We start from the raw sequence: 57,096 nt of genomic DNA on the forward strand, positions 1-57,096 counted from the left end.
CGAGGTGCGCAATCTGGCACAGCGCAGCGCCCAGGCGGCGAAAGAGATCAAATCACTGATTGAAGATTCGGTTGCCCGTGTTGATACCGGTTCAGTGCTGGTGGAAAGCGCCGGGGAAACCATGAGCAATATCGTCAGCGCGGTAACGCGGGTAACCGACATCATGGGCGAAATCGCCTCGGCGTCGGATGAGCAGAGCCGCGGCATTGACCAGGTTGGCCTGGCGGTAACCGAGATGGATCGCGTGACCCAGCAGAACGCCGCGCTGGTGCAGGAATCCGCCTCCGCCGCCGCCACGCTGGAAGAGCAGGCCAGCCGCCTCAGCCAGGCTGTCGCCGTGTTCAGAATTCGTAAAGAATTCGCCGCCGCCGCCGTTAACGTTAATACGGCAGCGAAAAAGCTGCAAAGCGCCGCGCCGGCAACGGCAGCGCGCAAATCCACCGCCACGGATGAGAACTGGGAAACCTTCTGATTGCGTGCGCAGTGGCAGTAAATAATGTGTTGACAGAATGTTACACGGTTGTCCGCCAGCCAGATTGGGTCACACAGCAGAATGCCGCGCTGATAGAGGAAGCGGCAACGGCCACGGATTAGCTGGTAGCCTGGCTAATTCGGCTGAGCAATAGACGCGCGGTTTACGCAGCTGATTGCCAGACCGGCGCGTTCAGGCGAGACGCTAATCAGCCATCGCCAGGAAGCAGCGCCCTTTAACCTTTAATCTGCTTTTTGTTGGGTGAACCTGAATGAAGAAATCGACATTGCTGGCACCACCCGAGAGCGCAACGCTGTTATCTCAGATGATTCAGCGCTTGCCTCTCTCTGATACGCACTTTCGCCGTATCAGTCAGTTAATTTATCAGCGCGCCGGTATCGTGCTTGCCGATCATAAGCGCGAAATGGTTTACAACCGGCTGGTGCGTCGCCTGCGCACGTTGAATATCGATGACTTCGGGCGCTATCTCGCGCTGCTGGAAAACGATCAGAACAGCGCCGAGTGGCAGGCGTTTATTAACGCGCTGACCACCAACCTGACGGCGTTTTTCCGTGAGGCGCACCACTTCCCGATTCTGGCCGATCATGCCAAACGGCGAGGAGGGAGCTACAACGTCTGGAGTACGGCGGCGTCTACCGGCGAAGAGCCTTACTCGATCGCCATGACGCTGGCGGAAACGCTGGGCGCCGGGCCGGGGAAATTCTCCGTCCACGCCAGCGATATCGATACCCAGGTGCTGGAAAAGGCGTCGTCGGGGATCTATCGCCAGGAAGAGTTGCGCACGCTATCGCAGCAGCAGATGCAGCGCTTCTTTTTGCGCGGTACCGGGCCGCACTCCGGCATGGTGCGGGTGCGTTCTGAACTGGCTGGCATGGTGAATTTCACCCAGCTTAACCTGCTGGCGCACGAGTGGTCGCTGCCTGGGCCGTTTGATGCGATTTTTTGCCGCAACGTAATGATCTATTTCGACAAAGAAACTCAGGAAAAGATCCTGCGGCGCTTTGTTCCGCTATTAAAGCCTGGCGGCCTGCTGTTTGCCGGTCACTCGGAGAACTTTAGCCAGATAAGCAAAGAGTTTTATCTGCGCGGACAAACGGTTTACGGGCTGACTAAGGAAAGATCATGAGCAAAATCACCGTAATATGCGTTGATGATTCAGCGCTAATGCGCCAACTGATGACGGAGATCATCAACAGTCATCCCGATATGGAAATGGTAGCCACTGCACCCGATCCGCTGGTGGCGCGCGATTTGATTAAGCAGTACAACCCGCAGGTGCTGACGCTGGACGTTGAGATGCCACGTATGGACGGCCTCGATTTTCTGGAGAAGCTGATGCGCCTGCGCCCGATGCCGGTAGTGATGGTGTCGTCGCTGACGGCGCAAGGCTCGGAAGTCACCCTGCGCGCGCTGGAGCTGGGGGCGGTTGATTTCGTCACCAAGCCGCAGCTGGGTATTCGTGAAGGCATGATGGCCTACAGCCAGATGATTGCCGACAAAATTCGCGCCGCAGCGCGCGCCCGGCTGGTGCCACGCGTCGCTCAGGCGGCGCCGACGATGCTGAAGTCGGGGCCGCTGCTCAGTAGTGAAAAGCTGATCGCCATCGGCGCATCGACCGGCGGCACCGAAGCGATTCGCCACGTGCTGCAGCCGCTGCCGATGACCAGCCCGGCGCTGCTGATTACGCAGCATATGCCGCCGGGTTTTACCCGCTCGTTTGCCGAGCGTCTGAACAAGCTGTGCCAGATCACCGTGAAAGAAGCGGAAGATGGCGAACGTATTCTGCCGGGCCACGCCTATATTGCGCCCGGCGCTATGCATCTGGAGCTGGCGCGCAGCGGCGCCAACTATCAGGTGAAACTGAACGATGGTCCGCCGGTTAATCGTCACAAACCCTCAGTGGATGTGCTGTTTAAATCGGTGGCGCAACATGCCGGACGCAACGCCGTGGGCGTTATCCTGACCGGTATGGGCAACGATGGCGCGGCCGGGCTGCTGGAAATGCATCGCGCCGGCGCCTGGACCATCGCGCAGAACGAAGCGAGCTGTGTCGTTTTCGGCATGCCCCGTGAGGCAATTGCTTACGGGGGAGCCAGTGAAGTGGTGGATCTGCATCAAATCAGCCAGCACATGTTGGCAAAAATTAGCGCCGGACAGGCATTGCGAATTTAACCGAGCCCGTCCAGCGGGTCGAGATAACACAGGAGTAGATATGGCTGACAAGAATATGCGCTTTTTGGTAGTGGACGATTTCAATACGATGCGTCGTATTGTGCGCAACCTGCTGAAAGAGCTGGGCTTCAACAACGTTGAAGAAGCCGAAGATGGGGTAGATGCACTGACCAAGCTGCGCGCGGGTGGTTTCGACTTCGTCATTTCCGACTGGAATATGCCGAACATGGATGGCCTGCAGCTGCTGCAAACCATTCGTGCCGACGCCACGCTGGGCAAGCTGCCGGTGCTGATGGTGACCGCAGAAGCGAAGAAAGAGAACATCATCGCTGCGGCGCAGGCGGGTGCCAGTGGCTATGTAGTGAAACCTTTTACTGCGGCGACCCTGGAAGAAAAGTTAGGTAAGATCTTTGAAAAATTAGGTATGTAAGGAGACGTGATGAGCGAACTTACGAAACCAGCGACCGATGCGGCATCGGCGCAGGACATCATCACACGCATTGGCTCGTTAACGCGCATGCTGCGTGACAGCCTGCGTGAGCTGGGGCTGGATCAGGCGATAGCGGACGCGGCGGAAGCGATTCCCGACGCCCGTGACCGCCTTGATTATGTCGTTCAGATGACCGCTCAGGCTGCTGAGCGCGCGCTGAACTGCGTAGAAGCATCACAACCGCGCCAGGATGCGCTGGAAAGCGGCGCCAAAGATCTTAAGACACGCTGGGATGCCTGGTTTGAGGACCCCATCGAGCTGGCGGATGCTCGTGTACTGGTTTCGGATACGCGCGAATATCTGGCTACCGTGCCGGAACACACGTCCTTTACCAACGCACAGCTGCTCGACATCATGATGGCGCAGGATTTCCAGGACCTTACCGGTCAGGTCATCAAGCGCATGATGGATGTGATCCAGGAAATTGAGCGCCAGCTGTTGATGGTGCTGCTGGAGAATATGCCGGAAGCGAATGCGCGTCAGAAGCGGGAAGAGAACAGCCTGCTGAACGGTCCGCAGATCAATGCCGCCGCGCCTGGCGTGGTGGCAAACCAGGATCAGGTCGATGACCTGCTCGATAGCCTGGGCTTCTGAGTTAGACGCTGCCGCTCTCCGCAAGGGGACGGCAGCAACCTTTTATGGCAAAGATTCAACGCGATCGTGCTTTTCTGTACTTTTTGGTCGCGAATTTTATGCAAACCATAAGGGTATAATAAGCCAGGGCAGCAATGGCGATTAGCGTCATTATATTTAACCAGGCAAGAACATTTTCTGTATTGTCCGCCGTTATATTCCCTGCTCCATATAATTGTCGGGTCAGGTCAAGCACCAGGCTGTTATTAATTTGCTCTGAAATATTTGTGTACCCTGCTGTCATTATTATTAAAAAAACAAACAGGACGGTTTTGCTGACGCTAAGGGCAATTTTTGCCATGAGCTATTACCTCGATCATGCCGTAAGCCATCATATCTCTCGTACAGGGAACACGAATTTTTTGGGTTGTTAAAAGGGCCTGACGGATAACCGCATAATCTGAACTGTGAACAAGGGTAATACAACCCTTTGATGTTGTGCCAGGATGTAAGCGAAACAGACCGCGGCTTACGCCCTCTATCCAGGTATGATCGTCAATACTCATATCATCACGATAGCGCGCAAACCACTCTGAGCGGCTAAATTCTGTGCCATGCGCAATTTGATTTACTTTACTTAATATAGCGGCATAAGCGCGCGATAGCGTACCTCCGCTTCCCCGATTTACAATCCAGTACTTGCCGGGAGGGATTGGTCCGTTATCGGGAATCATCGCACAGCCACTATGATTTTGATAAATTCCGTTGCCGGAGAAGGCCATGAATACTCCAACGCCGTAAATAGTGAGTAAGCCGCGTCATTGACGACAAATGTTCCTTGTAGCGCCATAAATCCATCCTTTATGTGCCGATCCATGTGTAGCTTTACAGAAACAGAATAATTTTTGCGCTATCCTCCCATAGCTGATGATGAAGGGCTGTGATGTCGGCCTGCTTTTTCCATTCCCTGAAATAACCCCTGTTTAACCCTGTTACTCCACCCATTAAATTTGCCGGTGTTTGGCAAGCTATGCGCAATTCCCATTCCGACACAGGTTGATCAACGTGGCTGAAGGTAGCGACGAGGAAAAAACAGAATCCCCCACACCCCACCGACTTGAGAAAGCGCGTAAAGAAGGGCAGATCCCGCGTTCCCGCGAGCTGACTTCTCTGCTGATGCTGGTGGCGGGGTTGCTGATTTTGTGGATGGACGGCGAGCCGATGGCGCGCCAGCTGGCCGGGATGGTCGCCTCCGGTTTTAGCTTCGATCATCGTTTGATTAACGATCCCGGACAGATTGTTCGTCACGTCAGCCAGCTGCTGGGGCAGGCGGTATGGGCGCTGATGCCGATGATGGCGGGCCTGGTGCTGGTCGCGATCGCCGCGCCGATGTTGCTGGGCGGTATCGTCCTGAGCGGTAAATCTATTTCATTTAAGTTTAGCAAGCTGAACCCGCTGAGCGGGCTGAAGCGCATGATTTCCGGGCAGACCTGGGCCGAACTGTTAAAAGCGATAATGAAAGCGACGCTGGTGAGCGCGGTGGCGGGTTGGTATGTCTGGGTAAGCTGGCCGGAGATGCTGCATCTGATTAGCGAATCCCCATATGATGCGCTGGCGCACGGTATGCACATGATCGCCATATGCTGTTTTCTGGTGGTGTTGGGGCTGGTGCCGATGGTGGGCTTCGACGTGTTCTGGCAGCTGTTCAGCTACTTTAAGCAGCTGCGCATGACGCATCAGGAAATCCGCGATGAATATAAAGAGATGGAAGGCGACCCGCACGTTAAAGGACGCATCCGTCAGGCGATGCGCGCCGCCGCACGCCGCCGCATGATGGCTGACGTGCCGAAAGCAGACGTTATCGTGACCAACCCGACGCACTATTCCGTCGCGCTGCAGTATGACGAGAAAAAAATGAGCGCGCCGAAAGTGCTGGCGAAGGGAGCGGGCGACGTGGCGCTGAAGATCCGTGAGCTGGGGAAAGAACATCGCGTGCCGATTCTGGAAGCGCCGCCGCTGGCGCGCGCCCTTTATCGTCACAGTGAAATTGGGCAGCACATTCCAGGCGCGCTGTATGGCGCGGTAGCGGAAGTGCTGGCCTGGGTATGGCAACTGCGTCGCTGGAAGCGCGAAGGCGGCCTGATACCGCAGAAACCTCAACGTTTGCCGGTACCGGCTGAACTGGACTTTGCAGGAGAGACGAGAGCTGATGGCTAATCTGGCCGCTTTACTTCGCTTACCGGGTAACATGAAAGATACGCAGTGGAAGGTGCTGGCTGGCCCGCTGCTGATTCTGATGATCCTGTCGATGATGGTGCTGCCGCTGCCGCCCTTTATCCTCGATCTGCTGTTTACCTTCAATATCGCGCTGTCGATCATGGTGCTGCTGGTGGCGATGTTTACCCAGCGGACGCTGGAGTTCGCCGCGTTCCCGACCATTCTGCTGTTTTCAACGCTGTTGCGTCTGGCGCTGAACGTCGCTTCCACGCGTGTGATCCTGATGGAAGGCCATACCGGCGCGGCGGCGGCGGGTCAGGTGGTAGAGGCGTTCGGCCACTTCCTGGTCGGCGGTAACTTCGCCATCGGTATCGTGGTGTTTATCATCCTGATCATCATTAACTTTATGGTTATCACTAAGGGTGCCGGACGTATCGCCGAAGTGGGCGCGCGTTTTGTGCTTGACGGGATGCCCGGCAAGCAGATGGCGATCGATGCCGATTTAAACGCCGGTTTGATTGGTGAAGAGGAAGCGAAAAAGCGCCGTTCGGAAGTAACGCAGGAAGCGGATTTCTACGGTTCTATGGACGGTGCCAGTAAATTCGTTCGTGGTGACGCTATCGCGGGCATCATGATCATGATTATCAACGTGGTGGGCGGCCTGCTGGTGGGCGTGGTGCAGCACGGAATGTCGCTGGGTTCAGCGGGGGAAACCTATACGCTGCTGACCATCGGTGACGGCCTGGTTGCTCAGATCCCGGCGCTGGTAATTTCTACCGCTGCCGGTGTAATAGTGACGCGCGTTAGCACCGATCAGGACGTGGGCGAGCAGATGGTGAGCCAGCTGTTCAGCAATCCGCGCGTTATGATGCTGAGCGCCGGCGTATTAGGCCTGTTGGGGCTGGTGCCGGGCATGCCGAACCTGGTGTTTCTGCTGTTTACCGCCGCGCTGTTAGGTTTAGCCTGGTGGCAACGCGGCCGCGAGATTAAGCCAAAGCCGGCAGCGCAGCCTTTGCCGCGCGCGCAGGAGACGGCTGCAACGGTGGAAGCGACGTGGGGCGATGTGCAGCTGGAAGATTCGCTGGGGATGGAAGTGGGCTATCGCCTGATCCCCATGGTGGATCAGCAGCAGGATGGCGAGCTGCTGGGACGTATCCGCAGTATTCGTAAGAAGTTTGCGCAAGAGATGGGCTTTCTGCCGCCGGTGGTACATATCCGCGACAATATGGATTTGCCCGCCGCCCGCTATCGTATTTTGATGAAAGGGGTGGAGATTGGCAGCGGCGACGCCTATCCGGGGCGCTGGATGGCGATCAACCCTGGTACGGCATCCGGTACGCTGCCGGGTGAAGCGACGGTCGATCCGGCCTTTGGCCTGGCGGCGATCTGGATTGACAGCGCGCTGAAAGAGCAGGCGCAGATCCAGGGCTTTACCGTGGTGGAAGCCAGTACCGTGGTGGCGACGCACCTTAATCATCTGATTGGGCAGTATGCCAGCGAGCTGTTTGGCCGTCAGGAAGCGCAGCAGCTGTTGGATCGCGTTAGCCAGGAGATGCCGAAGCTGACCGAAGATCTGGTGCCGGGCGTGGTGTCGCTGACGACGCTGCATAAGGTGCTGCAGAATCTGCTGGCCGAGCGCGTGTCGATTCGTGATATGCGCACCATTATTGAGACGCTGGCGGAACATGCGCCGGTGCAGACCGACCCGTATGAGCTGACGACGATAGCGCGCGTGGCGCTGGGTCGCGCCATTACCCAGCAATGGTTCCCGGGTAACGGCGAGGTGCAGGTTATCGGCCTTGACGCTACGCTGGAACGTCTGCTGCTGCAGGCGCTGCAGGGCGGCGGCGGGCTGGAGCCGGGGCTGGCGGATCGTCTGCTGGAGCAGGCGCAGCGGGCGCTGGAAAATCAGGAGATGCTGGGCGCGCCGCCGGTGCTGTTGGTTAATCATCCGCTGCGTGCGCTGCTGGCGCGTTTCCTGCGCCGCAACCTGCCGCAGCTGGCGGTGCTTTCTAATATGGAGCTGAGCGATAATCGCCATATCCGTATGACGGCAACCATTGGAGGTCAGTGATGCGATATTTACTGGGCGCGCTGATGCTGTTGTTGCCGCTGGCAACGCAGGCGGCGGACGGGGCCTGGCAGGGGAGCGCTACTGGCGTGACGCTGAGCAACCGCGGCGTGGAGGCTTCATCGCCGCCGATTACGCCGCCGGGGCCGATTTCCGGCCTGATAAGCGTGATTTACTGGCGTTTTGAACTAACCGGCCCGCAGCCAGCAGGCCTGTTGGTGAAGCTCTGTTCCAGCGCCCGCTGTACGCCGATCGAAGGGGCCAGCGGCTCGACGCGCGGACTGACCAATGTTCCCGCCAGCGATACGCTGCGCTTTGTTTATAGCGTGCCGGGACAGGGAAGGCTGTTTCCCGTAACACGGGTGCGCAGCAATCAGGTAATGGTTAATTATAAGAATTAAACCGTGCCGCTCGCCGAAGGTTGTCCCTGCACGGGGCGGCTACTTTACTTTCTGAGCCTGCGCTCAGGCTTTCCCTGCGGCCTCTCACGCCTCCTTCAGTGTGCGAGGCCGCTCTTATTTTCCCGCTCCTCTTGTTTCTCTTTTCTTTACTGTTATTAATCCTTTCTTTTCATTAATCTTTTACTGTAATAAGAGTAATAACGTTTTATTATTTATAAATAATAATGCGTTTCTGTTAAATAATAAATTCAATCTATGACCATATAAAATCAAATATATTCCGTTGAAGTAGGTTTTGTTTTTGATGGTACACTCCAGAACCCTGTAATAAGTCGAAAGCCTGCCTGTTAAGAGGCAGTGCTATATTAGCCGTGAATAATGCGTTATTAATTGTTTACAGCATGTGATGAGGTGTCTCTGGCGTGAAAGTATTTGTTATTAATTTAGACGGCAATTATGAGCGGCGTGAAAAAACAGAAAAGCAGTGTGATATAAATAATATAAAGTATGAGGTTATAAGCGCGGTTGATGGCAAGGCATTACCGACAGGCCTGATGCCGCTGGTAGTGCATGATTATCCGAGGTGCGCCTTGACCAGAGGCGAGATTGGCTGTGCCCTGAGCCACTTGAGCATCTATGCAAGAATGATTGCCGAAAATATCCCCAATGCTCTGGTGCTGGAAGATGATGCCCTGATTAGTCCCGGACTTCACAGCCATCTGGCAGGGATCAAAACATTAATCAGCGTGAATAAACCAGAGATATTCCTGCTTACCGGAAATTGCATATACAACCCCAGGGTTAATAAAACCGACTTATATAACAACGAATATTACCGGGTCGCTTATGGCAGCGGAGGGCATGGTTATGTTGTTAACCAATCAGCCGCGCGCGAGATCCTTAAAGTAAACCGGCCAATAATATTCGAGGCCGACCGATGGACGCTATTTCGGCTTACTGGTGCGCTCAGGGTTTGGTGCAGCAAGCAGTGCGTAATAGAAAGTTCCGATGTAAACAGAGAAACCTCAGTGCTGGAAAAGGAGCGGAAGAATCAGTTTATTGCCCGATCTGCCTATATAAATAACCTCAAAAAATCTCTTCGCTTTTACCAGGCGCGTAGAATTAAGGATGTGCTGTTGAATAAAACGGGTTTGGTCCAGCAGTGAAATGAACTGAAACAGCAGCAGGCGTTGAAGCGTGCATATCAGACACTGGCGACAAAATAACATTGCCTGCGCGCCTTGCCGGGAATTGCCCTTTTATGTCCGGCATAAAAAAATCCACGCCGGGGCGTGGATTTTCCATGAGCTTAACCTTCTGCGCTGAAAAGGCTAAGGCCCTACGGCTTACATACGCTCGACGGTTTCAATACCCAGCGTATCCAGACCCTGCTTCAGCGTACGTGCCGTCAGCAGCGCCAGCTTCAGACGGCTCTGGCGTATGGCGACATCTTCTGCCGACAGAATCGGGCAGTGCTCGTAAAAACCAGAGAACAGCCCCGCCAAATCATACAGATAAGCACACATAACGTGTGGCGTACCGTCGCGCGCGACCAGCGTAATCGTCTCTTCAAACTGCAGCAGACGCGCCGCCAGCTGGGCTTCGCGTTCATCGTTCAGCTGAATAGTGCCGTCCAGCAGCGCGTTCTCATCAATACCGGCCTTACGGAACACCGACAGCACGCGCGTATAGGCATACTGCATATAGGGCGCAGTATTGCCCTCAAACGCCAGCATATTATCCCAGTCGAAAATGTAATCGGTGGTACGGCTTTTCGACAGGTCAGCATATTTCACCGCACCGATGCCGACAATATTGGCCAGCTTGCGCAGCTCATCCGCATCCATCTCCGGGTTTTTCTCAGAAACCAGCAGGGTAGCGCGCTCAACCGCTTCATCCAACAGATCGGACAGCTTAATGGTGCCGCCGCTGCGGGTTTTAAACGGACGCCCATCTTTGCCCAGCATCATGCCGAACATATGGTGCTCAAGCGGCACCGATTCCGGCACATAGCCCGCTTTACGTACGATAGTCCAGGCCTGCATCAAATGCTGATGCTGACGCGAGTCGATATAGTAAAGTACACGATCGGCATGCAGCTGCTCATAGCGGTACTTCGCGCAGGCAATATCGGTAGTGGTATAAAGATAGCCGCCGTCTTTTTTCTGGACGATCACGCCCATCGGATCGCCTTCTTTATTTTTAAACTCATCAAGGAAGACTACGGTTGCGCCTTCGCTTTCTACCGCCAGACCTTTGGCTTTCAGATCGGCAACGATACCCGGCAGCATATCGTTATACAGACTCTCACCCATGACATCGTTACGCGTCAGCGTCACGTTCAGACGATCGTAAACCGTCTGGTTCTGCGTCATGGTAATATCAACCAGCTTCTTCCACATGGTACGGCAGTATTCATCACCGCCTTGCAGCTTCACCACATAGCCGCGTGCGCGCTCGGCGAAGGCTTCATCTTCGTCATAGGTTTTTTTCGCTTCGCGATAGAAAGCTTCCAGATCGGCCAGCGCTATCGCTTCATGATGCTCGCGCTGCTGCTTTTCCAGATACGCGATCAACATACCGAACTGCGTGCCCCAGTCGCCAACATGGTTGGCGCGAATAACTTTATGACCGAGGAACTCCAGCGTACGCGCCGCCGCATCACCAATAATGGTTGAGCGCACATGGCCTACGTGCATCTCTTTCGCCACGTTTGGCGCCGAGTAGTCAATCACGATAGTTTGCGCATTAACCGGCGCAACGCCCAGACGCGGCGATGCCAGCGCGGTTTCCGCCTGCTGCGCCAGCCATTCAGGGGCCAGGAAAATATTAATGAAGCCCGGACCGGCGATTTCAACCTTACTGGCGATGCCGCTGAGCTCAAGTTGCTGTACGACCTGCTCGGCCAGCTGACGTGGCTGCTGACCCAGTTTTTTCGCTACCGCCATAATGCCGTTGGCCTGGTAATCGCCAAACTGAACCCTGGCCGACTGACGAACCATAGGTTCGCAATCTGCCGGCGCGCCAACGGCGATCATCGCCTGACTAACTTTTTCCGAAAGGAGAGCCTGAATATTCACCGAGTTACCTTCATCTGTCTGCACTGCCCGCCGCGTTATGGACGGCAGGCATAATCATCGCGACGCCTGACAGTCTGGCAGGTTGCTGTACAATAGCGCCGCGGAAAAAAGAAGGGGGAAAGTATACGTTATTTGAATGAGGGCGTCAGCAGCCGTAGCGGGCGGAAACACTGCTGTGTATGTTTCCGCCACCGACGAAAAAAGGTTAGCGACGTCGAGAGTGACGATATGGGTTATTTACCGTTTTTTCATTGCGCACCTTCCAGTGGCGGGAGAGAGCAAACCCCATCAGCGCGATAAGAACTGCAATAATAATGAGTTTAAACATAAAGCCATTCCTTGTGTGATGGTTCGGGTAAATCTATAAGAAAGGCTTGGTAGCCGCAATTGCGCACCCGGCCAATTAGGATTTACCTTAAACTATCTGTAAACATAATTAAAAACATAACGTTAATAATGATTTTATAAAATATTTTGTGGTCCTGTACCGTGCTAAACTGGACATTAATACGGTAATTTACTTCAATTTAGCTGAAATTTTAGCTCAGGGCGTCATTTTTACAACTATAAATGGTCTTGCAAAAGTGCTCATAAAGCAATCAATGTTTAATGAAACTGTATAAAAATGGGGTGTAATTGTGCCATTCAGGAATAATCTGGAAGCGCTATCCGACCTGGCAAACGATCTGCCGCGTTTTGAAAAATCGTTAATGAATTTGGCGGAAAAGTTGGGTTTAGTACTGGAAAATCTCGACGCCGACCATATTTCGGTGCGCTGCCATCAAATTGCAACAGCGGAGCGCTGGAAGCAAGGTTTGATGCAGGTTGGCCAGTTGTTTTCAGAAAAAATGATTAATGACAGACCGATTTGTCTGTTTCAACTGGACGAGCCGCTGAGCGTAGGACCGTGGCGGATAGAGGTGGTGGAGCTGCCGTGGCCGGGCAATAAACTGTATCGCCATGAAGGGTGGGAGCATGTTGAGATCGTTCTGCGTGGCGATCCGGCAACGCTGGGCGCCAGGGCAATGGCATTGTTATCCGATAGCGGCCTGCTGCAGCCAGGCATTTCGTTTAAAACCAGCGCGCCGCAGGGCGAAGGCGAGCGTTTGCCTAATCCAACGCTGGCCGTTACCGACGGGCAAATCACCATTAAATTCCATCCCTGGAGTTTGCAGGAGATCGTCGCCAGCGAGCAGGACAGTTAAGCATTTGCGGCGGCGACCGCGCGTTCCAGACGCGCCACCGCCTCTTCCAGCGTGGCACGCGTGCAGCCGAAATTAAAACGCACAAAGCCATCGTCGCCGAATTCCCGGCCCGGTGAGAAACCCAGGCCGTGCTTTTCAAACCAGAGCGCCGGGCTGGCGACGTTGGGTAAATGGGCGGAAATCCAGGCCAGATAGGTGGCTTCCGGCGGTGCGACGCTCAAACCCGGCAGCGCGTTAACGCGTTCACACAGCCAGTTACGATGGCGGCGTAAATAATCAAGCTGCGCGTCCAGCCAGGGCTGGCCGTCACGCCAGGCGGCGGTGGCGGCGGTCAGCGCCAGGATATCCACCGACGGAACCAGGCCGCGACGTGCCTCTTTAAAACGCTGGCGCAGGGCTTTATTCGGAATAATCGCCAGCGACGCGCCCAGGCCGGCGATATTAAAGGTTTTGGATGGTGAAATTAATGTCACCGAGCGCTGGGCGGCGTCTTCGCTAAGCGTAGCGAAAGGAATATGCGTTAAGCCCGGCTCCAGAATCAGATCGCAGTGGATTTCATCAGAACAGACGATCAAATCGTGGCGCTGAGCAAACCGCAGCTGCGCCATTAATTCTTCGCGGCGGTAAACCGTGCCGCCGGGATTATGCGGATTGCACAGCATCAGCAATTTTTCATCTCCGCTTAGCTGCACCTCCGCTGCCGCCAGGTCCATTATCCAGCGCTCATTTTCCAGGCGCATTTGCAGATTAATTTGGCGGCGCTGAGCCCAGGAGGCCGCCAGCCTGAACGGGGGATAAATGGGCGTAGGGGCAAGGGTGCCTTCGCCGGATGAGGTAAAAGCGCGTACGCACAGATTCAGGCCGGCAACCACACCGGGTAAAAATACTAACCAGTCCGCCTCAATCTGCCAGTTATAGCGCGTCGCCATACGCTCAATAACGATGTCGATCAACTCACTGGGCTCGCTGCCATAACCGAATACGCCATGCTCCACTCGCGCATGCAGCGCCTCGATAACCGCCGGCGGCGAGCGAAAATCAGTATCTGCTACCCACAGCGGCAAAATGTCGCGGTCGCCATATTTTCGCCATTTGAGACTATCGCTGTGATGGCGGTCTATCCATTGGTCGAAATTGAATGCCATGATTAAGATTCTCTTTATACTGCCCTGCTCACTGAGCCTAACTGAGAATCAGAAAACCAGCCAGCGGTCATTAACAGGAGGATGAAATGGTTAAACTGGAAGTCTGCTGCTACGGAATTGACTGTGCGGTTAATGCCCAAAAGGCGGGCGCCGACCGGATTGAACTTTGCGCCGCGCCGAAAGAGGGCGGTTTAACGCCGTCCGCAGGCATGTTGCAGGCGGCGCGCGAACAGCTTCATATACCGGTCCACCCTATTGTTCGTCCGCGCGGCGGCGATTTTTGCTATAGCGACCGTGAATTTGCCACGATGAAATCGGATGTGGCGTTAATTCGTGAACTGGGTTTTCCCGGCGTTGTGCTCGGTATGCTTGATGAAGATGCTTATATAGACATCAACAGGATGGAAGAGGTTATGTCGCTGTGTGGCGACATGCAGGTGACCTTCCATCGCGCTTTCGATCTTTGTCATAGTCCGAAACGTACGCTGGAAACATTGACCGGGCTGGGCGTTGCGCGCATTCTGACATCAGGCCAGCAGCAAAATGCTGAGAATGGAATTGTCTTGTTAAAGGAACTTACTGAGTTAAGTAAAGGTCCAATTATTATGGCTGGCGCGGGCGTCAGGTTAAGCAATCTGCAAAAGTTTCTGGATGCCGGAATTCGTGAGCTACACAGCTCCGCCAGCCATCTGGTTTCTTCCCCGATGCGCTACCGTAAAGCCGGCGTTTCCATGAGTTCGGATGTCGAGACTGATGAATTCAGCCGTCAATGTGTTGACGGCGAGATGGTAGAGGCGATGAAAAGTATCATGCAGATGAATGTTGTTCGGGTTGCCTGAGCCATAACAGTTTTTGCCGCACAGCACGCCGTTCCTCAGACGTGATGTTTGCAAGTACCAAACCCCAGCACTTTGTTGGGGTTTTTTTTGCTTAAATCATTAGGTAAACATTCCCTCTCTCACGCGAGGCGTTAGCCCGATCGCCGCGCTTTTTTGCTCATCAATCATAACAACCTGCTGTAAGCGCAGGGCTTTCTGCTGCGCACTTATCCTTATCCCTGTTTGTCGATTTCACAACCTCATAAAGTATCGATAAGAATATTCTCGATTTTTTTACTAAAATTCTTATATAATTTTTCATTGTTACTGAAGTTTTGTAGATACGGCAAGATTTCGCTTGAGAGAGAATTAGGGTAAAGGCCTATGAAAAACAGGAAGTTAACGGCACTTTTCGCAGTTATGATACTGGCTTTAGCAGGTTGTAATGAGAAAGAAGGCGTAACGTTTGTTAAAAACCCAGATAAAGAGGGTGAATCATTAACACCACCTGCCTGGGCCGCTATTGCACGCAGTGATATTCAAAGCGGTTTGGCGATGAGTCTGTTTAGCGCCACCTGTAAATTGCTTTATCGTGATGAGCTCTGGTTTGTTGGGTGCAGGCCAAAGAAAGAGGAAGCATCGTTTATGCTCTATTCTATTCGGCAGGATAAAGCATCGAATGAAAGTTCTGTCGTTACCGCGCTTAACGACCAGGCAAAACAGTACGCTCATCAGAACCTTATGCTGCGTCAGATTATCATTGCCGATACGCAACATGCTGCGCCTCATCCAGAACGCTTAAAACAAGATTTTGAAGCGCAGTCCGGGATATAAAAGGCTACCCTTTTAATCCTGCGGGCTGACAGATGAACGGCAGTGCGGTGTTGCATCTGCCTTTGTGTCGCACTGTCCGTGTAGTGGTTCACCGAATCTGGCCTCCTCATCCACTTAATAAGCGAAGCGTCACAGGGACTCAGGCTGCAATAAATGTTTGTCCCAGTCCTGTCACGCGCTGGGCTATCGAGCGATCAACGCCGCGCTTAATATCAAATAGCAACGCATATTTGCATTACAGGCGGCGGGTCTCCTCGTTTCTGCCCACAGAGGCCGCAACCGTCTGTATGAAGGTTGCGGCCTGCGGAGAGGGGAGCCTGGCCGGAGCAGTCACGAGTAATTGACGTTCATGAGAATTACAAAACCTGTTGATACAAACGAAGAGCATCCTCTTCTCTAACTTTCACGGGATTGTTGATAAGTAACCGGGTCTGCTGCATCGCGTCTTTGGCCAGCATGGGCAGGTGGGCGGCCGCAATACCGACGTCGCGCAAACGCTGTGGGGCACCGCTGGCGGTAATTATTCGGGTCAGTTCAGCAATAAACCGCTGAGTGTCCTCCTGCACATCGCCGCTGGTGGGTAACCCAATAGCCGAGGCCAATTCGGCATAAAGCGGAGCGGCAGCAGGTGCATTGTAATGCAATACCGGGATCAGCATCAGGGCATTAGACAATCCGTGGGGTACGTGGAAATGGCCGCCCAGCGGGTAGGCTAAGGCGTGCACCGCAGCGACGGGCGCATTGGCAAAGGCTTGTCCTGCCAGCAGCGCGCCAAGCAGTACCGCTTCACGCGCCTGGCGATTTTCACCATCGTGGCAAACCAGCAGCAGGTTACGGCTGATGAGGCGCAGCGCTTCGCGGGCCAGCGCGTCGGAAATCGGATTCTTTTTATGCGCGCTGGTATAAGCCTCGATAGCATGCACCATTGCGTCGATCCCCGCCGCGGCGGTGTGGATGGATGGCAGGCCCAGCGTCAACTCTGCATCCAGTAACACCATGTCAGCATATAGCTGCGGAGCCACGACGCCCATTTTACTATTTTCCCGGGTGGTGAGGATGGCGATGTTCGTTACTTCGGACCCGGTGCCTGCGGTGGTGGGGATCTGCAGCAAGGGCAGGCGGGAACCGTTTACCTTGTCAATCCCGTATAAGTCGTTGAGCGTCTGCCGCGAAGAGGCAAGGACGGCGGCAATTTTTGCGACGTCCAGCGACGATCCGCCGCCAAGGCCGATGACCATATCGCACCGTTGCTCCCGCGCCAGTTCTGCGGCTTCCTCAGCGAGCAATGCGGGCGGATCGGCGACAACATCCGTATAACGAACAACCGTATACCCTGAGGAGGCAAGCGAGGCCTCAACCGGGGCCAGCAGGCCAGCTTTAACCAACCCAGAGTCAGTCACCAGTAAAATACGCTGCGCCTTAAAATGCTGCCCGACGATCTCTCCCAGGCGTGCGGCTCCTTGCCATTCAACGAGCAGCGTGCCGACGGTAGAAAAGCTAAACGCGTTCATGGGGCGGCTCCTGGCGGGTGGCCTCCGCCAGAGAATGCAGGGCGTGGGCGACGCGGTCGGCTTCATTCTGGAGAGTGTAATAGTGGGCGATGACTTGTAGCTGTTGGGTCATAATTATCCTCCGGTTAATTAGCGTGAAAGCGCGACGTTCCACAACGCGCTATCGCTACTGGATATTGCCGTTGCCCCGTGAGCAAGCGCGGTGCGGATCTGCTCTTCATTACCGACAAAACCTGATGCCACAATAGGCGGCAAACGCTGTCGGTCATTCCTGGAAAGCAGTGGCAGCATCGGTGCAGGCATTAGCTGAACGTAATCAGGCTCGCTTTGTTCCAGCGCGTGCAGGCTACGTAGCCAGGTTGAGCGATCGGTGACAAATATTTTTTGCATGGTGACCAGTCCGCTCTTTTTAGCGCGCTGTACGGTTTGCAGGCGCGTGGAGAGCAAGCCCATAGCGCCAGATTCCGCGATATAATCTATCCCGCCTTTGTCCTGCGATAACCCATTACAGCTGTCGATGTTAACGATAACGTATTTATCAGCCTTCCCCAGCAGCGTAATGACCGGGTGCAGCTTAATCAGATCGATATTGGCGATAATGCAAACATGCGCCCGACTGGAGAGCGCAGTTTTTAACTGATCGATACCGTAGATAGCCATAATGACCGGGTGGCGTGCGAGCTGCGCGCCGAGGTTCTTAATCATGGGCGACCTACCGGATGTGAAGAAATCTCATCGCTTAATCCGAGCTTCCCTGGATTGAGAATGCCGTGCGGGTCCAGCGCCTTTTTAATGTCGGCTATGACATTCAATGCTTCACCGAGCGAATCTTGCATATAAGGGGAACGTAATAACCCTACGCCATGATGATGGCTGAGAGAGGCGTTGTGGCGGATCAACACCGCATTCGCCGCATCCCAGGCGGCACGATACCAGTCAGCACGCTCTTCAACGGCAATATCGCCGCGCAGTGAAAAATAGAGACAGGCACCGTCAACATAAGCATGTGACTGATGAGCTGACCCCGCAAGCGTACCGGGGACCGCATTGATGGCGGCTACCACTTCGTTATATATTGACGCTAAATCACGCCAGCGGCCAATCATCTCCAGCGTATCGGCGACCAGCCCAGGACTACGTTTAAAGCCTTCGGCGCTTTTCCCTGTAAGGTAGCGGGTATCCAGCCAGCGTTCAAAAATAGCATCGCTTTCCAGCGGTTCGCCATTTTGCTGCTGGCACACGCGTGCAGAGATAGCGAGAGTCGCATCAACCAACTCTGGCTCGCCTTCATCCGCAATCAGCAAGACATTGGTATCAGGCAGACCGAATTGCACGCCGCTTTCCAGATTGTCATACAGGCGAAGCGCCGCGGGTGTTGCGCCATGCTGCAGGATATGGCGGCACGCCTCCAGACCCTCCGCAAAGCTGGCAAATCCCCAGGCGATCGCCCTGCCATAATCCGGTAAGCGGTGCAGCTTCAGGCGAACGCGGACGATAACGCCCAGCGTCCCCTCAGAACCGATAAACAGCTGTTGCAGATCGGGGCCGGTGGCGCTGCGTGGCGCGCCGCCAACGGAGATAAGCCTGCCGTCCGCGAGTACCACATCCATGCCGTAAACCATCTCTTCAATTTTGCCGTACCGGGTTGAAAGCTGCCCCGCGCCGCGGCACGCCACCCAACCGCCGACGGTGCTGATACCGAAAGAAGAGGGCCAGTGTCCCATGGTCATGCCGTACTCTTGTTGAATCGTCTGTTCGAAAATATCGCCGAACATCCCGGCTTCCACTTCGACAATCTGGCTTTGGGGATCAAAATCGATTAGCTGATTAAGGTCACAAACATCAAGTACAATTCCGCCGCGAACCGGTAACGCGGCGCCGGTCACGTTGCTGCGCCCGGCGGAGACGGTCAGCGGGATCCGGTTGTCGTTGGCGATGCGCATGATTGCTTGTATCTGGGGCACGCTTGAGACACGGACAATCACGGCATGCGGCGTCGGCGGGCGACCCTGCGTTTCGCCGATCATTGATGCGGCCCACCAGTCGCGAGTCCAGGCGATAACCTCTTCCGGCGTGGTCATTACGGCATCGGCCTGCGCGCGTAGCTGTACGAGTACGGATTCAGGGATCTTAACAGGATCACGTTGTAATCCGGCGCCCTGGTATTCTGGCGTACTTTTCCCAGCCCAGGCGGGAGGAGTATGTGCGCCGACGAGGTAGTTACCACGGTTATAGCCACGTTTAATTGCTTCTTTGCTGATCATTCTGAAGTCCCCATAAGAACGGATTTTTCATGTTTAACGGCGGCCCGGTAAAGGGCGATTTGTTTGGCAATCACCGACGGGGCGAGATTGAGTTCCTGTTGCAATAATTCGCCGACTCGCTGCGCCGCTTCCGCCGAGGCGTCCCGCGCCATCAGACGAGCACGTAGTCGCCGGGAGAGAATGTCGTCAATGCTGCAGGCCAGCTCATGACGGATGGCGTACACGACTTCTGCTTCGGTATAGGGCAATCCGGTGATAATGGGCGTTTGTAAGGCAGGATTAGCGTCGATGATGTCGCTGACGAAACGCGCTTCGGCACCGTAGCGCTCACCGAGATGGGCAGAAAGCCCTCCTGAAGCGAGAATGGCCTGCGGATCGTAGCCGGCGGCGCCTAATAAAAATGCGCTTTTCGTGGAGCAGGCCTGTTTCCTGCCGAGGATCTTGCTGACGACATCGACCGTTTGCTCCGCCATGTGTCGGGAGGTGGTGAGCTTGCCGCCAACAATCGTCACCAGGCCGTCTGGCGCAACGTTGATATTATGATTACGTTTCATCTCGACGGTCTTCCCGCCGGCGTTACCTACCAGCGGGCGGCAGCCGGCGATGCTGCCAACCACATCTTGCGGCGTGAGCTGCGTTTTTAACGCGGAATTAGCCCCTTCGAGAAGGAAATCCAGCTCTTCACGGGTGCAGCACATGTCATCAAGATCGCCGTCATAATCTTCATCGGTGGTGCCAAGATAGGAGACGTTGCCCCAGCGGGTAATCGTGGCGCGGCGTTTTCGTCCGGCGACGGGAATAGTCACCGTGCAGTCATTGCGGATTTTTATCCAGGGAATGGCCACATGGACGCCTTTTGCCGGGCGGATCTGCAGCGGCGACGGCGTCTCTTTTTTCTGTCCATCCCAGTCTCGCAACCACACGCCGGTGGCCATCACTACCACGCGGGCTTTGACCTGAATTTCACGGTCGTCAGCGTGAACGATCGCGCCATTCACTTTGCCGTGTCCGTCGCGGGTGGTTTCTGTCACTCTGGCATGATTGGCGACGACCGCCTCGTGAAAGGCGGCGGTGCGCACCAGCGTCAGGGTTAGTCTGGCGTCATCAACCCTGGCGTCAAAATACATAAAGCCGCCGGAAAGCTGCTCTTCTTTAAGGGTCGGGCAGTGGGAGAGTACCTCCGCTGGCGTCAGCTTCTGGTGCAAAATGCCTTCCCGCCAACCTCCGGCCAGATCGTAGGTCCACAGCAGGCTTTCGAAAGCGGAGGCCAGGCGTTTATCAAAGACGCCATTTTTATCCAGCACGGGAAACATAAACGGCAGCCGCTGGACCAGGTGGCGGGCGTTTCGCCGCAGGCGCTGACGCTCCAGAAGCGAATGCCGCACCAGGCCGAGATTACCCTGTTCGATATAGCGTAAACCGCCATGTACCATTTTTGACGATTTTGACGATGTGCCTGAGGCGAAGTCGCTCTTTTCCACTAAGGCGACGCGGTAGCCGCGCAGGCTGGCATCCAGGGCGGTATAAGCGCCGGTAACGCCGCCGCCGACGATCAAAATATCAAATGTTTCGCTGGCCAGCCTTGCTAACTGTTCATCACGCTGCAGGCGTAACGGCTGGGTGTCGAACATTTCACTGCGTGACTTATTCGGTTTACGGGACGGAAAAAACTTCATCGATGCCTTTACTCCTGGTTAGGTAATGGGGAAGCGACTGCGGCCAGCTCTTGCGCGATCCGCTGCTGCCAGCGCGCGCGCTGCTCCTGACGTTGCGCACCATTGATAGCGGGAGTAAAACGCCGGGCGATTTGTAAGGTCTGGCAGGCATCAGCCAGCGAATCCCATAACAGCCCGTCGCAACCAGCAAGAAATGCCGCTCCCCGCAGGCTGGCGCGGGCGGTTTCCGCCATGCGCAGAACCGGGATACCGCTGAGATCGGCCTGAATTTGCATCAGGGCATCGCTATTGGACATGCCGCCGCCAACCACTAATTCGTCGACGCTAAGGCCGGTGGCTTGTTCATTGGCGTGAATACAGCCGGCAACCGAGTGGGCGATCCCTTCAACGATAGCGCGGGCAATCTGCTCGCGGCTGCTGGAGATCGAGATGCCGGTGAGCGAGGCGCGAGCTTCTGGCTGGAGGTGGGGGACGCGCAGGCCGGTCAGGGCCGGAATAAAGCTGACCCCACCGGATGTGCTGGCCCTGGCAGCCAGCGCGCTAATCTGCTCTGCATTGTCAAACCAGCCGAGCTTCTCACAGATCCAATTGAGGGCTGAGCCGGTCGTTGGTACAAACGTTTCGGCGGAATAGTGCGCCACGCCGTGCTGGCGGCGAGCGGTCATCACCAGCGTACTCTCACAGGCCTGCTGCAGCGTTGGAACCTGCTCCCCAACCAGTAAATCGACAAAGCTGCCGGTACCGTGCATACAGAGCGATTGCCCGCGAGCAATGCATCCCAGCCCAACGGCGCCGGCAAACTGATCGCCCATACAGGCGAGGATGGGAACGGCTATCCCCAGCCGGGATTGGCGCGTTGTGCCCAGGGAGCCAGCATCATCGACGAGTGCCGGTAACAGCTGAGGCGGGAAGCCGAGAGCCTCCAGCCACGGCTCATAGTAGCCGTGTTCCGCTAACAGATAGGCACCGGCCGAGGTGGCATTGGTCGGCGTGGATAAACAGCGCTGTTCATCGCTCAGGTGCCAAAGCAGCCAGCTGTCAACGGTACCGAACAGCAATCTTCCCGCGCGGTGAGCGGCGCTGACTGCCGGGGTTTCAGCGAGGTGGCGGGCGGCCCACAAATAGGGGGAGCGAATCCCTACCGGGCGCCCGGTTCGGGCAAGCAGTTTGCTATCCCATTCGGCAGCCAGTTCACCTAAATGCGACGCATAGCGCGAATCTTGCCAGACCATCGCGGGAACCAGCGCTTTACCGGTTTCACCATCCCAGAGAATCGCCGTGGATCGCTGAGTGGCGATCGCCAGCGCCTGAATTCGCATATTCAGCTCTTGCGCCCTGGCGATGGTCTGCCGACAAACCTTCAGGGTTACTTCCAGAATTTCATTGGCGTCTTGTTCCACCACGCCGTGGCGTGGGCTTACCACACGCAAGGGGTGATACTCCAGGCATTGCACCTGGCCGTCCGCGGTGACGACCGCCGCACGGGTGCCGGAAGTTCCTTCGTCAATAGACAGAATGGCATTCTGCGGATAATTCATTTTGTACCTCTTGCGGTTTCCTGCACGCCTGGCGTTAGGGAAGAGTCCGTGTTATTTCCGAATTGCGGGGCTCCAGGCTCGTTATCCGGCTGAATAGTGGTACGGGTGGGGTCCCAGGTGATAACAAAGCAGACAATACTGGCGACCAGAGGGACCACTGACATGATCAGAAACGTGGTCTGCAGACCGTACTGTTCGCGAAAGAGAGGGAAGATAAAGAGACCGAGCGCGGCGCCGATGGCTCCCAGGGCACCGACGATGCCGTTGGCGCCTGCGCGCAATTCGCTGCGAAACGAGAGCGATGACAGGCTTTTCCCATTGGCGCCAGGGCCGCCGGAGTGAAACAGAATAAACAGCGCAGGTACCGTCAATGAGGCCCAAAGCGGCATGGTATCGCTGTACATCCCCAGCGTTAGCAGCACCAGAAAGGCGATAGCAAAACCGATGGCGGAGGAGCGGCGCAGTCCTAAACGGCGACCAATAAGCGGGGATAAAAAGCCGCCGATTACGCCGAAAATGTTAAAGAAAAGCGAACCAAGGGTGGCATAAACGAAGTTTTTACCAAACAGGCTGGCGCTGATAACCGGGAGATACCATCCCACGCCGAAATATTGAATGGACTGGCAGATTTGTACTACTGAGGCCAGGATTGTGCGCGGTAAATAAACCCCACGGAAAATAAGCAGAACGTTTTTAATTCCTTTTCTGGCTTCGCCAGTAACCGGTATTTGTTCAGCGGTTGGGGCAAGAGAAAAACGGTCGCCATATATTTTCTGCAATGCGTTAATGGCTTCCGCCAGCCGGGATTTACGCGCTAACCACACCGGACTTTCTACCAGGTAACGCATTTGCAATAGTAAAATAATAATGCCGCACAGCGCCGTTACGGCAATAGAATAACGCCAGATAGTGTCGCCGACATGCCATGAATAAAAGAGCAGGGCAAGTACCAGGTTCAGGCAAACGGCCACGTACCAGACGCCTTGCCAGGTATTCAGGCGGCTCTTTAAGCGAGCTGGTGTAAACTCGGCCAGCATCGCCATCGCCACGGCGAAATCCATACCGTAAGCAATGCCGACGAAGAACCGCCCGGTGATTATGATACTGAAATCAGGAGAAAAAGTGACAAGCAAGGCGCCGACGACGGCACTCATCTTCGCCAGGATAAGCGGGGTAACGCGCCCCCAGCGGTCGGCAATCCAACCACCGACGGGATTAAAGACAATTGCCACCCAGGAAGAGAATGAAGTTAGTAAGGCTATTTCCGTCGCGCTCAGTTGGAGATCCCGCGTCATCGGATTTAAACCAGCGCTTAAAGCTGAATTAGAGAAGGCGTCTAAAAATAAACCACCGAGGGCCAGCCACCAAATAATACCGGCCTTACCTGCGATATTCGGCTGTGAATCGATAAATTGAATAATATCGTCAATGCCGCGAATCTTCTTTTTTGCTGAATTTTGGTAAACAGACATAGCGGTCCTCTTTGCAATATTCGAAAGAAGGCCGCTACATAGAGAAAAGACAATGAGAGACCATCTTAATGATTGACAGATAGTCTCTAATCTAAAATCTGCAGGATGAATGTTAGAGGGTGGGTACGAAGGAGTCAAAACAGATCATCTGGTTTTGCTTAAATTTGTGATTTGTGGCTCATTTGTTAAGTTCTGGTTATAAAGTGGCGGTTTTTGTAGTGATTAAAGCAATGAATACGATTGCGTAAACGACCAGCATTTTGTTTATAGCTCCGACTTATCGGAGATGTTTCAGGTAATGCATTCAACTTTCTGTCTGAGCATATGATGATTTTGGCAGGATGCTCTGGCGGTGTAACCATTCCGCATAATGGCGCTATTCACTTTTCGTGATCTTCCGGCTGACTCACAATGGCGCAAAGAAGATTGCTATGCGCAAAGCCCGTGTTACCGATCAGCAGATTATTACCGACCTGAAGTCCGTCGAGGCTGACAGAATGGTGAAAGAGATCTGCCGCGAAGCCGGACATTCCGTAGCCAGTGACTGTAACTGGAAGGCTAAATATGGCGGGATGGAAGCCAGTGATATTAAGAAGATTAAAGATCTGGCAGATGAAAACCGCGGTCTGAAGCAGATGTTCGCCGTCAAGGAAAACAGCGTCTGCCAGTACGTAATGCTGCGCCGCTCGCTTCTCCGGCAGCACTGAATCAGAGCTGGACGATAGATTTTATGCATAATGCGCTGACCTGCGAACGGCGTTTTCGCACCTTCAATGTGATGGGTAACGTTAACCGGGAAGCGCTGCCAATCTCAACTTTCCTGAATCCTTCCCGAACGGTTTACACCGGCAGAACGAACCGCGTGCGTCTTTTTTCAGACCCGCTTTAAGACGTATTTTAAAGAATAAAATATTTGCTATTAGATTTAATACGTTTTGGCCCTTTGTTAATAACTTAAAACTGCAGCAAATTTAACTAAATGAGCGCGATCACACTTCCCACATTGATTACCAATGCTAACCACACAAGACAGTCCCGCCTGACGATAACGTTACGTTGCCGAATAAATTCTCATTTCTTTAACTACTTGAAAAATAAAAATATTTTAAAATTTATGCTGTTTTCTTCTGCAATGAAGATTTTTTTCTAAAGCCAGGCTAAAACGTTGTTGCTTGTTTATTTATTGGTAATCTTTTGAATTTGTTTGATTTTTTATGGATGGCTAAGTTGTGTAAGGTGGAAAAGGAAATTTTTTTTCACCTTTACATAAAAATTTTCAGGTGCATTTTTATCCCTCGTTACCGTTAAGCTTGTTTAATCATTAAACATGGAAAAATGATTAGCTGGCACGAAGTTAGCGCACCGCAGACCCTGCTAAAGCACCTGTCAATGCTACGTTTTGCTATCGAAACCTCTCACGATTGAGTCCATTTTTTTCAGGTAGCAAACTTGACAGTTTTTTAATAGCTAATAGTATTTTTAATAACAAAGGTTATGAAGTGTGGTGAATGTGTTAACCGCCTCGTCAGCGAACTAATAAGCCGCATTCATGCTTCATAGGCGTGTTGAAGCATAGTTGAACCCGGAGCGGCGCTCAGGCGCCGATGGGAAGTTAGATAACTGACGGGCTGCGTAGCTGAAGAGGTTCGCCATGATTTATGTCTTATATCGTGTCGCCGGTGGGCAGTATTGCGAGTTCACCTTACCGGATGATGATGTGGCGGCTTACCGGCGCAAATCACGGATTAAAAACATAGCGACGCCGATGAGTTCGGCGGAGGAGGAGAGTTCTACTGCTGGTAAGCGTGGATCATCCACGGTTAAAAAGCCGTTAGATGGACTTTCGAGATAGCGATAGACGCTGATGCGCTCATTGACACGAGCGATCACCAGGTCGCCTGATTCAGGCGGAATATCAGTATCAATAATCACGATACTGCCCGCGGTGGCTTCAGCACAACCGCTGTTTCGATCTATCAAATAGGCTCGCCAGGTTTTTTTGGCGCGGACGCCATTAGGCGTGGTAACGGTCTCGCTGGTTTTACCTGCCAGCGTCCAGACAGGGACGTCACTGGCCACGGGAGTATGTGAAAAACCTTCTCTGCCTGAAGGTCCCTGCATCTCTCCCTGACCTTTGGCCAGCCATTCGACATTGACGTTGAGTGCGGCCGCGATGTCGACCAGCTTGCGCGATCCAGCGGCCTGACCTTTGGTCAGACGCCAGATAGTAGGCTGGGAAACGCCGGATGCTTTGGCTAAAGCACCCTGAGTCATTCCGGCCATGTTCATCGCTATATTGAGCCGCGTAGCAAGAGAATCTGTTTTCATAAACGAAAATTTATAGCGCGCCGTATTGTTCGTCAAACACGCTTTGCTATGGCCTGTTTCGATACGTTTTGTTATGGGTTCAAGCATTATACATAACAGAATGAAAACCACCAATGTGGCAGAGCCAATTTTTAACAAGGTCACGGGTAAGTTGGAAAAGGAGTGGGTTATGAGCGAAATAACAAAAATACTTAAATTTGAAGAAGGTTATCGGGCAAAGCCTTATATCGATACAGAAGGTTACCCAACCGTGGCTTATGGCATCAAAATTGGGCCGCGTGGCTGCCCAATCGATAATTATACCTTCACGATGCCGGAGGTAGTGGGGAGCGTGTGGCTGGAAACTTTGTTAAGCAATAACAGGTTACAGATGAACGCCGTGCCAGGCATTGTCGATGCGCTGCGACACTGCAACGAACCGCGTAGCGATATTTTATACAGTATGGCATGGCAGTTGGGAGTGGGAGGTCTGGCAGGATTCAAGAATATGCTGGCCCTGATTTCTCAGGAAAATTTTACCGCGGCGGCCAGCAGTATGCTGATGAGTAAGTGGGCTCGGCAATCGCCTAACCGGGCAAAGCGCCATGCTGAGGTAATGCGTAGTGGCAGTTATGACAGTTACAGAGGAGTAATTATATGACGATGAAAATTCGACTGGTTAAGGATTGGCCCGACTGGTGGCGCTGGCATTCTACGAAAGCGCTGGTGGTACTGGGCGTGCTGCCAACCATTTGGCTGGAAATGCCGGCTGACTGGAAAGCAATGATTCCGTCTCAATGGCTACAGGTTGCTTCATTCGTCGTTATGCTGCTGGGAATGCTTTCACGTATTACCAGGCAGAAAGCGCCAGCTGGAACAAATACGCCAACTGGAACAAATACGCCAACTGAGGCAGAGGATAATAATACGCCGCAAAGTTAATTAATATGCACCAGGGCTAAATAATAAAAACGGCAAAAAATAATTCCGTAATAAAAGCGGAAAGGGATTTCCGTAACCTGAATTTATGTACTGAACATATTTAACAAGGACAAAACCCTTATTTTTCATTCCGGAGGTTCATCATGGCTTTAACTACATCGTCCCAAAATATTGCTGCAACCAGTGCAACTGATTATAAAACTGATAATACCGCCGCCTTTCAGGCGCTGCTTAAAAAAGAAAAACATGTCATTATCGATACCGTTATCAATCTTTCTGCACAGGTTAAAACTGCCTTTGAAGGGCAGATTATCGAAGGAACGGAGACGGGTGAAGTCCGGCCGATAGGCACCACTATGAGCGGCCGTTCGATGATTGTTTTAAGTTTTACCCGTTGCGAGGTACGCAACCTGAAATCAACTAACCCGCTCCTGCTGCAAAGTAACGCCACAGATGGCGGCCGTCAGGGTACGATAGATATTCAGGCGGATTTTTGCGTAGTCGAAGGCTGTACCATGATTAATCAGGTGAACGCGGTGATTGCCGGTTCCGTCCAGCGGGCCCACGGTTCACGCATTATCAACAATAACTTCCTTGACTGTCTTGGCGTGGGCCTGGAAGATCGCGGCGATGCGGTCAGCATCTGGGGCTCCGGTACGGTAATCGCGAATAACTACGCTTCCTGTAAGGCGGGTACCGATGGTCGTATTGCGTTCCATGCCGAAGCGCCGGTGACCTCTAATACCGGGCGTGCGCAGTTTGATGCCCAGCACACGATTATGGCGAATAACTTTGCCTACGGTCCGTTCCGTCGTCACTTTGTCATGGAAGGGATTACCAACGGCTCATCAATTGGTAACGTTTCTATCGGCGGCGCAACCTGGTGGGGCGAAGCTTATATTATGTGTACCAACGTTCTGGTAGAAAACACCATTAAATATACCCGTAGCGCGACCGATCTGCAGGGCGCGACCTGGGGACCAAAACGTGGCGCTGTTTGCGTACAGAATTGGTCATATAATGTGAGCATCCGCTCAACGGTGGTAATGGATGAGGGATCGGTAGGTGATGGCTTTATTCTCGACCGTTCAACAACGGTAAAAGGAGAGCATCGCCTGACGTTACAGCTATCGATGCTTAATAAAGGCAGCGAAAAAAACAACGCCTTTAATCTGGTGCCAGCGGAAGATTTGCATCTGAATAACTGTTATGCCACTGGCTTTGCCCGCTTCCTGCAAACTTCTACCAGCGATTATAATACTATGCTGATAACCGGTTGCCGGTACCGGGGTAATGGTACCGCCAGCGGCGTCCTTGTGCAGGGCGGAACAGGAGGGACGATGTCTATTAACCACAGCATTATTGATGTGGGTAGCAATGATTATGCAATGAGCCTGTTTAATTTGGCCAAAATTCATATTACCAGTACCGGTTATTCGGCAGGGCTGGTTGCCGTAAGCATGCGTGATATTAGCGAGAAGTTTGTTATGAGTAACTGTTATAACCTTGATTCTTCTAAACCGCTAAGCCTGCGTTATGGTAAAACCAACAGCTCTGGTGGATCGTCTGTCGCATCGGAAGGGGATGTGCCGGAAATTGAATGGCTGTTCAATGAGAATGACGGTATCACCTGTGGATTCGTCTATTCCCAGACGCAGCTTAAAACAGCGACGGCGACGGTTAATACCACTGGTAAAACGATGGGTAAAATCGTGCTGGGCTACAGCGCCGATAAGAAACTGCGTTATTATTACGCAACGGGGGGAGATGCTAAGTCCGCCTGGGTAACCTTTGACTATGCTGATACAGTAACACCAGCATGATTCGGCGGGCCTTCCATTCTGGGTGGAAGGCCCATTTTAATAAAAACCCATAGCACTGCCTTTCAGTAAGTCACAAATATTCTGCTAATTTCCCCTGCCGCATTAAGATCCGGTTTTAGCTGTAGTTTATTTAACAGACGAGCTAAACCGCTTTGTTTTTATCCGGTCAGCGCTATCAGGTGTTTTCAATTGATGAGTTACTATTTTTTCCTCTGGTAGACTATTTTATTACTGTGACACGGGCGAGAAAGCGACCGCGTCATGGACTCGGTAACGCCAGCCTGGCCTTAAACCTTCCGCCGCTGTCGCAAGGTGCGTTAATGCCAGCGTCCCGTCGTCTTACCACAGGAATTGATGATGAAGTCTGGTTATCTGGCATTTCTTACTGGCGTTGTTAGCCTGACTTGCTGCAGCCTGAGCATGGCGGCGGAAACCTGCCGCAGCATTCCTGACGCGATAAAACAGAGTAACAGCGTTATTCTGCTGGGTGGCACAGCGAAAGGTAAGATTAAACAACTGGTTATGGGCGAGTTTGGCAAAAATGTCAATTCGCAAAAGCGCGTTCTAGGTCAGTTTGACCGCTGCGGCCAGCTTATCGTCGCGGATATTAGCTATGACAAAAATGATCAGAATAGCGTGCTGGCTATGGTGCAGCATATTTCTCGCGTCAGCCACGGCTGGCTGGCTGAATATCAAATTTCCATAAAAGTGCAAAAAGAGGATGCTCTGGTTGAGGTGAATAACAAGCGGGGCAATATCAGCTATATGGTGGGAACCAAAGGCAATATCATCAGCGCCAGCGACAGCTTCATGCTGATGGGAAAGAAAGGTTTCACCGAGACGACCTATGATTATGATAAACAGCTGCGTCTGAGCAACAGCACTTCGCGCGGATCGGATGCGCTCACTAACGGTGAATACCGTTATCGCTGGAACAAAACGGGGTTGCTGCTGGGCAGCAGCTCGGCACAAAGTCAGGAAAGTTATACCTACGATAATCAACAGCGCGAGCTGGGGATGCGAATGGTCAACGCCACCAGCAACGGCAGCGTTATCACGCTGGATGAATGCCAGAGCTGGGATAAAACGGGCAACTGTACCCTGAGCTATTCGCATGAAACAGAGACCGCCGGGCAGGAAACCCTACAGCGTCAGCTGGGTACGGCATATCGCTTTGAATATTGGGATGGCGAGGCGGAATAGGCGCTGAGGCGTTGGGATGGGCGACGCAGCGTTAAAGGAAAGGGCACCCTGGAGATGGATGCCCTTCAACGCGAGATTAAGGCTTACGCGCCACCAGCACGGCGCGCAAAGGCGCAGGGTAGCCTTCCAGCGTTTTGCTGTTGTCGCCAGGGTCCAGAAAGTCGGCCAACGATTCGGTGGTCATCCAGTCGGTACGGCGCTGTTCTTCAGTAGTGGTGCGGGAAAAATCCACGATGCGTACATCAACAAAGCCGCATTTCTCCAGCCAGCGGGCCAGTGCCGCAGCCGATGGAATAAACCAGACGTTGCGCATTTGCGCATAGCGTTCCCCCGGCACCAGCACATCATGCTCATCGCCCTCAATAACCAGCGTTTCCAGTACCAGTTCGCCGCCGCTCACCAGCTGATTTTTTAGCTGATAGAGATGATCGAGCGGGGAGCGGCGATGATACAGCACGCCCATCGAAAAGACGGTATCAAAGGCCTTCAGCTCCGGCAGTTGTTCAATGCCGACCGGCAGCAGATGCGCCCGCCGATCGTTGCCAAGCAGCTTGCGTACCGCCTCAAACTGACAGAGGAACAGCTGAGTGGGATCGATACCCACTACCAGATTTGCGCCCGCGCCGATCATCCGCCACATGTGGTAACCACTGCCGCAGCCGACATCCAGCACGGTGCGATCGGTCAGCGGCGAAATATGCGGCAGCACGCGATCCCACTTCCAGTCGGAGCGCCATTCGGTATCAATAACGGTGCCGTAAAGCGAATAAGGGCCTTTGCGCCATGGCATCAGGGCGCGCAGCAGCTTTTCGATGCCCTGACGCTGGCGATCGCTAAGCTCATCGCTGTCGGCGGTTACGCTGTGCTGCAAATCGAGATGCTGCGGCGTCAGCTGCGGCAGATTATCTACCGCTTTGGTCCAGTTGCGGAAATGGCCGTGCAAATTTTCACGCTGCCAGGCGGCAAGCTGTGCAGGCAGCACTTCAAGCCAGCTGGCCAGCGGGCCCTGGGCGATAAGCTGATAAAAATTGCCGAAATCGATCATGCCGTACCCGCTTTTAAAGCCACCAGCGAACCAAAGTTAAAGCACTGGAACCAGAGTTCGCTGTGCTGAAAGCCGGCCTGGCGCAGGCGCGCCTTATGCGTTTCAACCGAGTCGGTCAGCATCACGTTTTCCAGCATGCTGCGCTTCTGGCTAATTTCCAGCTCGCTGTAGCCGTTGGCACGCTTGAAGTCGTGATGCATGTTAAACAGCAGCTCGCCCACTTCTGCATTTTCAAAGCTGAATTTTTCCGACAGCACCAGCGCGCCGCCAGGATTCAGGCCTTGATAAATGCGCTCCAGCAGCGTCAGGCGATCCTCAGGCTCCAGGAACTGCAGGGTAAAGTTCAGCACCACCATTGAGGCGTTTTCAATATTGATAGCGCGAATATCGGCTTCGATAACCTCAACCGGCGTGCTGGCGCGAAAGGCATCGATATGACGACGGCAGCGTTCAACCATCGCCGGAGAGTTATCAACCGCAATGATTTTACAGCCATCCGCCTGTAGCGAACGGCGTACGGAAAGCGTGGCGGCGCCCAGCGAACAGCCTAAATCGTAAACCCGGGTATTGGGCTTAACAAAGCGTTCGGCCAGCATGCCGATCATAGAGATGATATTGGAATAACCCGGCACCGAGCGCTGGATCATATCCGGGAAAACTTCAGCTACGCGCTCGTCAAACGTCCAGTCGCCCAGTTTATCAATAGGCGCGGAGAACAGCGTATCTCGATTAGACATAGGGGTAAATCCGGTCAACTACGGAAAGGGCGTTATTTTGGCAGAAAGCGCGGCGCGCTGCATCTTTTGTCGCGTGGGTCCACACCGGCTAAGGCAACGGCCTGGCGAATCAGGGACGGGGCGCTTATCAAGAACGGTCTCAAACACCTGTGATTACGGTGTCGGGCGCAGATTGTTTTTTGTTCGCCTTTATACTGTGTTGCTGCTGGCGCGTTTTAGTTCTGCTGCTTAGACCTGCAAGTAGGGCAGGTAGATTAAGCACATGCATAACGGCGCAAAAGGAGAGGTTGGGCTAAAGGAAACGGCAACGATGAAGAGGGCTAAAGAAGGGACGCTGCGTTTATTAACGCTGGAAGAGATTGCGCTGGCGCATAGCATTTTTGGTGGCTCGATAGATTACGCACGCGTGTGGATCCACTGCGACAGCTATTTGCCTTTTGGTTTACAAAGAAGGGATACGGCGATGTCGCCTAACGGGGAGATTTGGTTTCGGAAAGAACTCTATCAACCAAATTTTGCCGCAATTCAGGCGCCTGCATCGACAAAACATCTTTTTATTCATGAAATGATGCATGTTTGGCAATATCAACGGAGGATGTGGGTCAGAGCAAGAGGGTTTTTTAGCTGGGCTGCTAACTATACCTATCAGCTTGATGGTAGGCCTTTATTACAGTATTCACTTGAACAGCAAGCCCAAATCGTTGCCGATTATTTTATACTCTATACCTTTGGTTATAAGGTATGGGATCTGCTCAGAAAACAAACTTATCCTGTCGTTACTTATCAGGGCAATATTGATCGCTTAATACTACTTTCACAATATCAAAAAACCATCTACACAGCTGTGAAAAAAGGCTAACTATGCGCGGTATAAAATCACTATTTATCATTACAGCCGTTACGTTGTTAACCGCTTGCGAAGGAAAAACGCTTGATCTTTATCGGGCAAAGGTAACAACCATAAATGATAAAGTTTGTGTGTTAATTGAGGCGAAAGACAATGAGTATTTAAACCTCATTGAAATCACTTCTTCTGATAGCGCGCAAAACACCTTCAGAAAATTTTATTCAGTCGATGATAAAGCCATACCGCTTTCTCGTAACCAGTGTGTTCCTCTGTTTGATTATCCCTTCAAAGAGGGCCTGGCTTACGGTGTTTCGATCGGTACGTTTATTAAACCAGCAGCAAAGATGAACGGCAGAAATTTCATTGCTACTTTTGCTCTCTATCGCACCGGCGGTAAACTCGAAGCGACCCGCGTTTATAATAATTAAAACAGCGATGTTTGCTGCGGCCAGGCTGGCGGCGCGCCGACCTGCGGCAGACGCGGCCACAGCATTTGCACCAGATTCAGTACCTCGCCAATATCCGGCGTATGAATAAACAGCCACGGCGTTCCCCAGAGTACAGCCGCACCGGCTCAGGCACCGGCATGGCGAACAAGAAACCGGGAGATATGCAAACGGTCTCAAAAACCAGTGATTACGGCGTCGGGCGCAGATTGTTTTTTGTGCGCTTTTATGCTGTGTCGCTGCTGGCGCGTTGTAGTTCTGCTGCTTATACCCTGAAGTATGGCAGGGATATTAAGGAAACGCATAAAGGCCAGAATGGATATTTCAGGCTAAAGGAAACGGCAACGATGAAGAGGGCTAAAGAAGGGACGCTGCGTTTAATAACGCTGGAAGAGATCGCGCTGGCGCATAGCATTTTTGGCGGCTCGATAGATTACGCACGCGTGTGGATCCACTGCGACAGCTATTTGCCTTTTGGCTTACAGCAACGGTTAACAGCGATGTCGCCTAATGGAGAGATTTGGTTTCGGAAAGAACTCTATTCTGATAATTTTGCTAAAGAAGGCTGATGTCAGAGATCGGCACCTTTTCATACATGAAATGATGCATGTCTGGCAGCATCAAAAGCATATGTGGGTGAGAACGCGTGGTTTATTTAGCTGGGCGGCTGATTATAGTTATCAGCTCGATGGCAGACCTTTAATAAGTTACTCCCTGGAACAGCAGGCGCAGATTGTGGCTGATTATTATGTGCTGCGCACGTATGGATATAAAGAATGGGATACTCAAAGAAGAAGAGCGACTCCACTCGTCACCTTACGGGGAGAGATCCACCGTGATAAGTTAATCTCTGTTTACCAAAAAACCATATTTTCCAACTCATCCAAGGATTGTCAATGAACTGGATACGGTTAATTTATCTCACTGTTAGTCTGGTGGGGCTGACTGCCTGTGAATCATCTATTCTGGATATTTACCCTGCCAACGTTATAACGGTGGGAGAAAATGTTTGCGTATTGATTGCAGCAGAGGAAAATGAATTCCTTAATGGTATTCAGATTGTCGAGGCAGGGCAGGAAAAAGAGGCCTGGCGTAAATATTTTGATTATCAAACCACGAAAGATCCCATTCGACTTTATCCTGACCGATGCGTACCCGATTTTGGCTACGCCTGGCAAACGGGAAAAGCCTATAGTTTTCTTACAGAAACCTTTTATCGGGATAAGGAAAAAGTGGGCGGCAGAAATTTCACCGCTACTTTTACCCTCTATCGCGTCGATGGCAAACTAATGGCGACCCGGATATAAAAACTAGAACAGCGATGTCTGCTGCGGCCAGGCTGGCGCGCGCCAACCTGCGGCAATGCCTGTTGCAGACGCGGCCACAGCGTTTGCACCAGATTCAGTACCTCGCCAATATCCGGCGTATGAATAAACAGCCACGGCGTTCCCTTCGCCTGCCAGTCGGGCAGCTTATTAAGCCAGTCGTCGAACCACACGCGATTTTCCTGCGGTGATTCACTACCGATAAAACGCACCATCGGATCGCTGGCGGTCATAATAGCGTGCGGCGGCACCTTCGGTTTTTTCGCTTTGGCATCCAGCGTTGCGGGCGTGACGGCGGCAGAGGCGTGAACCGGGCGGCTGTCGAGGATCACGCGGTTAACGCCGCGCTGGTGCAGGCCTCTATTCAGCGCGCGCTCCGCTTCGCCCTTGGCGAAAAAAGCCGGATGACGCACTTCAACGCCATAGCGGAAGGCGGCAGGCAGGCCATCGAGAAACGCCCACAGCGCCGTCAGGGAATCAGGGCCAAAAGCGGCGGGCAGCTGCAGCCAGTATTGTCCAATGCGGGCGCTAAGCGGGTCCAGCGTGCGGAAAAAGGTAGCCAGCAGATCGTCGCAGTCGCGCAGCGCGGCCTGGTGGCTGATGGTCGCCGGGAATTTAAAGCAGAAGCGAAAATCATCGCTGGTCATATCATGCCAGCGCAGCACCACTTCCGCTTTCGGCAGCGCATAAAGCGTGGTATTGCCTTCAACGCAGTTAAAATAGCGGGCATAATCGGCCAGCGTTTCCAGCCCATAGCGTTTCCAGTGCGGATGTTGCCACTGCGGCAAACCAAGACGAAATGTCATAATGCTCCCGTAACGAAGAGCCCTCGATAAATAAACCCGCGCCGCGGGCGCAAAAAGCGGTTAATCCGTCGGCTTCAGTAGCGGACGGGGCAGCCCCGTCCACTTCAGGTTACAGCGCGGCGATAATCTCATCGCTACGCCGGATTTTTGCGATGCGCGGGAAAATCCACTCCAGACTGCTGTTGTGCTGTTCCTGGCTGCCGGCGCTGCAAATATCTTCGGCAATCACCAGATTGAAGCCTAGTTCCCAGGCGTTGCGTGCGGTAGATTCTACGCCAATATTGGTGGAAATGCCGCCCAGTACGATAGTGTCAATGCCGCGACGGCGCAGCTGCAGCTCCAGATCGGTGCCGTAAAACGCCCCCCACTGATGCTTAACCACTTCAATATCGCCTGACTGGACGCCCAGCGCAGGCGGATAATTCCACCAGTTTTCCGGCAGCGCGCCATGCATCATGGCTGCATCGACTTCCTGCTTCGGCGCATCAGCGAAATCAGGCGCCCAGCCAACGCGCACCAGCACCACCGGCGCGTTAACGGCACGGAATTTTTCCGCCAGCCTGGCCGCGCCTTCCACTACCTGCTGCGCGCTGTGCGGTCCACCGGCAAAAGGCAGAATACCTTCCTGCAGATCGATTAAAACCAGCGCGGTTGATGTTGGGTTGAATTTCATATTGCTCTCCGCAAACAGACAAAAGGATTAGCCTACGTGACTCGCCAGCGTGCAGGCGAGCAGAAAAATGTCGTTAATCCATGAATTTTGTGAATTTCTATGTGCGCGGCGCTAACATTAGCCAACGGGGAATAACAAATGAGCACGCTTTCTGCTCTGCACGCCGTTCCCCCTTATCGTGCCTCGCTTTTTACATTATAATGCCTGCCTTTTTGCGGCAGCGTCTGCCTGACGGTTATCCGCCGGATGACCTGACTCCAAGACGACACAACAGCGCTGCCCATGCTGCAGCGGCGAAGTTAAAAGGATAGCGTTATGCGTACAGAATATTGCGGACAGATCAATCTGTCTCATGTTGGTCAGCAAGTGACTCTCTGCGGTTGGGTTAACCGTCGCCGCGATCTCGGGAGCCTGATCTTTATTGATATGCGCGACCGTGAAGGCATCGTCCAGGTCTTTTTCGATCCGGATCGTCAGGAGGCGTTCAATCTGGCGTCTGAGCTGCGTAACGAGTTCTGCATTCAGGTTACCGGCATGGTACGCGCCCGTGACGAACGCAATAAAAACCCCGATATGGCTACCGGCGAAGTGGAAGTTTTCGCGACCGAACTGACCATTATCAACCGCGCCGAACCGCTGCCGCTGGATTTTAACCAGGTCAATACGGAAGAAGCGCGCCTGAAATATCGCTATCTTGACCTGCGTCGCCCGGAAATGGCGCAGCGGCTGAAGGCGCGAGCTAAAATCACCAGCCTGGTGCGTCGCTTTATGGACGATAACGGCTTCCTCGATATTGAAACGCCGATGCTGACCAAAGCCACGCCGGAAGGCGCGCGCGATTACCTGGTGCCGAGCCGGGTACATAAAGGCAAATTCTACGCGCTGCCGCAGTCTCCGCAGCTGTTTAAGCAGCTGCTGATGATGTCCGGGTTCGATCGCTACTATCAGATCGTTAAATGCTTCCGTGATGAAGACTTGCGTGCCGACCGTCAGCCTGAATTTACCCAAATTGATGTGGAAACCTCCTTTATGACCGCACCTGAGGTGCGTGAAGTGATGGAGCGTCTGGCGCGCCAGATGTGGCTGGAAGTGAAGGGCATCGATCTGGGCGAGTTCCCGCAGATGACCTTTGCTGAAGCGATGCGTCGTTACGGTTCCGACAAGCCGGATCTGCGTAACCCGATGGAGCTGGTGGACGTCGCCGATCTGGTTAAAGAGGTGGAGTTCAAGGTCTTTTCCGGCCCGGCGAACGACGCTAAAGGCCGCGTAGCGGCGCTGCGCGTACCGGGCGGGGCGGGGCTGAGCCGTAAACAGATTGATGAGTACGGCAAGTTTATTGAAATCTACGGCGCGAAAGGGCTGGCCTGGATCAAAGTTAATCAGCGCGCCCAGGGCCTGGAAGGCATTCAAAGTCCGGTGGCGAAGTTCCTTAACGCTGAAATCGTTGAGGCGATCCTGGCGCGCACCGGCGCGGAAGATGGCGATATGGTGTTCTTCGGCGCGGATAAGGCTGGCGTGGTCTCCGATGCGCTGGGCGCGCTGCGCCTGAAGCTGGGCCGCGATCTGAACATCACCGACGTTAGCGCCTGGAAGCCGCTGTGGGTTATCGACTTCCCGATGTTTGAAGATAACGGCGAAGGCGGCCTGACGGCCATGCATCACCCGTTCACCGCGCCGCGCGATATGACGCCGGAACAGCTGAAAGCCGCGCCGGAAACCGCGATCGCCAACGCTTACGATATGGTGATTAACGGCTACGAAGTCGGCGGCGGCTCGGTGCGTATTCATAACGGTCAGATGCAGCAAACCGTATTTGGCATTCTGGGCATTACCGAAGCCGAGCAGCGCGAGAAGTTTGGCTTCCTGCTGGATGCGTTGAAGTTCGGTACGCCGCCGCACGCGGGCCTGGCATTCGGCCTTGACCGTCTGGTCATGCTGCTAACCGGCACCGATAACATCCGTGACGTTATCGCCTTCCCGAAAACCACCGCTGCAGCCTGTCTGATGACCGAAGCGCCAAGCTTCGCAAATCCGGCCGCGCTGGATGAATTAAGCATTCAGGTGGTGAAAAAGGACAAGCCAGAGAGCCTGTAAGATGAGCTTTAAGCAGCCCGTTTCGGTACTGGTAGTCATTTTCGCGCAGGATACCGGGCGGGTGCTGATGCTACAGCGGCGCGACGATCCGGACTTCTGGCAGTCGGTGACCGGCAGCCTGGAGAGGGGGGAAGCGCCCGCCGAGGCGGCGCGGCGCGAAGTGTGGGAAGAGCTGTGCATTGACGTGGCGGCCGAAGGGCTAACGCTTGAAGATTGCCAGCGGCAAATTGAATTTGAAATCTTCCCGCACTTTCGTCATCGCTACGCGCCGCACGTTACGCATAATATCGAGCACTGGTTCCGGCTGGCGCTGCCCGGCGAACGCAGCATTATTTTAAGCGAGCATCTGGCCTGGCGATGGCTGGATGCAGCCATCGCCGCCCGTCTTACCAAGTCCTGGAGTAATCGCCAGGCGATAGAAGAATTCGTCGGCTAACCGCTGCCGACAGCAGCGCATTGCTGTTTATCAGCAATAGCGCGCTGAAGCCGTCAGTCAGTCTGGACTGATACAAAATCAACAGCGTCAGGCAGAGGGTGCGTTGTTTTCCTGAAGGGAAACCGGCCTGAGGAGTCTGACCGGTGTCAACCTGGAGAGAGCAGAGTTATGGCAGGTCATAGTAAATGGGCCAACACCAAACACCGCAAAGCGGCACAGGATGCCAAGCGCGGTAAGATTTTTACCAAAATCATTCGCGAGCTGGTTACGGCGGCGAAGCTGGGCGGCGGCGATCCCGCCTCTAACCCGCGTCTGCGTGCGGCAATGGATAAAGCGCTGTCCAACAACATGACGCGTGACACCATGGATCGCGCTATCGCTCGCGGCGTAGGCGGCGACGATAACAACAATATGGAAACCATTATTTATGAAGGCTATGGCCCCGGCGGCACGGCGGTAATGGTGGAATGCCTGAGCGATAACCGTAACCGTACCGTGTCTGAAGTGCGTCACGCCTTTACCAAATGCGGCGGCAACCTCGGGACCGATGGCTCCGTTGCCTATCTGTTTACCAAAAAAGGGGTGATTTCCTATGCGCCGGGCCTGGATGAAGATGCGGTGATGGATGCGGCGCTGGAAGCCGGTGCGGACGACGTAGTGACGTATGACGATGGCGCGATTGATGTCTTCACGCCGTGGGAAACCTTCGGAGAAGTGAAGGATGCGCTGGATGCGGCGGGTCTGGAAGCCGAAAACGCGGAAGTGACGATGATCCCTGCCACCAAAGCGGATATGGATATTGAAACGGCACCGAAACTGATGCGTCTGATCGATATGCTGGAAGACTGTGACGACGTGCAGGAAGTTTATCACAACGGTGAAATGTCCGATGAGGTGGCGGCGACCCTGTAATGGTGGCTGTCATTAACCAACCTGACGGAGCAGCCTGATGGCGATCATTTTGGGAATTGACCCAGGATCACGTATTACCGGCTACGGCGTGATCCGGCAGGTTGGCCGACAACTGACCTATCTTGGCAGCGGCTGTATCCGTACCGGCGTTGACGATTTGCCGTCCCGTTTGAAGCTGATTTACGCGGGCGTCACGGAAATCATTACCCAGTTTCAACCTGACTTTTTCGCCATTGAACAGGTATTTATGGCGAAAAATGCCGATTCGGCGCTCAAGCTGGGCCAGGCGCGCGGCGCGGCTATCGTGGCGGCGGTCAATCAGGATCTGCCGGTATTTGAATATGCGGCGCGGCAGGTGAAACAAACGGTCGTCGGCATCGGCAGCGCAGAAAAAAGCCAGGTGCAGCATATGGTGCGAACCTTGCTGAAGCTGGCGGCTAATCCGCAGGCCGACGCCGCCGATGCGCTGGCGATTGCGATTACCCACTGCCACGTCAGTCAGAATGCCAGCAGGCTAAGCGATACGCGACTGACCCTGACGCGCGGCAGATTGCGTTCGTAACCCATTATCAGGCTGGATATTCATCCAGCCTTTTTTATGTTATAACTCTGGCACTTTCTCTCTCCCTGAATCAAAGGAAGCTACTGTGATAGGTCGTCTGCGAGGCATCATTCTGGAAAAACAACCGCCGCTGGTATTAATTGAAGCGAACGGAGTGGGATATGACGTCCACATGCCAATGACCTGCTTCTATGAGCTGCCCGAGCTGAATCAGGAAGCCATCATTTTTACCCAGTTTATCGTGCGTGAAGATGCTCAGCTGCTGTATGGCTTTACCAGCAAGCAGGAGCGCGCGCTGTTTCGTGAGCTGATTAAAGTCAATGGCGTAGGGCCGAAGCTGGCGCTGGCGATCCTTTCCGGCATGTCGGCACAGCAGTTTGTTACCGCCGTAGAGCGTGAAGAAGTCGCAACGCTGGTTAAACTGCCCGGCGTCGGTAAGAAAACCGCCGAGCGGCTGGTGGTGGAAATGAAAGATCGCTTTAAAGGCATGCACGGCGATCTGTTTGGCGGCGACGCAACCTTTACGCTTACCAGCGAGAATGCGGTCGCCGACAGTAACGATGCCGAGGCCGAAGCGGTTGCCGCACTGGTGGCGTTGGGGTATAAACCGCAGGAAGCCAGCCGGATGGTCAGCAAAGTGGGCCGCCCGGATGCTGATTGTGAAACCCTGATCCGTGAAGCGCTGCGTGCTGCGCTCTGAGGTAAACCATGATTGAAGCCGATCGCCTGGTCTCACCCGGCAATATCATCGAAGAAGAAATTATCGATCGCGCGATCCGTCCGCGCCTGCTGGATGAATATGTCGGTCAGCCGCAGGTGCGCGAACAGATGGAAATTTTTATCAAGGCGGCCAAAATGCGCGGCGACGCGCTGGATCATTTGCTGATTTTTGGCCCGCCGGGGTTGGGAAAAACCACGCTGGCTAACATTGTCGCCAATGAAATGGGCGTAAACCTGCGTACCACTTCCGGCCCGGTGCTGGAAAAAGCGGGCGACCTGGCGGCGATGCTGACCAATCTTGAACCGCACGACGTGCTGTTTATTGATGAAATCCATCGCCTGTCGCCAGTAGTGGAAGAGGTACTTTATCCGGCAATGGAAGATTATCAGCTGGATATTATGATCGGTGAGGGCCCGGCCGCGCGTTCCATCAAGCTTGACCTGCCGCCGTTCACCCTGATTGGCGCCACGACCCGCGCAGGCTCGTTAACTTCGCCGCTGCGCGATCGTTTCGGCATTGTGCAGCGCCTGGAGTTTTATCAGGTAAAAGATTTGCAGCATATTGTTGGGCGCAGCGCCGCCTGTCTGGGACTGGACCTTAGCCCGGAAGGCGCGCTGGAAGTGGCTCGTCGCGCGCGTGGCACGCCGCGTATCGCTAACCGTCTGCTGCGCCGCGTCCGCGACTTTGCTGAAGTGCGCGCCGCAGGCGTAATGGACGGCGAAGTGGCGGCGAAGGCGCTCGATATGTTGAATGTCGATCATGAAGGCTTCGATTATATGGACCGCAAGCTGCTATTAGCCATTATCGATAAGTTCACCGGCGGGCCGGTTGGGCTGGATAACCTGGCGGCGGCCATTGGCGAAGAGCGTGAAACCATTGAGGATGTGCTGGAGCCTTATCTGATTCAGCAAGGCTTTATTCAGCGCACGCCGCGTGGACGTATTGCCACGCAGCATGCCTTCAAACATTTCGGCATTACCCGCGAAGTATAAAAAAACGCCGGCTCATCGCTGGCGTTTTCGTCTCGTTGAAGCGTATCAGGCCGGTGCTTTTTTCATCTGGCTGAGAATAAACAGCAGCGCGGCGCACAGCACCACCGAAGGCCCGGCTGGCGTATCGTAAAAGGCCGAGAAGCTGAGGCCGCCGGTCACGGCAATAATGCCCGTGCCGACGGCCGTGAATGCCATCTGCTCCGGCGAGCGGGCAAAGCGGCGCGCGGTGGCGGCAGGGATCACCAGCAGCGAGGTGATAATCAGCGCGCCGACAAACTTCATCGCCACGCCAATTGTTAATGCGGTAACCAGCATCAGCAGCATACGGGTACGGGCGATATTCACGCCGTCCACCTGTGCCAGCTCCGGGCTAATGGTCACAGACAACAGCGGTCGCCATTGCCAGGCCAGCGTTGCCAGCACCAGCGCCACGCCGCCGCCAATTATCCATAAATCTTCCGGCGTCACCGCCAGCAGATCGCCAAACAGGTAGGCCATCAGGTCAACGCGGACATTTGACATCAGGCTCACCACCACCAGCCCCAGCGACAGCGCGCTGTGCGCCATAATGCCCAGCAGCGTATCAATGGCAAGATGGGGACGACGCTCCAGCCAGACCAGACCCAGCGCCAGCAACAGCGTAACCGCAATCACCGCGTAGAAGGGATTAACGTTCAGCAGCAGGCCAAAAGCGACGCCCAGTAACGACGCGTGCGCCAGCGTATCGCCAAAATAGGACATCCGACGCCAGACCACAAATGAACCCAGCGGACCGGCCGCCAGCGCCAGCATCACGCCGCCCAGCCAGCCGGGAAGTAATAATTCAAGCATTATTTCTCCAGTCCTTTACGCAAAACTATCCGTCCCTGTAAATCGTGACGATGATTATGATGATGCCGGTAAATAGCCAGCTGCTCTGCGCCGCGTGGGCCAAACATGGCGATAAATTCCGGATGGCGCGATACCGCTTCCGGCGTGCCGGAACAGCAAATATGGTGATTCAGGCAGAGCACCTCATCGGTTTTTGCCATCACCAGATGCAAATCGTGCGAGACCATCAGCACGGCGCAGTTCAGCTCAAGGCGCAGCTGGTTGATAAGATCGTACAGCGCAACCTGACCGTTAACGTCAACGCCCTGCGTCGGCTCATCCAGCACCAGCAGATGCGGCTGGTTAAGCAGGGCGCGCGCCAGCAATACACGCTGGGTTTCGCCGCCTGACAGTTTTTGCAGCGCTGCATACTGCAGGTGCCCGGCCTGCACGCGCTTGAGCGCGGGGAGAATGTCCGCTTTGCGCGTGCCCGGACGCAGCCGCAGAAAACGTTCTACGGTAAGCGGCAGGGTAGGGTCGAGATGAAGCTTTTGCGGAACGTAGCCGATGCGCAGCGGATTGTCACGCTTCAGCGTGCCGCTGTCGGGTTCAATCAATCCGAGCACGACGCGAACTAATGTCGATTTACCGGCGCCGTTGGGGCCGAGGAGCGTCAGGATCCGTCCTGGCTCCAGCGATAATGAGATATTTGACAATACCTGACGCTGGCCAAAACTGACTGAAATATTTTCCAGAGTAATCAGTGAGGTCATAGTTATTAATGCTTGCAGAAGTTATCGAATGTTATAATATCACAATCCATCACCCAGTCACGATGGATTGAAGCATTATGTTACAGAATAAAAAAGCCCTGTTTCCCCTGTTATTTTCCCTTGGTTTTGCCGCTGCGTTTAGCGCACCTGCCAGCGCAGCGGTAGTCGCTTCCATTAAGCCGCTGGGCTTTATCGCCTCCGCCATCGCCGACGGCGTAACGCCGGTAGAAATTTTACTGCCCGATGGCGCTTCCGAACACGATTACGCTTTGCGTCCTTCCGACGTTAAACGCTTGCAGGACGCGGATCTGGTGGTATGGGTTGGCCCTGAAATGGAAGCCTTTATCAGTAAAACCGCCAGCGCATTTCCTGCCGAAAAGAACCTGGAAATTGCCCGTTTGCCCACGGTGAAACCGCTGCTGATAACCGGCGCGGAAGACGATGACGAGCATCACGACGAAGACGATGCACAACATGACGCAGCGCATGAACATCATCATCATGGTCAATATAATATGCACCTGTGGATGTCGCCGGAAATAGCGCGCCAATCTGCGGTTGCAATCCATGAAAAATTATTGGAACTTATGCCGCAGCGCAGAGACAAACTTGACGCTAACCTGCAGCAATTTGAGGCAGAATTAGCGAAAAGCGATACGCAAATAGCGCATCAGCTGGCACCGCTTAAAGGAAAAGGATATTTCGTTTTTCATGATGCTTACAGCTATTTTGAAAAGCATTACGGTCTCACGCCGCTTGGCCATTTTACCGTTAATCCTGAAATCCAACCGGGCGCGCAGCGTTTACATCAAATTCGAACACAGTTGGTTGAGCAAAAAGCGACCTGCGTTTTTGCTGAGCCGCAATTCAGGCCGGCCGTAATCGATGCCGTTGCCAGAGGAACTCAGGTGCGTAAAGGTACGCTCGATCCGCTGGGAATGGGTATCAGCTTAGCAAAAGACAGTTATGTGAAATTCCTCTCACGGCTGTCAAGCCAGTATGAAAGCTGCCTGAAAGGAGCATGAGGAATCCCAAAAAGTGCAACAGATAGCCCGCTCTGTCGCCCTGGCGTTTAATAATCTGCCGCGTCCCCACCGCGTTATGCTTGGGTCGCTGACCGTTGTGACTCTGGCCGTCGCTGTCTGGCGGCCTTTTGTTTACCATCCGGGTGAAACGTCGCCCATCGTAAAAACCATTGAAATTGATAAAAATCAGCTGCGTACGCTGCTGCCAGAAGCCAGCGAACCGCTCGATCAGACTGCGTCGGACGACGAATTGCCGCAGGATGAAATCGATCAGGACGTAACGGCGGAAACCGGCACGCATGATTATGTGGTTTCCAGCGGCGATACCCTGAGCAACGTACTGAATCAGTACGGCATCGATATGGGCGAAATTAGTCAGCTGGTTAAGATTGATAACGATCTGCGTAATCTCCAGCTGGGGCAGCAGCTCTCCTGGACGCTGACCGATGAAGGCCAGCTGCAGCGCCTGACCTGGGAAATGTCGCGGCGCGAAACCCGCACTTACGATCGCATCGATAACGGCTTTAAAATGTCCAGCGAGCTGCAGAAAGGCGAATGGAAAAACAGCGTGTTGACCGGTGAGGTTAACGACAGTTTTGTCAGCAGCGCCCAGCGCGCCGGCCTGACCAGCGCGGAGATCAGCAACGTGATCAAAGCGCTGCAGTGGCAGATGGATTTTCGTAAGCTGCGCGCGGGCGACAAATTCAGCGTGCTGATGTCGCGTGAAGAGCTGGACGGTAAAAATGAGCAGAGCCAGCTATTGGGCGTACGCCTGCGCAGCGGCGGCAAAGATTATTACGCTATCCGCGCCGAAGACGGCAAGTTCTACGATCGTACCGGCTCCGGCCTGGCGCGCGGCTTTATGCGTTTCCCTACGGTGAAGCAGTACCGCGTTTCCTCCAACTTTAATCCGCGCCGTCTGAATCCGGTGACCGGGCGCATCGCGCCGCATAAAGGCGTGGATTTTGCCGTACCGATTGGCACGCCGGTGCTGGCGGTGGGCGATGGCGAAGTGGTGCAGGCGAAGCGTAGCGCCGGCGCCGGTAACTATGTCGCTATTCGTCACGGTCGTCAGTATATGACGCGCTATATGCATATGGAAAAGCTGCTGGTTAAACCGGGTGATAAGGTGAAACGTGGCGATCGTATTGGCCTTTCCGGCAGTACCGGACGTTCAACCGGCCCGCACCTGCATTATGAAATCTGGATTAATAACCAGGCAGTTAACCCGCTAACGGCGAAACTGCCGCGTACGGAAGGGCTGACCGGTAAAGATCGTGCAGAATTCCTTGCGCAGGTGAGAGAAGTGCTGCCGCAGCTGAAGCTAAATTAAGCGCCGCTATTTTCTCCAGAGCGGAGCGCACTGAACCGTGCGTCTCCGCTTGTTTTCATTTTTTCTTCCCGCTGGCGAGCCTGTTTCGCGTTATTTAGGGTTGGTTTAGCGATAACCTGCGGTAAGCATTGCAAATTTACCTGCCGACACTATCATTAGCCGGTTATTGATAGAGGCGAGTGCATGGAAACCAGCAAGAAAAAACATACAGAATTTATTCCCGTCTTTCAGAAATCCTTCCTGTTGCCTGAATACTGGGGTGCCTGGCTGGGAATCGGCGCGTTTGCCGTGATGGCAATGCTGCCTGCGGCGCTACGCGATCCTGTTCTTGGCGCAGCGGGCCGCCTTGCTGGACGTTTTGCAAAAAGCGCGCGCCGTCGTGCGCAAATTAACCTGCTTTATTGTATGCCCGAACTGCCAGAAACCGAGCGTGAAGCGATTATTGATGAAATGTTCGCCACCGCTCCGCAGTCGATGGCGATGATGGCTGAACTGGCGCTACGTAAGCCGGAGCGCGTTCGCCAGCACGTTCGCTGGCACGGCCGGGAAATTATCGATGCGATTCAGGAGGAGAAGCAAAACGTTATTTTTCTGGTGCCGCACGGCTGGGCAGTCGATATTCCCGCCATGCTGCTGGCTTCAGAAGGCCAGAGGATGGCGGCGATGTTTCACAATCAAAGCAATCAGCTGATCGACTATATCTGGAACCGGGTGCGCCGCCGTTTTGGTGGACGTATGCACGCCAGAAACGATGGGATCAAACCTTTTATCAGTTCGGTGCGTCAGGGCTATTGGGGCTACTATCTACCCGATCAGGATCACGGCGCAGAGCACAGTGAATTCGTTGATTTCTTTGCCACCTATAAAGCCACGCTGCCTGCGGTTGGGCGGCTGATGAAGGTTTGTCGCGCGCGCGTGGTGCCGCTGTTCCCGGTGTATAACGCAAAGACGCACCAGCTTGATATTTATATCCGTCCGCCGATGGACGATCTGCTGGATGCGGACGACCACACGCTGGCGCGCCGCATGAATGAAGAGGTGGAAATTTTTGTGCGCCCGCATCCGGAACAGTACACCTGGATCCTGAAACTGCTGAAAACGCGGCGCGAAGGAGAGATCGAACCCTACAAGCGCAAAGAGTTATTTCCGCGGAAATAATTCCAGGCGGAAAAATAACCGCGGTGACCGCCGCCCGCGCCAGCTCGCGGTTATCCGGGACGCCGTAAATCCCCGTTCTTCAGAGCGGGGATAGAAGGCGCGGTTTCCCAACTGACCCGATTTTATTGCTTTAAAGCGGATTTACCGTACTGCGCCGCTTGCGCTCGCGCAGGAATGCGGTCACCAGCACCAGCCACAGCAGGCCGCTCGCCAGGTTGATCAGGCTAAACCAGGCGCTGCCGCCGTGAAAATAGCCATACTTCGTTAATTCGATTCCCAACGCAAAAGCAATAATGCTGACCATACCTAACATGGCGGCCACGCTGCCTTTTCCCGCGCTGCTGGCAAACAGCGTCAGTCGATAAAGCCCGGCGTTTACCATGCCCGCGCCGTAGGCATACAGGCTCAGCCCGGCGGTCAGCCACAGATAGCTGTGGTTATCGATCAGGCTGGTTAACGCGGCGAGGGCCAGACCGGCCAGAATCGGCCATGCGCCAAAGCGCAGCGGGCCTTCAATCGGCAAGCGGCTGGACAGGCGGCTCAGCGTCAGATTACCGGCGATCATCGCCAGGAAAACCGGCAGCTGCAGCAGGGCGTAATCCATACGCGACAGTCCCTCATCCTGCATCAGGATCACCGGCGCCAGCGCCACCCAGGCGAGGATTGGAATAAAAACCAGCCCGATCGCCAGCGAGCCGCTCATAATTTGACGATCGTGCGCCAGCGCCAGATAGCTACGGGCCAGATTCTTCAGGCTAAGCGAAATAGTGCGATCGCCTGCGGTTTCCGGCATGGCGCGCCAAAGCCCGACCAGCGCCAGCGTCGCGATAAAAGCAAACAGCCAGAACATGGTGCGCCACTCGCCCACGGTTAAAAAGGCCGCGCCCGCCAGCGGACCGACCAGCGGCGCCAGCAGGGCCACGTTCGCCATCAGCGCCATAATCCGCACGCTGCGCGCCTCGTCAAACGCTTCCTGAATAGCAGCATAGCCAACCGCGCCGATAAAGCAGAGGCTGAGGCCCTGCAAGAAGCGTAGCGCGACAAACTGCTCAATTGATGAAATCCAGTGCATCAGCGCACAGCAGATAATAAAAAGCAGCACGCCAGCCAGCATGACCGGACGTCGGCCATATTTATCAGATAACGGGCCGGTCAGCCATTGCAGGACAATGCCGCCAATCAGGTAAGCGGAGAGGGAAGTCGAAACCCATTCGGCGCCGACGTGAAATTCACGGGTTACCAGCAGCATGCCGGGCTGGATCATATCGTGCGCAATATAGGTAGCGAACTCAAACAGCACCAGCGACAGCGGGAACAGTAAATGCCTGAAGGTCAGGCTGGAAGCCGGGATATATGCGGCCATGCAGGTATGCTCCAGAAAGTTAAAAACGCGACCCTAAATGCGGCCGCGTCACTATAGCAATCAAAATTATATTACTTATGAATTATTCCTGATGCGCGAAAGCGGCAATCGGGTTGGTCAGCTCACCGGCAAACTTCAGGTTTTCCGCCGGGTCGGCCAGGTTAATCATCTGCTGATTATTCGCCAGCTGCAGGCGGTTCAGGCAGGAAAGCGCGAAAACAGGCGTAAACAGATTATAACGGGCAAACTTATGCGCCAGCTGCGGATGCGCCTGCTGATAATCATGAACGCATTGCGCCACGCGCTGCCAGAAACGCGCTTCCGGCAGCGTTCCGCTATCATCCAGAATGGCCGAGACAAAGCGGAAAATGCAGTCAAACACATCGGTAAAGATAGAGAGCACCTTCAGGTTTTCCGGCACGTCCACCGCCAGCCGCTGCGCCTTCTCCGGCAGCACCGCATCCGGGTTCAGTACCGCGATCTCTTCGCCAATATCTTTCATATACGCGCTGACCGGCACGTTATTTTCCAGCAGCAGGATCAGGTTTTCGCCGTGCGGCATAAAAACGATGTCATGCTGATAGAAACAGTGCAGCAGCGGGCTAAGATAGCAGGTCAGATAGCGATCGATCCACGTTTGTGCATCCAGCCCGGAATCCGCGATCAGCGCGGGCAGCAGCGCCTGCTGATGCTGGTCGATATGCAGTAACGAAGCCATAGTCATCAGACGCTGGCCGGGCCGTAGCTTCGCGACCGGATTATCGCGCCACAGCGCGGCAAACATCTTTTTCCAGGCGGAATCGCCCTGAATGGCGCGCTCATAGTAACGGTTATGATAGCCAATCGCCGCCACCTCGCGCAGCAGGCGGAAATCGCACTGCCGTAGCCAGCGATCCTGACTGACCACGCCTTCCAGCCACTGATTTACCGCCGGCGTGGTGGCCATGTAATAGGGCGACAGGCCGCGCATAAAGCCCATATTCAATACCGAGAGCGCGGTTTTGACATAACGTTTGGCTGGCTGGCTGCGGTTAAAGAAGGTGCGGATCGACTGCTGCGCCTGGTAGTTATCTTCGCCTTCTCCCAGCCAGATAATATCGCGGGCGGCAATATCGGGCGCAAAGACCGTCAGCAGCTTATTTTGCCATTGCCAGGGGTGAACCGGCATAAACAGATAATCCTGCGGATTAACCGCCAGCGCCTGTAGCCGCGCGTTAAAGGCGGCGACAGTGTTTTCCCCCAGTTCTTCCTGCATTAACTGTTGATAGCTCAGCGTATCAAGGCTGGAAAAATGCGCGTTGCGGGTATGCACCGCAACCCACACCAGGCGGACTGGCGTGGCCGCTTCCGGCGCGTAGGCCAGATAGTCACGCGCATCAAAACCGATGCGGCCATTATTGGCGACAAAGCAGGGGTGACCTTCGGTCATTGCGGCTTCTACCGTCTGGAAATCTGCCTTTACCAGCGCCGCGCTGTCCGGGTTGCCTTTTTGCAGTTTGTAGACGCTGCTGCACAGCGTACTGGTGATTTCTTCCATATAGGTCGCCAGCATGGCGGCAGGAATACCAATCTGCTGATTAAATTCAATAATAAACTGCAGCGCATCCAGCGGACGCGGCTCGCCGTTTTCATGCTTTTCCAGCGAGTCCACATCGATCTGCCAGTGATCGAGCGCCAGACGGCGGGCGCGGAAAGCGTAAACCGCCTCGCCGCCCGGCACCGCCAGCTGATAGCTGTCATCAGCGCCAGGCGTTGGCGAAATCAGTTTTTCATGGGCGAACTCGGCAATCGCTTTGCGCACCAGCAGGCGGTTAGCCAGCGTCCAGTTAGCGTCGCTCAGGTGTTGTCCGTTGAGTAATGGCTGGGTTGTCGTCATCTGTAATTGTTCCTGCAATTGCGCTTGCTGATAATCTTCGCGCTGGCAAAAGGCGAGCCAGGCGGTTTTATGACCCATATCAATGGTGTGCTGATAGCGGAAGCCGGCCCGTTTGTTCAGGCGATGGATCTTCTCGTTACGCACGTCCGGCTCGACCACCACCCGCCGCACCTGCGGCAGGCTGAACAGGTAGTCCATCACCGTACTGAATACCTGCCAGCTAAACTGCGGCAGCGGCTTTTCCACGGGCGCAATAAGAATATGCATCCCGTAATCGTCAGGACGGGCCGGATAGTGTTTGCCTACCTCATCCTGTCCGGCGCGGTAAAATTCCATCAGGAAAACCGGCTCGTCATTGCAAAGGCCGATAATTGCCGCCTGCGGATCGTTGGCGGTCAGCCGCTGGTAAAAGCTGGCGACCTGCTCCAGCGTGTCGTTTTGCATGCCCCAGAAGCGCGCATACTCTTGCGTCACCCAACGATGGATAAGCGGCGCATCGTCCGCGTTCAGCGAACGCAGGGTAAAGTCGCCGGCCGGTCGTTTGCAGCGATATAAAAAGCTCATCTTAGCTCCGTTTCTGCCGGGAAAGTCTGGAAGGCGATGCGTTGTTCGACCGGATAGATTTCCCGTCCGGCGATTTCACGGATCAGCACCGAGTTGCGATAGCAGGCCATGCCGAGATCGGGCGTGACGAAGCCATGCGTATGCAGTTCGGCATTTTGCACAAACACCGCATTATGACGATCGATGCTGTAGTTGCGCTGCACATCGTAGCGCCCCTGTTGATCCCAGCGCAGCCGGTGGGAGATGCCTTCGATAAACTGCGGCGGCTGATAGTGATAGCCGGTCGCCATGACCAGTCCTTCGGTGCGGCGCGTATAGTGCTGATCCTGTTCACGCTGATGCAGCGACAGTTCCAGCTCGTTATCGGGCAGGCGGCGCAGCCCGGTCAGCGCCGAATTGGTAAACAGCCGCACCTTCAGGTCGCCATCCAGCTGCTTGATATACATCAGATCGTAAATGTCATTAATCAGGCTGCTGTTGATGCCCTTAAACAGATTTTTATGTCCGGCATTCAGCTGGTCGCGTTTGGCAGGGGGCAGGGCGTGGAAATAATCGATCCATTCGGGCGATGTCATTTCCAGCGTCAGCCTGGTGTATTCCAGCGGATAGAAGCGCGGCGCGCGCGTTATCCAGTTGAGCTGATAGCCGTGGCTGTCAATGTCGCTCAGCAGATCGTAGAAAATCTCCGCTGCGCTCTGGCCGCTGCCCAACACGGTAATTGAGCGCTGCGTCTGCAGCTGCTCTTTATTCACCAGGTAATCGCTGGAGTGAACCACCCGATCGCGCAGCGGACGGCTGCATTCCGGCAGCCAGGCAACCGGCCCGGTGCCCAGCACCAGCTTGCGCGTCAGCCACGTATGGCGTTCGCCGCTGCGGGTATCCACGGTCTGAAGCTGATAGCATTCACGGCCTTCATCGTAGCTGACATAGTCAACGCGCGTATTCCAGCGCAGGTTATTCAGCTGCGAGCAGGCCCACTGGCAGTACTGGTTGTACTCCTTGCGCATTAAAAAGAAGCTTTCCCGAATATAGAAGCTGTAAAGCTTTCCCTTTTGCTTCATATAGTTCAGCAGGCTGAACGGGCTGGTGGGATCGGCCAGCGTCACCAGATCGGCCATAAACGGGGTTTGCAGATGGGCGCTTTCCAGCATCATGCCGGTATGCCAGTCAAAACCGGGATTCTGATCGAGGAACAGGCCGTTAACCTCTTCCAGCGGCGAGGTCAGACAGGCAAGGCTCAAATTAAACGGCCCGATGCCAATGCCGATAAAGTCATAAATGGTGTTGTTCATCATTATGTCCTTACTGATTCGCCGCGTTTAACGGCGTGCTGCATGACAGATCGCGCCCGTAATGGGTAATCAACGCAATAATGTCTTCCATATCAGCGACGCGGGTGGTGGGATTAAGCAGGGTAAATTTCAGATACTGGCGTCCGTTGACTTTTGTGCCTGCCACCACCGCGTTGCCCGAACGGAACAACGCTTTACGGATCTGCGCGTTGATTTCATCCACCGTTTCATCGCTAAGGCCGGGGCGCGGAATATAGCGGAATACCTGAGTGGTTAGCTCCGGCGTATGCAGCACTTCGATGGCCGGATGCGCCCGCAGCAGATGATGCGTTTGCTGTGCCAGGGCCAGCACGCTATCAAAGGCGGCGCCCAGCTGTTGCGCGCCCATAATACGCAGCGTCATCCACATCTTCAGCGCATCGAAGCGGCGCGTGGTCTGGATACTTTTATTTACCAGGTTAGGCGTGCCTTCCTGCTGCGCGCTTAGCGGATTAAGGTAATCGGCGTGTACCGTAACGTGGCTAAGATGCTGGCTTTCACGCACAAAGAAAGCGCCGCAGCTAACGGTCTGGAAGAACGATTTGTGGTAATCCACGGTAACGGAGTCGGCGCGCTCAATCCCTTGCAGGCGCGAGCGGTGCTGTGGCGAAACCAGCAGGCCGCAGCCGTAGGCGGCATCCACATGCATCCAGAGCCGGTAGTGACGGCAAATATCGCCTATCGCCTGAAGCGGATCGATGCTGCCGAAATCGGTGGTGCCCGCCGTGGCAACCACGGCAATCGGGATCAGCCCATCCTGATGACATTGCTGAATAGCCTGCTCAAGCCTGGCGGCATCCATACGGTAATGCTCATCGTGGTCGATGGCGATCACCGCATCATAGCCAAGGCCTAAAATCGCGGTTGATTTCTGGATACTGAAGTGGCTCATTTTCGAGGTGAAAATACGCCATTTCCCCGCCTCAGGCGGCAGGCCGCGCTGCTTAATCAGATGTTCCGGATGTTGACGCACGCACCAGCTGTCACGCGCCAGCAACATCGCCATCAGGTTAGACTGCGTGCCGCCGCTGGTAAAAATGCCGTCCGAGCTGGCCGGCAGGCCGATGCGCTGTAGCGTCCAGTCGATCACTTTCTGCTCGATCAGCGTGCCGCCGGCGCTTTGATCCCAGGTATCCACCGAGCTGTTAACCGCGCTCATCACCTGTTCTGCCAGCAGCGAGGGCAGAACAATCGGACAGTTCAGATGGGCCACATATTTAGGATGATGGAACCAGACCGCATCGCGCAAATAGACTTCGGCCAGTTCGGTAAGCGCCGCCTGCGAGTCGCCTAACGGCTGCTCCAGGTCGATATTACGTAAGGCCGGCGCCAGTTCGTGCGGCAAAATGCCGCTGAACGGCTTTTCAGTCTGCTGCAGCTGGTGTCGAATTAAAGCCAGCGCACTCAGGGTTTGTTGCGCATATTGCTCCAGCTGAGCTTCGTTAAAGAAAAATTCGCGGCCGCTGGCGGATGAATAATCACGATCGTCTGCGGTATTTTGCGTTGTTGCGGAAACCAAAGCCATTTCCTGACCCTTTTTCTGGACGTAAGAAACCCGTACCGACATTAAAAAATGACGGCCCTGTACGCCTGATGCTTTACGGCATCAGTTAAAATTATCTAATGTTTTGCGGAGGAGAAGAATTTACCCGCAATAAAGTGAAACCAGAGGAATAGCCGTCTGAAGCAGATAAACCTCCTTTTGCTGCGATTATTGCGCTATTTTGTTAACTGAATGCTGCACATGAGAATGAAAATGTGATTATAAATAGCAATCATTATCATTCAATAGGATTCTGGCGGCAATCGAGCTATAAGTGGCATTAATATTTGAAATGTGATCTTGATCACGTTTTGTCGGGCGTTTAGCGGCTGGAAAGGCTGAAAAACGATCTGTATATCCGCTATATAAAGCAGGCAGGCTTACTACACGACGCGCGTCGGCAAACGGGAGGAAAGTTTCGGTGTGGCTACGGGCGGGCTATCGGCGCAGCCATTTCCTGTTAGCCGGTTGTCAGGGAGCAGCAGAGGAAAAACAGGGCGGGAAGCGAAGCTGCCGCAGCGGGGCGGCAGCCTGCATGGTTACTCGACGAGCAGTACGCGGCTGGTATTGGTGGTGCCGGTGGTGCCCATAACGTCGCCCTGGGTCACGATAACCAGGTCGCCGGAGACCAGGAAGCCCTTGTCGCGCAGCAGATTAATCGCGTCATGGGCTGCCGCCACGCCGTCATTCTCACTGTCAAAGTAGACGGGGGTTACGCCGCGATAGAGCGCCGTCAGGTTGAGCGTACGCTCATGACGCGACATAGCGAAAATCGGCAGCCCGGAGGTGATCCGCGAGGTCATTAGCGCGGTGCGGCCCGATTCCGTCATGGTAATGATCGCCGTTACGCCCTGCAGATGGTTGGCGGCGTACATTGCCGACATGGCGATCGCTTCCTCGACGTTATCGAACTGCACTTCCAGGCGATGTTTCGACACGTTAATGCTGGGAACTTTCTCCGCGCCAAGGCAGACTTTCGCCATCGCGCTAACGGTTTCAGCCGGATACTGACCGGCCGCGGTTTCAGCCGAGAGCATCACCGCATCCGTGCCGTCCAGTACCGCATTGGCTACGTCCATCACTTCCGCGCGCGTCGGCATCGGATTGGTAATCATCGATTCCATCATCTGCGTGGCGGTAATCACCGCCCGGTTCAGCTGACGGGCGCGGCGGATAAGCGCTTTCTGAATGCCCACCAGCTCCGGATCGCCAATTTCAACGCCCAGGTCGCCACGGGCAACCATCACCACGTCGGAAGCAAAAATAATATCGTCCATCGCTTCCTGGCTGGAAACGGCTTCGGCGCGCTCAACTTTGGCGACGATTTTCGCGTCGCTGCCCGCTTCCTGAGCCAGACGGCGAGCGGTGTTAAGGTCTTCGCCGCAGCGCGGGAAAGAGACCGCCAGATAATCGACGCCGATTTTAGCGGCGGTAATAATGTCCGCTTTATCTTTCTCGGTTAGCGCTTCGGCAGAGAGGCCGCCGCCCAGTTTGTTAATCCCTTTATTATTGGAAAGCGGGCCGCCTACGGTGACTTCGGTAAAGACTTTGCTCGTGCGCACTTCCAGCACTTTTAGCTGTACGCGGCCATCATCCAGCAGCAGCACATCACCCGGAACCACATCTTCCGGCAGGCCTTTATAATCAATGCCGACTTTTTCCTTATCGCCTTCACCTTTCCCCAGATCTGCGTCAAGCAGAAAGCGATCGCCAACGCTGAGGAAAATCTTCCCTTCTTTAAAAGTCGAAACGCGAATTTTCGGCCCCTGAAGATCGCCAAGAATAGCGACGTGGCGTCCCAGTTTGGCGGCGATTTCACGTACTTTATCCGCGCGCAGCTGGTGATCTTCTGGTGTGCCGTGGGAGAAGTTCAGTCGTACTACGTTAGCGCCGGCGGCAATGATTTTCTCCAGATTATTATCGCGGTCGGTGGCGGGGCCTAGAGTAGTAACGATCTTGGTTCTGCGAAGACGTCGGGTCATGGGTTTTCCTTAAGGTGTAGAGATCTAATGATGCGTAGAGTCAGTATTCGTGTTCTGTTTATGATTATTGATATAACTGCGGATTTATTTCCCTTCCTGTTAATCCTGGGCGATGCCAGGCTCAGTGCTAAACGCGTTTTTCTTTCCCGTTAATTACAATACTGACACCGGCTGCTAAAGTCACTCTTCACGCGCGGTGAAGGAAAACTTCGTTGATAAGAGACAAAATTTATCGCGCCGGGGCGGCAGGCAAGGAAGCGAAAAGCAGGCGCTATCGGCGCCAGATAAACGCCTAAATGTCGGTGACGAGGTTACAGCAGCCTGCTTAACGCTGAACGGGGAACGCGTCGATTTTTTTATCCAGCCGCGAGGTTTTTAACGCCTCTTTGACCCGTTTGAGATTATCGCGAAAGCTGGCGCCGTGATGCAGCGTAAAGCCGGTGGCCAACACGTCAATCAGCATTAGCTGCGCCATGCGCGACACCATCGGCATATAAATATCGGTATCTTCCGCCACGTCCAGCGCCAGCAGCAGCGAGGCCTCCTGCGCCAGCGGTGAACCGGAAGCGGTGATGGCCAGCACCACGGCCCCGTTTTCGCGTGCCAGCTGGGCCAGCTCCGGCAGCAATTTTGTGCGCCCGGTGTGGGAAATCAGCACCACCACATCGCCCGCGCCGCTGTTAATGCAGCTCATGCGCTGCATAACCACATCGTCTGAATAAAATACCGGCACGTTAAAGCGGAAAAATTTATTCATGGCATCGTGCGCGACTACCGCTGAAGCGCCCAGCCCGAAAAAACCGATTTTTTTCGCCGTCGCCAGCACCTCGACGGCGCGCTGGATGGCTCTCATATCCAGGCGCTGACGCACCTGCTCCAGGCCGGCCAGCGCTGACTGAAAAATCTTATCGCTATAGACTTCCACCGCGTCATGCTCATTGATATTACGGCTGACCCAGGGCGTGCCGGTCGCCAGGCTTTGCGCCAGCTGCAGCTTAAAATCGGGAAAGCCTTTGGTTTGCAGGCGATGGCAAAAGCGGTTTACCGTAGGATCGCTGACTTCGGCGGCGGCGGCCAGCAGAGCAATGCTGGAGTGAATAGCCATTTCAGGCGCGGCAAGCACCACTGCCGCGACTTTGCGCTCGGATTTACTGAGGAAGGGAAGCTGCGACTCAATTCTGTCCAACATATTGTTCATTTGGTAACGCTCATCACTTTTGTCAATTTCATACACAGGTGCATCCAATGGACATTTATTGCGAATATACCGCGCTATAGGCGCAGCATGGCAGCGCAGGTAAAACCAGGCCCGGCATTTTTTGCCAGAATATGAGCTGTGTCTGATTTCGTTGTGCAAAAGCCATAGGCGCTACCGGGAAAAACATGCGGCGCAAACAGGCGCTGAGCGTTGTTAAAATAACCGTTTATGGCAAAAGAAGCGGGTGCCGGTTTACCCGCGTCGATCAAACACAGTACATTGTGCTGAAATAAAATTACAATAAGAGCT

Annotated in this window: 53 protein-coding genes and 3 pseudogenes (1 of these 56 only partly in view); 30 read left to right on the forward strand and 26 right to left on the reverse strand. The window is 54.3% G+C overall.

Translation table 11 applies throughout. The features are described from left to right. The 5 genes from COO59_RS17810 to cheZ all read left to right on the forward strand — a co-directional run. Window positions 1–472: methyl-accepting chemotaxis protein (locus COO59_RS17810; RefSeq protein WP_240614155.1), on the forward strand; the 472-nt coding region annotated here is incomplete at its 5' end. Between the two features lie 271 nt (window positions 473–743). Continuing rightward, a complete protein-coding gene (gene cheR, locus COO59_RS17815; RefSeq protein ID WP_103061075.1) occupies window positions 744–1,619 on the forward strand; it encodes a protein-glutamate O-methyltransferase CheR in 876 nt (291 codons plus the stop codon). Further along, window positions 1,616–2,665, forward strand: coding sequence for a protein-glutamate methylesterase/protein-glutamine glutaminase (locus COO59_RS17820; protein ID WP_103061076.1), 1,050 nt, complete (start codon window positions 1,616–1,618; stop codon window positions 2,663–2,665). Before cheR ends, COO59_RS17820 begins: the two co-directional genes overlap by 4 nt. Before the next feature lie 40 nt (window positions 2,666–2,705). Further along, window positions 2,706–3,095: a chemotaxis response regulator CheY gene (cheY, locus tag COO59_RS17825; RefSeq protein WP_034915469.1), complete on the forward strand. Its 390-nt coding sequence runs from the start codon at window positions 2,706–2,708 to the stop codon at window positions 3,093–3,095. Between the two features lie 9 nt (window positions 3,096–3,104). Next, window positions 3,105–3,749, forward strand: a complete 645-nt coding sequence (gene cheZ, locus COO59_RS17830) for a protein phosphatase CheZ (protein WP_103061077.1) — start codon at window positions 3,105–3,107, stop codon at window positions 3,747–3,749. 55 nt (window positions 3,750–3,804) lie between these two features. On the opposite strand, the gene COO59_RS17835 is transcribed toward cheZ, so the two are convergent. After that, window positions 3,805–4,089, reverse strand: coding sequence for a hypothetical protein (locus COO59_RS17835; protein WP_103061078.1), 285 nt, complete (start codon window positions 4,087–4,089; stop codon window positions 3,805–3,807). After that, the gene (locus COO59_RS17840) at window positions 4,070–4,510 is read right to left on the reverse strand and encodes a DUF2778 domain-containing protein (RefSeq protein ID WP_322791048.1); all 441 of its coding nucleotides are present in this window, start codon (window positions 4,508–4,510) and stop codon (window positions 4,070–4,072) included. The genes COO59_RS17835 and COO59_RS17840 overlap by 20 nt, the downstream gene beginning before the upstream one ends. Window positions 4,511–4,793: 283 nt before the next feature. Here COO59_RS17840 and flhB point away from each other — a divergent pair, with 283 nt between their 5' ends. The 4 genes from flhB (at window position 4,794) to COO59_RS17860 (ending at window position 9,583) form a co-directional block, all read left to right on the forward strand. Next, the gene (gene flhB / locus COO59_RS17845) at window positions 4,794–5,945 is read left to right on the forward strand and encodes a flagellar biosynthesis protein FlhB (RefSeq protein WP_103061079.1); all 1,152 of its coding nucleotides are present in this window, start codon (window positions 4,794–4,796) and stop codon (window positions 5,943–5,945) included. Further along, window positions 5,938–8,019: a flagellar biosynthesis protein FlhA gene (flhA, locus tag COO59_RS17850; protein WP_103061080.1), complete on the forward strand. Its 2,082-nt coding sequence runs from the start codon at window positions 5,938–5,940 to the stop codon at window positions 8,017–8,019. Before flhB ends, flhA begins: the two co-directional genes overlap by 8 nt. Further along, window positions 8,019–8,417: a flagellar protein FlhE gene (flhE, locus tag COO59_RS17855; RefSeq protein ID WP_103061081.1), complete on the forward strand. Its 399-nt coding sequence runs from the start codon at window positions 8,019–8,021 to the stop codon at window positions 8,415–8,417. The genes flhA and flhE overlap by 1 nt, the downstream gene beginning before the upstream one ends. A 422-nt stretch (window positions 8,418–8,839) precedes the next feature. Beyond that, window positions 8,840–9,583 (forward strand): glycosyltransferase family 25 protein, encoded by a 744-nt coding sequence (locus COO59_RS17860; protein ID WP_103061082.1) that lies wholly within the window; start codon window positions 8,840–8,842, stop codon window positions 9,581–9,583. Window positions 9,584–9,763: 180 nt separating this feature from the next. Here the strand turns inward: COO59_RS17860 and argS are convergent, their stop codons facing one another. Then, window positions 9,764–11,497, reverse strand: coding sequence for an arginine--tRNA ligase (gene argS / locus COO59_RS17865; protein WP_103061083.1), 1,734 nt, complete (start codon window positions 11,495–11,497; stop codon window positions 9,764–9,766). Between the two features lie 205 nt (window positions 11,498–11,702). After that, on the reverse strand, window positions 11,703–11,825 hold the full coding sequence (locus COO59_RS21515; RefSeq protein WP_276308278.1) for a hypothetical protein: 123 nt from the start codon (window positions 11,823–11,825) through the stop codon (window positions 11,703–11,705). 310 nt (window positions 11,826–12,135) lie between these two features. Here COO59_RS21515 and COO59_RS17870 point away from each other — a divergent pair, with 310 nt between their 5' ends. Continuing rightward, on the forward strand, window positions 12,136–12,702 hold the full coding sequence (locus COO59_RS17870; RefSeq protein WP_103061084.1) for a VOC family protein: 567 nt from the start codon (window positions 12,136–12,138) through the stop codon (window positions 12,700–12,702). Here the strand turns inward: COO59_RS17870 and COO59_RS17875 are convergent. Next, window positions 12,699–13,847, reverse strand: a complete 1,149-nt coding sequence (locus COO59_RS17875; protein ID WP_103061085.1) for a MalY/PatB family protein — start codon at window positions 13,845–13,847, stop codon at window positions 12,699–12,701. The genes COO59_RS17870 and COO59_RS17875 overlap by 4 nt on opposite strands. 86 nt (window positions 13,848–13,933) lie before the next feature. Here COO59_RS17875 and cutC point away from each other — a divergent pair, with 86 nt between their 5' ends. Then, a complete protein-coding gene (gene cutC, locus COO59_RS17880) occupies window positions 13,934–14,686 on the forward strand; it encodes a copper homeostasis protein CutC (protein ID WP_103061086.1) in 753 nt (250 codons plus the stop codon). A gap of 363 nt (window positions 14,687–15,049) precedes the next feature. Continuing rightward, window positions 15,050–15,499, forward strand: a complete 450-nt coding sequence (locus tag COO59_RS17885) for a hypothetical protein (RefSeq protein WP_133158621.1) — start codon at window positions 15,050–15,052, stop codon at window positions 15,497–15,499. A 356-nt stretch (window positions 15,500–15,855) separates the two neighbouring features. On the opposite strand, the gene COO59_RS17890 is transcribed toward COO59_RS17885, so the two are convergent. From COO59_RS17890 to COO59_RS17915, 6 genes are all read right to left on the reverse strand, one after another. Next, window positions 15,856–17,010, reverse strand: a complete 1,155-nt coding sequence (locus COO59_RS17890; protein WP_103061088.1) for an iron-containing alcohol dehydrogenase — start codon at window positions 17,008–17,010, stop codon at window positions 15,856–15,858. A 129-nt stretch (window positions 17,011–17,139) separates the two neighbouring features. Continuing rightward, window positions 17,140–17,715 carry a glycerol-3-phosphate responsive antiterminator gene (locus COO59_RS17895; RefSeq protein ID WP_103061089.1) on the reverse strand — a complete coding sequence of 192 codons (576 nt, stop codon included), beginning with the start codon at window positions 17,713–17,715 and terminating at the stop codon, window positions 17,140–17,142. Then, window positions 17,712–19,274: an FAD-binding oxidoreductase gene (locus COO59_RS17900; protein WP_103061090.1), complete on the reverse strand. Its 1,563-nt coding sequence runs from the start codon at window positions 19,272–19,274 to the stop codon at window positions 17,712–17,714. Before COO59_RS17900 ends, COO59_RS17895 begins: the two co-directional genes overlap by 4 nt. Continuing rightward, the gene (locus tag COO59_RS17905) at window positions 19,271–20,950 is read right to left on the reverse strand and encodes a glycerol-3-phosphate dehydrogenase/oxidase (protein ID WP_103061091.1); all 1,680 of its coding nucleotides are present in this window, start codon (window positions 20,948–20,950) and stop codon (window positions 19,271–19,273) included. The genes COO59_RS17900 and COO59_RS17905 overlap by 4 nt, the downstream gene beginning before the upstream one ends. Window positions 20,951–20,958: 8 nt before the next feature. Further along, on the reverse strand, window positions 20,959–22,488 hold the full coding sequence (locus tag COO59_RS17910) for an FGGY family carbohydrate kinase (RefSeq protein WP_103061092.1): 1,530 nt from the start codon (window positions 22,486–22,488) through the stop codon (window positions 20,959–20,961). Then, complete coding sequence (locus COO59_RS17915; protein WP_240614156.1) at window positions 22,485–24,098, reverse strand: MFS transporter; 1,614 nt, start codon at window positions 24,096–24,098, stop codon at window positions 22,485–22,487. Before COO59_RS17915 ends, COO59_RS17910 begins: the two co-directional genes overlap by 4 nt. 293 nt (window positions 24,099–24,391) lie before the next feature. Between COO59_RS17915 and COO59_RS17920 the strand changes: the two are divergent. Next, window positions 24,392–24,786: pseudogene (locus tag COO59_RS17920) on the forward strand (transposase); the annotation flags it as partial. Window positions 24,787–25,685: 899 nt separating this feature from the next. Here the strand turns inward: COO59_RS17920 and COO59_RS17925 are convergent. Continuing rightward, window positions 25,686–26,324 (reverse strand): LexA family transcriptional regulator, encoded by a 639-nt coding sequence (locus COO59_RS17925; protein ID WP_240614157.1) that lies wholly within the window; start codon window positions 26,322–26,324, stop codon window positions 25,686–25,688. 133 nt (window positions 26,325–26,457) lie between these two features. Here COO59_RS17925 and COO59_RS17930 point away from each other — a divergent pair, with 133 nt between their 5' ends. The 4 genes from COO59_RS17930 to COO59_RS17945 all read left to right on the forward strand — a co-directional run bounded on the left by COO59_RS17930 (window position 26,458) and on the right by COO59_RS17945 (window position 30,235). After that, window positions 26,458–26,928: a glycoside hydrolase family protein gene (locus tag COO59_RS17930; RefSeq protein ID WP_103061094.1), complete on the forward strand. Its 471-nt coding sequence runs from the start codon at window positions 26,458–26,460 to the stop codon at window positions 26,926–26,928. Next, the gene (locus COO59_RS17935; RefSeq protein WP_205960889.1) at window positions 26,925–27,209 is read left to right on the forward strand and encodes a DUF7940 domain-containing protein; all 285 of its coding nucleotides are present in this window, start codon (window positions 26,925–26,927) and stop codon (window positions 27,207–27,209) included. Before COO59_RS17930 ends, COO59_RS17935 begins: the two co-directional genes overlap by 4 nt. A gap of 143 nt (window positions 27,210–27,352) precedes the next feature. Then, window positions 27,353–29,032, forward strand: coding sequence for a right-handed parallel beta-helix repeat-containing protein (locus COO59_RS17940; protein WP_103061095.1), 1,680 nt, complete (start codon window positions 27,353–27,355; stop codon window positions 29,030–29,032). Window positions 29,033–29,389: 357 nt separating this feature from the next. Next, window positions 29,390–30,235 carry a hypothetical protein gene (locus COO59_RS17945; protein WP_103061096.1) on the forward strand — a complete coding sequence of 282 codons (846 nt, stop codon included), beginning with the start codon at window positions 29,390–29,392 and terminating at the stop codon, window positions 30,233–30,235. 76 nt (window positions 30,236–30,311) lie between these two features. Here the strand turns inward: COO59_RS17945 and cmoB are convergent, their stop codons facing one another. Both cmoB and cmoA read right to left on the reverse strand, forming a co-directional pair. Beyond that, on the reverse strand, window positions 30,312–31,280 hold the full coding sequence (gene cmoB / locus COO59_RS17950) for a tRNA 5-methoxyuridine(34)/uridine 5-oxyacetic acid(34) synthase CmoB (protein ID WP_103061097.1): 969 nt from the start codon (window positions 31,278–31,280) through the stop codon (window positions 30,312–30,314). After that, a complete protein-coding gene (cmoA, locus tag COO59_RS17955) occupies window positions 31,277–32,017 on the reverse strand; it encodes a carboxy-S-adenosyl-L-methionine synthase CmoA (RefSeq protein ID WP_103061098.1) in 741 nt (246 codons plus the stop codon). The genes cmoB and cmoA overlap by 4 nt, the downstream gene beginning before the upstream one ends. 262 nt (window positions 32,018–32,279) lie before the next feature. Here cmoA and COO59_RS17960 point away from each other — a divergent pair, with 262 nt between their 5' ends. Continuing rightward, complete coding sequence (locus COO59_RS17960; RefSeq protein WP_240614158.1) at window positions 32,280–32,876, forward strand: type IV secretion protein Rhs; 597 nt, start codon at window positions 32,280–32,282, stop codon at window positions 32,874–32,876. A 2-nt stretch (window positions 32,877–32,878) separates the two neighbouring features. After that, entirely contained in the window at window positions 32,879–33,292 is a 414-nt protein-coding gene (locus COO59_RS17965) for a putative T6SS immunity periplasmic lipoprotein (protein WP_103061099.1), read from the forward strand. Here COO59_RS17965 and COO59_RS21750 read toward each other — a convergent pair. Beyond that, a pseudogene (locus tag COO59_RS21750) lies at window positions 33,289–33,423 on the reverse strand (DUF72 domain-containing protein); the annotation flags it as partial. The gene COO59_RS17965 and the pseudogene COO59_RS21750 sit on opposite strands and share 4 nt — an antisense overlap. A gap of 27 nt (window positions 33,424–33,450) precedes the next feature. Here COO59_RS21750 and COO59_RS21340 point away from each other — a divergent pair. Together COO59_RS21340 and COO59_RS17975 are read left to right on the forward strand one after the other, a co-directional pair. Next, window positions 33,451–33,879: a hypothetical protein gene (locus COO59_RS21340; RefSeq protein WP_240614159.1), complete on the forward strand. Its 429-nt coding sequence runs from the start codon at window positions 33,451–33,453 to the stop codon at window positions 33,877–33,879. 327 nt (window positions 33,880–34,206) lie between these two features. After that, window positions 34,207–34,617, forward strand: coding sequence for a putative T6SS immunity periplasmic lipoprotein (locus tag COO59_RS17975; RefSeq protein WP_103061100.1), 411 nt, complete (start codon window positions 34,207–34,209; stop codon window positions 34,615–34,617). Window positions 34,618–34,620: 3 nt separating this feature from the next. On the opposite strand, the pseudogene COO59_RS17980 reads toward COO59_RS17975, so the two are convergent. Both COO59_RS17980 and COO59_RS17985 read right to left on the reverse strand, forming a co-directional pair. After that, window positions 34,621–35,441, reverse strand: a pseudogene (locus COO59_RS17980) (DUF72 domain-containing protein). A 109-nt stretch (window positions 35,442–35,550) separates the two neighbouring features. After that, the gene (locus COO59_RS17985) at window positions 35,551–36,114 is read right to left on the reverse strand and encodes a hydrolase (RefSeq protein WP_103061101.1); all 564 of its coding nucleotides are present in this window, start codon (window positions 36,112–36,114) and stop codon (window positions 35,551–35,553) included. Window positions 36,115–36,429: 315 nt separating this feature from the next. On the opposite strand from COO59_RS17985, the gene aspS reads away from it, so the two are divergent. The 6 genes from aspS (at window position 36,430) to ruvB (ending at window position 41,831) form a co-directional block, all read left to right on the forward strand. Further along, the gene (aspS, locus tag COO59_RS17990; RefSeq protein ID WP_103061102.1) at window positions 36,430–38,208 is read left to right on the forward strand and encodes an aspartate--tRNA ligase; all 1,779 of its coding nucleotides are present in this window, start codon (window positions 36,430–36,432) and stop codon (window positions 38,206–38,208) included. Window position 38,209: 1 nt separating this feature from the next. Beyond that, entirely contained in the window at window positions 38,210–38,644 is a 435-nt protein-coding gene (gene nudB / locus COO59_RS17995; protein ID WP_103061103.1) for a dihydroneopterin triphosphate diphosphatase, read from the forward strand. A gap of 168 nt (window positions 38,645–38,812) precedes the next feature. Beyond that, window positions 38,813–39,556: a YebC/PmpR family DNA-binding transcriptional regulator gene (locus COO59_RS18000; RefSeq protein ID WP_103061104.1), complete on the forward strand. Its 744-nt coding sequence runs from the start codon at window positions 38,813–38,815 to the stop codon at window positions 39,554–39,556. Window positions 39,557–39,593: 37 nt separating this feature from the next. Then, complete coding sequence (ruvC, locus tag COO59_RS18005; protein ID WP_103061105.1) at window positions 39,594–40,118, forward strand: crossover junction endodeoxyribonuclease RuvC; 525 nt, start codon at window positions 39,594–39,596, stop codon at window positions 40,116–40,118. A gap of 85 nt (window positions 40,119–40,203) precedes the next feature. Further along, a complete protein-coding gene (gene ruvA / locus COO59_RS18010; protein WP_103061106.1) occupies window positions 40,204–40,818 on the forward strand; it encodes a Holliday junction branch migration protein RuvA in 615 nt (204 codons plus the stop codon). Window positions 40,819–40,826: 8 nt separating this feature from the next. Next, entirely contained in the window at window positions 40,827–41,831 is a 1,005-nt protein-coding gene (gene ruvB / locus COO59_RS18015) for a Holliday junction branch migration DNA helicase RuvB (protein ID WP_103061107.1), read from the forward strand. Window positions 41,832–41,876: 45 nt separating this feature from the next. Here the strand turns inward: ruvB and znuB are convergent, their stop codons facing one another. Together znuB and znuC are read right to left on the reverse strand one after the other, a co-directional pair. Next, on the reverse strand, window positions 41,877–42,662 hold the full coding sequence (gene znuB / locus COO59_RS18020; RefSeq protein WP_103061108.1) for a zinc ABC transporter permease subunit ZnuB: 786 nt from the start codon (window positions 42,660–42,662) through the stop codon (window positions 41,877–41,879). Next, window positions 42,662–43,414: a zinc ABC transporter ATP-binding protein ZnuC gene (znuC, locus tag COO59_RS18025; protein ID WP_103061109.1), complete on the reverse strand. Its 753-nt coding sequence runs from the start codon at window positions 43,412–43,414 to the stop codon at window positions 42,662–42,664. Before znuC ends, znuB begins: the two co-directional genes overlap by 1 nt. 77 nt (window positions 43,415–43,491) lie before the next feature. Here znuC and znuA point away from each other — a divergent pair, with 77 nt between their 5' ends. The 3 genes from znuA (at window position 43,492) to lpxM (ending at window position 46,930) form a co-directional block, all read left to right on the forward strand. Next, complete coding sequence (gene znuA, locus COO59_RS18030; RefSeq protein WP_103061110.1) at window positions 43,492–44,439, forward strand: zinc ABC transporter substrate-binding protein ZnuA; 948 nt, start codon at window positions 43,492–43,494, stop codon at window positions 44,437–44,439. Between the two features lie 13 nt (window positions 44,440–44,452). Then, a complete protein-coding gene (gene mepM / locus COO59_RS18035; protein ID WP_103061111.1) occupies window positions 44,453–45,772 on the forward strand; it encodes a murein DD-endopeptidase MepM in 1,320 nt (439 codons plus the stop codon). Window positions 45,773–45,955: 183 nt separating this feature from the next. Continuing rightward, window positions 45,956–46,930 carry a lauroyl-Kdo(2)-lipid IV(A) myristoyltransferase gene (gene lpxM / locus COO59_RS18040; RefSeq protein ID WP_103061112.1) on the forward strand — a complete coding sequence of 325 codons (975 nt, stop codon included), beginning with the start codon at window positions 45,956–45,958 and terminating at the stop codon, window positions 46,928–46,930. Window positions 46,931–47,060: 130 nt separating this feature from the next. On the opposite strand, the gene COO59_RS18045 is transcribed toward lpxM, so the two are convergent. The 7 genes from COO59_RS18045 to COO59_RS18075 form a co-directional block, all read right to left on the reverse strand. After that, the gene (locus COO59_RS18045; RefSeq protein WP_103061113.1) at window positions 47,061–48,293 is read right to left on the reverse strand and encodes an MFS transporter; all 1,233 of its coding nucleotides are present in this window, start codon (window positions 48,291–48,293) and stop codon (window positions 47,061–47,063) included. 82 nt (window positions 48,294–48,375) lie between these two features. Next, window positions 48,376–50,733: a GNAT family N-acetyltransferase gene (locus tag COO59_RS18050; RefSeq protein ID WP_103061114.1), complete on the reverse strand. Its 2,358-nt coding sequence runs from the start codon at window positions 50,731–50,733 to the stop codon at window positions 48,376–48,378. Next, window positions 50,730–52,025 carry a lysine N(6)-hydroxylase/L-ornithine N(5)-oxygenase family protein gene (locus COO59_RS18055; RefSeq protein WP_103061115.1) on the reverse strand — a complete coding sequence of 432 codons (1,296 nt, stop codon included), beginning with the start codon at window positions 52,023–52,025 and terminating at the stop codon, window positions 50,730–50,732. Before COO59_RS18055 ends, COO59_RS18050 begins: the two co-directional genes overlap by 4 nt. A gap of 10 nt (window positions 52,026–52,035) precedes the next feature. Beyond that, window positions 52,036–53,589, reverse strand: a complete 1,554-nt coding sequence (locus COO59_RS18060; RefSeq protein ID WP_103061134.1) for a pyridoxal phosphate-dependent decarboxylase family protein — start codon at window positions 53,587–53,589, stop codon at window positions 52,036–52,038. Window positions 53,590–54,146: 557 nt separating this feature from the next. Further along, window positions 54,147–55,589 (reverse strand): pyruvate kinase, encoded by a 1,443-nt coding sequence (gene pyk, locus COO59_RS18065; protein WP_103061116.1) that lies wholly within the window; start codon window positions 55,587–55,589, stop codon window positions 54,147–54,149. Between the two features lie 325 nt (window positions 55,590–55,914). After that, complete coding sequence (locus tag COO59_RS18070) at window positions 55,915–56,787, reverse strand: MurR/RpiR family transcriptional regulator (protein ID WP_103061117.1); 873 nt, start codon at window positions 56,785–56,787, stop codon at window positions 55,915–55,917. Window positions 56,788–56,861: 74 nt separating this feature from the next. After that, a protein-coding gene (locus COO59_RS18075; protein WP_103061118.1) for a hypothetical protein crosses the window boundary here: on the reverse strand, window positions 56,862–57,096 show its 3' portion. 17 nt of this gene lie beyond the right edge of the window; only the last 235 of its 252 coding nucleotides appear in the window; its start codon lies beyond the right edge, outside the window — the gene reads right to left on this strand; it ends in the stop codon at window positions 56,862–56,864.

Origin of the sequence: Mixta theicola, assembly GCF_002895925.1 — a bacterium.
GTDB lineage: Bacteria > Pseudomonadota > Gammaproteobacteria > Enterobacterales > Enterobacteriaceae > Mixta > Mixta theicola.

What these genes read in the sequence shown, in the direction of transcription:
- ruvB (WP_103061107.1), top strand. Translation starts at nt 40,827, where the DNA reads ATGATTGAAGCCGATCGCCTGGTCTCACCCGGCAATATCATCGAAGAA.
- cheY (WP_034915469.1), top strand. Translation starts at nt 2,706, where the DNA reads ATGGCTGACAAGAATATGCGCTTTTTGGTAGTGGACGATTTCAATACG.
- nudB (WP_103061103.1), top strand. Translation starts at nt 38,210, where the DNA reads ATGAGCTTTAAGCAGCCCGTTTCGGTACTGGTAGTCATTTTCGCGCAG.
- flhA (WP_103061080.1), top strand. Translation starts at nt 5,938, where the DNA reads ATGGCTAATCTGGCCGCTTTACTTCGCTTACCGGGTAACATGAAAGAT.
- COO59_RS17905 (WP_103061091.1), bottom strand. Translation starts at nt 20,950, where the DNA reads ATGAAGTTTTTTCCGTCCCGTAAACCGAATAAGTCACGCAGTGAAATG.
- COO59_RS17895 (WP_103061089.1), bottom strand. Translation starts at nt 17,715, where the DNA reads ATGATTAAGAACCTCGGCGCGCAGCTCGCACGCCACCCGGTCATTATG.
- COO59_RS17840 (WP_322791048.1), bottom strand. Translation starts at nt 4,510, where the DNA reads ATGGCCTTCTCCGGCAACGGAATTTATCAAAATCATAGTGGCTGTGCG.
- COO59_RS21515 (WP_276308278.1), bottom strand. Translation starts at nt 11,825, where the DNA reads ATGTTTAAACTCATTATTATTGCAGTTCTTATCGCGCTGATGGGGTTT.
- COO59_RS17930 (WP_103061094.1), top strand. Translation starts at nt 26,458, where the DNA reads ATGAGCGAAATAACAAAAATACTTAAATTTGAAGAAGGTTATCGGGCA.
- COO59_RS17875 (WP_103061085.1), bottom strand. Translation starts at nt 13,847, where the DNA reads ATGGCATTCAATTTCGACCAATGGATAGACCGCCATCACAGCGATAGT.
- ruvC (WP_103061105.1), top strand. Translation starts at nt 39,594, where the DNA reads ATGGCGATCATTTTGGGAATTGACCCAGGATCACGTATTACCGGCTAC.
- COO59_RS18000 (WP_103061104.1), top strand. Translation starts at nt 38,813, where the DNA reads ATGGCAGGTCATAGTAAATGGGCCAACACCAAACACCGCAAAGCGGCA.
- COO59_RS17960 (WP_240614158.1), top strand. Translation starts at nt 32,280, where the DNA reads ATGCATAACGGCGCAAAAGGAGAGGTTGGGCTAAAGGAAACGGCAACG.
- znuC (WP_103061109.1), bottom strand. Translation starts at nt 43,414, where the DNA reads ATGACCTCACTGATTACTCTGGAAAATATTTCAGTCAGTTTTGGCCAG.
- COO59_RS17940 (WP_103061095.1), top strand. Translation starts at nt 27,353, where the DNA reads ATGGCTTTAACTACATCGTCCCAAAATATTGCTGCAACCAGTGCAACT.
- znuA (WP_103061110.1), top strand. Translation starts at nt 43,492, where the DNA reads ATGTTACAGAATAAAAAAGCCCTGTTTCCCCTGTTATTTTCCCTTGGT.
- COO59_RS18055 (WP_103061115.1), bottom strand. Translation starts at nt 52,025, where the DNA reads ATGAACAACACCATTTATGACTTTATCGGCATTGGCATCGGGCCGTTT.
- aspS (WP_103061102.1), top strand. Translation starts at nt 36,430, where the DNA reads ATGCGTACAGAATATTGCGGACAGATCAATCTGTCTCATGTTGGTCAG.
- cheR (WP_103061075.1), top strand. Translation starts at nt 744, where the DNA reads ATGAAGAAATCGACATTGCTGGCACCACCCGAGAGCGCAACGCTGTTA.
- COO59_RS17890 (WP_103061088.1), bottom strand. Translation starts at nt 17,010, where the DNA reads ATGAACGCGTTTAGCTTTTCTACCGTCGGCACGCTGCTCGTTGAATGG.
- COO59_RS21340 (WP_240614159.1), top strand. Translation starts at nt 33,451, where the DNA reads ATGGCGAACAAGAAACCGGGAGATATGCAAACGGTCTCAAAAACCAGT.
- COO59_RS18070 (WP_103061117.1), bottom strand. Translation starts at nt 56,787, where the DNA reads ATGAACAATATGTTGGACAGAATTGAGTCGCAGCTTCCCTTCCTCAGT.
- COO59_RS17945 (WP_103061096.1), top strand. Translation starts at nt 29,390, where the DNA reads ATGAAGTCTGGTTATCTGGCATTTCTTACTGGCGTTGTTAGCCTGACT.
- COO59_RS17820 (WP_103061076.1), top strand. Translation starts at nt 1,616, where the DNA reads ATGAGCAAAATCACCGTAATATGCGTTGATGATTCAGCGCTAATGCGC.
- pyk (WP_103061116.1), bottom strand. Translation starts at nt 55,589, where the DNA reads ATGACCCGACGTCTTCGCAGAACCAAGATCGTTACTACTCTAGGCCCC.
- cheZ (WP_103061077.1), top strand. Translation starts at nt 3,105, where the DNA reads ATGAGCGAACTTACGAAACCAGCGACCGATGCGGCATCGGCGCAGGAC.
- COO59_RS17900 (WP_103061090.1), bottom strand. Translation starts at nt 19,274, where the DNA reads ATGATCAGCAAAGAAGCAATTAAACGTGGCTATAACCGTGGTAACTAC.
- cmoB (WP_103061097.1), bottom strand. Translation starts at nt 31,280, where the DNA reads ATGATCGATTTCGGCAATTTTTATCAGCTTATCGCCCAGGGCCCGCTG.
- cutC (WP_103061086.1), top strand. Translation starts at nt 13,934, where the DNA reads ATGGTTAAACTGGAAGTCTGCTGCTACGGAATTGACTGTGCGGTTAAT.
- COO59_RS18045 (WP_103061113.1), bottom strand. Translation starts at nt 48,293, where the DNA reads ATGGCCGCATATATCCCGGCTTCCAGCCTGACCTTCAGGCATTTACTG.
- COO59_RS17885 (WP_133158621.1), top strand. Translation starts at nt 15,050, where the DNA reads ATGAAAAACAGGAAGTTAACGGCACTTTTCGCAGTTATGATACTGGCT.
- COO59_RS17985 (WP_103061101.1), bottom strand. Translation starts at nt 36,114, where the DNA reads ATGAAATTCAACCCAACATCAACCGCGCTGGTTTTAATCGATCTGCAG.
- flhE (WP_103061081.1), top strand. Translation starts at nt 8,019, where the DNA reads ATGCGATATTTACTGGGCGCGCTGATGCTGTTGTTGCCGCTGGCAACG.
- cmoA (WP_103061098.1), bottom strand. Translation starts at nt 32,017, where the DNA reads ATGTCTAATCGAGATACGCTGTTCTCCGCGCCTATTGATAAACTGGGC.
- COO59_RS17975 (WP_103061100.1), top strand. Translation starts at nt 34,207, where the DNA reads ATGAACTGGATACGGTTAATTTATCTCACTGTTAGTCTGGTGGGGCTG.
- COO59_RS17910 (WP_103061092.1), bottom strand. Translation starts at nt 22,488, where the DNA reads ATGAATTATCCGCAGAATGCCATTCTGTCTATTGACGAAGGAACTTCC.
- lpxM (WP_103061112.1), top strand. Translation starts at nt 45,956, where the DNA reads ATGGAAACCAGCAAGAAAAAACATACAGAATTTATTCCCGTCTTTCAG.
- COO59_RS17965 (WP_103061099.1), top strand. Translation starts at nt 32,879, where the DNA reads ATGCGCGGTATAAAATCACTATTTATCATTACAGCCGTTACGTTGTTA.
- COO59_RS17835 (WP_103061078.1), bottom strand. Translation starts at nt 4,089, where the DNA reads ATGGCAAAAATTGCCCTTAGCGTCAGCAAAACCGTCCTGTTTGTTTTT.
- COO59_RS18050 (WP_103061114.1), bottom strand. Translation starts at nt 50,733, where the DNA reads ATGAGCTTTTTATATCGCTGCAAACGACCGGCCGGCGACTTTACCCTG.
- COO59_RS17935 (WP_205960889.1), top strand. Translation starts at nt 26,925, where the DNA reads ATGACGATGAAAATTCGACTGGTTAAGGATTGGCCCGACTGGTGGCGC.
- COO59_RS18060 (WP_103061134.1), bottom strand. Translation starts at nt 53,589, where the DNA reads ATGGCTTTGGTTTCCGCAACAACGCAAAATACCGCAGACGATCGTGAT.
- znuB (WP_103061108.1), bottom strand. Translation starts at nt 42,662, where the DNA reads ATGCTTGAATTATTACTTCCCGGCTGGCTGGGCGGCGTGATGCTGGCG.